Origin of the sequence: Rheinheimera sp. EpRS3 (assembly GCF_001513785.1) — a bacterium.
In the GTDB taxonomy this organism is placed as follows: Bacteria; Pseudomonadota; Gammaproteobacteria; order Enterobacterales; family Alteromonadaceae; genus Alishewanella.
The window spans coordinates 1-57671 of record NZ_LNQS01000008.1; the positions used below are offsets into that span (position 1 = coordinate 1).

The window sequence follows — 57671 nt, forward strand, 5'->3', positions numbered from 1 at the left end:
GATGATTCTTAATTCAAAAACACATCGTCACACCAGACTTGTTTACTCATTTCACTGCGTTAAACACCACCGTGAAGCGAGGGCGCCATTTTAGTGATTTAAGCCGATCTGTCAAGCGTCTTTTTGAAAGATTTTTGCGAACCGGTTTAACTCACCTGAAGCACCCAAACTGCAGCACCCGTGGCATGGCGCGCATTATAGGGCGTTTTGAAATACCTGCAAGCGGTTATTTGAGAAAACTTGTACTTTTAAGATCGTTCGCCGATTTATTGCACAATAACGCTATAAAAGCAGACAAAATACGCTATTTTTCACCTGGTCTGATTACTACCGCAGCCTTAAGTCGGTTTTTACCGTAACTAAAAGCTTTGATAAACACGCTATGCTCTACCGGAATATATTGCCGCTCAGCGGTCGACAGCCAGGGGATATCTTCAGTATCGGGATCATTAATATAGACAAAGTGTTCATCCACTGCACATACCACCACCCAATGTGGCGCTTTGCTTTTATCAAACTGCCAGGTGCTGATAAGCACCAGCAACAAAGCCCCATCCTGCAGTAACTGTTTTATCTTACCGATACCGGGTTCTGAGCGGTGTAGCACTATGCCACTTTGTTCTACTTTTTGCCGGAATGAATCATGCACGCGCTGCAAAATCGCTTTCTTTACCTCACTACGCACAGTGTCAGTAAATAACGGGCCCTCTTTATTTAAGAAAATCTCAACCGCAAACCCCCGACTATATGCAGCTAACGCTAAGCCTCGCGGGCCACAACCACCATGACCTGAGGTCATAAAAATAGTCGTGGCCTCGCGCCAGATATCAATTTCCAACGCCGCAGGGTCAAACTTGCCCGGTTGAAAATAATTAAACACCATTAATAAGCAAGCCGGCCCACAGGTAAAAGGTGTGGTTTGCACTATATAAGGTACTTGCCGATTTAGCGATCCGCCATTGAATTGAATAATCTGTTTTTGCATACAGATAGCATCAGAGTGATCTTCGTAAAAGTCATGCTTAACAGCGAACTCATGGTAATTAAGTTTCTGGTATAGGCGAATAGCAGCCGTGTTATCGTAACGCACCTCTAAACGCAGTAACACACAACGACTGGCTGCCGCCGTTTGCTCAGCTTGCAACATCAGAAACTCTGCTATGCCCTGCTTACGACAGGCAGGGTCAACCGCCAGAGAATACAAACGTGCCAGGCTGGTGCCTCTGCGGTAAATAAGTAAAAAGTACCCTACTACCTGCTCAGCCCGCTCCACCAACAGCAGGTCGCTGCGCTTTTCCGCAATAAAGCGTTTAAAGCTGCGCAAGCTGATGCGGTCAGCAGTAAAACACTTATTCTCTAATGCTACCAAGGTAGCCACATCAGACAAGCAGGCATTTCTGATGGATAACAAAGCTGTATCTGCGGGTAACGCCATAACTACACTCATTATTGCCTTTATCTGGTTTTTAACTAAGTTTAGGATAACACCAGCTAAACAAATGAAAAGCCAACAAGAAATTTAACTGTTGTAGTGCAGATTTCTTCGCTGTCTTTTGTTGTCACACCACGACATGCTTTAGCAAAATTACAGGAGTGGCAATGGCCAAACTTATTATCGTAGTCGACAAAGCTCAGGATTGGGCACCTTTTCATCAGTATGATGGTGTAATGACGTTACCGGCCTATTTGAAATGGTCGGTCAAAAATAAACAACGTACCCGGGTGATTAACTTATGCCGCCAAGCGCAATACCTGGGGAGCGGCTATTACTGTTCATTGCTGGCAGAAGCGCGCGGCCATCACGTGGTGCCTTCTGTGCGGGCGTTTAACAAATTTAACCGCCATGAAATAGCCGATATTGCCGAAGAAATTCCGGGCACTATTCTGACGCAGCTAAACAAAGCCTTAGTTGATGAAACAAGCACGCAGCTTATTTTTAATATTTACTTTGGTGAAACTGAGCATAAAGCACTGAAAAAAGTGGCTGGCTACCTGTTTGATGCCTTTTCGGTACCTATACTGCGTGTCGAGTTGCAAAAGAAAGCCACTTGGCAGGTGAAAACACTGAAAATCGGCAGTGTGCATAAACTGAACGAGCAAGAGCAAAGCTTATTTGGTAATACATTGGAGCGATATAGTCATAAAATCTGGCGGGTAGAGCCGACTAACCGTAAATATAAGTATGACCTGGCCGTATTAGTCGATCCGAAAGAGAAGTTTCCGCCCTGCACGCCTAAATCACTGGAGCTGTTTAGCAAAGCCGCCAAAAAAGCCGCGATGGATACCGAACAAATCAGCTCACGAGATATTCACCGGCTGGCAGAATTTGATGGTTTGTTTATTCGTGAAACGACCGGTGTGAACCATCATACTTTTCATATGGCATTAAAAGCTGAACGCGAGGGCCTGGCGGTAATTGACGACCCTAACTCGATATTGCGCTGTGGCAACAAAGTGTATCTGCAAACCTTATTTGAGCAGCATAAAGTACCGATGCCTGATGGCATTATGCTGTTTAAGCAGGATGAGGATAACTTAGAGCGCGCCGCCGACACCTTAGGCTTACCCTTAGTGCTGAAGATCCCCGATGGCAGCTTTTCCCGTGGGGTGGTAAAAGTAAAAACCCTGACCGAGTTGCGCTCACAACTTAGTGCGCTGTTTGAGCAAAGCGCGATTATTCTGGCGCAGCGTTATACCTTTACAGAATACGACTGGCGTATTGGTGTGCTGAACGGCATGGCTATTTTTGCCTGTAAGTATTTTATGGCACGTAACCACTGGCAAATTTATAAACATGGTAAAGCAAAGACAGAAAGCGGTGGCTTTAGCACCTGTGCTATTGCTGAAGTGCCCGCGCATGTGCTGGATGCCGCTATCCGCGCCTGCGCACCTATCGGCGATAGTTTATATGGCGTGGATGTAAAACAAGACGGTGACAAAGTTTATGTTATAGAAGTAAACGACAACCCTAATATCGATGACGGTGTAGAGGATTTATTTCTCGGCAATAAGCTGTACGACATGCTGGTGGATGACTTTATCCGCCGCATCGAACTAAAACGGTAAAAACAAAAAAACCGGCCTGGGCCGGTTGATTTGGTGCAGATGGAGAGACTCGAACTCTCACGCCTTGTGGGCACAAACACCTGAAGCTTGCGTGTCTACCAATTCCACCACATCTGCGTTATGTTTTGCGCTCAGCGCTTAACATGGCGTGCAGTATAGCGACTTTATAAAAGCAGTCAACTGTGAAAATGCACATTTTGTATCGTTTTATATCGTTCGGGCAAATACTAAGCAAGATGCTTAGTATTTAGCCTTTTTCAGCAAACCAATCTCTTCTAAACGCTGCATTAAGTAGTCGTTAGAGTTAATTGGCTCTGGGTAACGATTGGGTCTTTCAGCGCTGATACAGCTATCCAAAGTTTTTATGACGTAATCCGGGTTCGGGTGCATAAAAAACGGAATAGAATAACGCGGCTGACCGGCAGCAATACCTGCCGGGTTAACCACCCTGTGCGTGGTAGACGGCAGTACATGATTGGTGAGCCGTTGCAACATATCACCGATATTCACTACTATAGTGCCTTCAATGGTAGTAACCGGCAGCCAGCTGCCATCACGACGCAAAATTTCCAACCCGGCTTCATTCGAACCCACCAACAAAGTGATAAGGTTAATATCTTCATGCTGGCCGGCGCGGATAGACTGAGTGCTGGTATCTTTAATCGGCGGATAATGGATAGGCCGCAAAATAGAGTTACCGTAATTTACTTTATCGGCAAAGTAACTTTGCTGTTGGCCTAAAAACAAAGCCAGCGCTTCCAATACAGTATTACCAAGCTTTTCCAACTCGCTATACAGCGCGTAAGTGGCTTGCTTAAAACCCTCAACCTCAGTTGGCCACACATTAGGGTATAAGCTGGGATGCGGTGCAGGACCATCCAGCTCACGACCAACATGCCAGAACTCTTTTAAATCCGGGTGATTAGAGTCTTTAGCTTTTTCGACGCCAACCGCAGTATAACCGCGCGCACCACCCTGCCCCGGCTTATGGTATTTCGCTTTCACCTCATTGGGTAAAGTAAAAAACTGCTTAATTGCTGTGTAAGTATTTGCTACCACTTCGTCCGGAATACCATGGCCGCTAATGCCGCAGAATCCAAACTCAGTGTAGGCCTTGCCAATTTCGGCAACAAAGTTATCTTTGTCGGTGGCAAACCGTCTTATATCTAACGTTGGAACTTGCTGTGTCATATAAAAGACCTGTTTTTTAGCCTAAGGAAAAAAAGAGCCCTGCAATAGTAGCGCTCATTAAGTTAGCCAATGTTGCTGCAAGCAAGGCTTTTAAACCCAGCTCAGCAATATCGGCACGGCGACTTGGAGCCATACCACCCAAACCACCTAATAAAATAGCAATTGAAGAAAAGTTAGCAAAACCACACAGAGCAATAGTTACTATCACCTGAGTATGAGCGCTTAACTGATCTTTCACTTGCACAAAGTCGAGGTATGCGACAAATTCATTAATTACCAGTTTCTGGCCAATAAAACTGCCGGCCATCCGGGCTTCATCCCAGGATACGCCAAGAATAAAGGCTAACGGTTGAAACACATAACCAAATATCACCTGTAGTGTTAAACCTTCAACGCCAAACCAACTGGCGATACCGCCAATAGCGCCATTAACTAATGCAATCAAACCAACAAACGCCAGCAGCATAGCACCAACATTTAATGCCAATTGCATACCGCTGGAGGCGCCGGCAGCAGCAGCATCAATTAAGTTGGTATGCTGAGTATCTGCCTGTATCTCGTTCAACTCATTCTTGGGTTGTTCGGTTTCCGGCAAAATGAGTTTTGCCATTAAAAAGCCACCCGGTGCGGCCATAAAACTAGCAGCAATCAGGTATTTAAGTTCAATGCCCAAACCGGCATAACCGGCCAGTACAGAGCCAGCCACCGAAGCTAAGCCACCTACCATTACAGCAAAAAGTTCAGAGCGAGTCATAGTAGGGATAAAAGGCCGCACTATTAGCGGCGCTTCGGTTTGACCAACAAAAATATTAGCCGCCGCCGACATAGACTCCGGTCGGCTGGTACCAAGCAGCTTTTGCAAACCACCACCAATAATACGGATAATCCAGGTCATAACACCAATGTGGTACAGCACTGCAATTAATGATGAGAAAAAGATAATAATCGTCAGCACATGCACTGCGAAAATAAAACCTTGTGATTTACGACCTATATCGCCAAACAGAAACTCAATGCCAGAGGTAGCATAGCTGATAACATTGGCGACAAAAGCTGAAATGCTGTACAGCACATCCTGGCCAAAAGGCACGTACAGCACAAAGGCGCCTATTGCCAACTGAATAGCAAAAGCGCCTCCCACCGTGCGCCAGTTAATACGGTTACGATTGGCAGAAGCCGCATACGCTACCAGTAACAGGGCAACAATGCCCACTAATCCCATCATACTTTATTCCCTGATTATTATTATTCAGCCAGCAACTGGCGAATTTTTGCTTTTATTATATCGATAGCAATCTGGTTTTTACCGCCGCGGGTCACTACCAGATCGGCATGCTGTTTGGAAGGCGCGATAAACTCAAAAAAAGCTGGCCGCACGGAGTTTTCGTATTGCTCAGTTACCGAACTTAAACTGCGGCCTCTGTCCTCTAAATCACGTTTTATACGCCTTAACAGGCAGACATCCAGCGGCGTATCCATAAATACGGTAATATCAAACTGTTCTCTTAACTGCTCATCAGTCAGCAGCAAAATCCCTTCAACCAGAATCACTTTTGCAGGCTGCACCGTTATAGTTTCTTCAGTGCGAGTGTGTATTTTATAGCTATATTGCGGCATTTGTATGGCTTTACCGGCACGCAACGCACGCAAATGCGCAGCAAGCAGTTCATGCTCAAACGCGGCAGGGTGATCGTAGTTAGTTAGAGTGCGTTGTTCAAACGACAAATGGCTCTGATCGCGATAGTAGGCATCTTCCGACAAAATAGCGATACGCTCACCGCCCAGTTCAGCTACCAGTTCCTGGTATACCGTTGAAGCAAAAAGGCTTTTACCTGATGCAGAAGCACCGGCAATTGCGATAATAGTATTTTTTCCCACTGACACGTTCACTTTTGCAGAAATTAGCTGCTGATTATCGCTAATTACGCCTGAATTAGAAATAAAAAAATGCCCGCTTTACGCGGGCACTTTATTTATCTATCTATATTTTACTTATCAGAACTTGTATTCAATACCTAAAGTCATGCGCCACAGTGACGGCGTAGTAACACGGCCTTGCGGGGCACGATTAGTAAATTCATTAAATACATACTGCCCTTGGTCATTAATTGTTGCATCAACAACTGACGCTGATTGTGGGAATGTAGCTTCATATAATACACCCCAATCATCATTTAACAGGTTAGTTAAATTGTCGATAACAAAGAATGCTTTAGCTTTATGACCTTCCATAAAGCCCGGCAGTTCCTGACTTACGCGTAAATCAACCTTAGTCCACCAGTCACTGGCGAAACCGTTACGTTCAGCAATACGACCTGAGTACTTGCTTAAACCACTTTCATTGACGAAAGCGAAAAACGCGTCTGTATCAAACGGAGTAACCACACCAGTATCTTCGTCAGTTACACTGCCAGCAACAAAATTAGGATCGTCAACACCAGTTGGTACATATAGTAACTGACGGCCAGTTGCGTAATCACCAGCCAGGCCATCTTCAAAAGTATAGCTGTAAGGACGGCCTTTGTTATGTGAACCTAACAAACTGATTGTAGTGGTATAACCATCGAAAAAATCAACGTTATAACTAGCGCGGAACGTAAAACGATGAGGGATCTCATAGTTTGACGTTGCTGATTCCGGGTCATTGAAATCACTGCGAGCAAAGTTAGTGAAGTTCGAATAGGCTACAGAGCTGGTCATCGGGTTAGCATCTTCTGAATCTGTGTAGGCATATGCCAGTGACAAATCCAGGCCATAATCAAAGTTTTTGCTAACTGAGGTGCTAAAAGTAAACTTCTTCGCATCTTCACTAGCATTCGTCAGCAAAAAGTCTTCCCTTCTACTTCCTTCTTTAGAGGCATAGATTGGACGACCATCAAACATGGTATCAACCTGCTCCATAGCAATATCACGCACGATAGACTGATTTTGCGCAACTGAATACAGAATATCAGCCATTACCACGGTGCCTTCATCGAAAGTATAAGTACCACCGATGGCGTACTTCCATTCCTTAGGCAACTTAAAGTTTGGATCAACAGCATTCACTGCACTGTCACCATTTGCGTTGGTAACAGCATCATATATATTTTGCGGAACGTTAAACAATGGACGGCCTTCACCGCTCAGTGCACGATCAAATAAACTTCCGCCGGTGCGGTCAGTTATTTGTACCGCTGTAACACCATCGTTCTGATAGCCATTGGCTAACCATACGTTCGGGTTACCACCAGAGTATAAACCGACACCGCCACGTAATTCGATATTATCAGTAAGGTTCCAGTTAATACCAACGCGAGGCTGCAATAGACTTTCACCGTCAAAAGTTGTGTTGTTAGCAAAACCATAGCGATCTACAAAGTTTTCGTTTACACGCGGCTCATCGCTACTGCTGTACCAGTCATAACGTAAACCGTAAGTAATGGTCATATCCATATCGTAAATATAGTACTCGTCTTGAGCATATAAAGTATGGGTGGCATAACCAAAATTGGCGGCGGCATCTGCTGGATTGTGAGTGCCTGCGCCATTACCGTAATAAATAGTGTTTGCAATTCCGTCTTCAAAAGCGTCGATGGAACTAAAACGATATTCACCAATACTGTGCTGCACAAACATGTTAAACACGTTGTACTCTTCAAATTCGTAGCCAGCGTATATAACATGATCACCAAGTGTATAAGTACCCGCCAGTTTCAGGAAAGTAGTGTCATAACTTAGCTTATTTGACTGACGAGAGTCATCAACACCCATAAAAACTGTTGCACGGGCGCCATTGTTAACGGTAATTTGCACTTCGCCTAAGCCGCCTGGTCCGATATTTTGCTGAGTGTTGTCCAGTTCAGAATAGCCGGCACGAACTTCTGTAGAGAAATTATCATTCCAGTCTGAGAATAGTTGAAACACATATGACTCAAAAACGGAAGTACGGTCATAATAGTGGTCAGAGAATTCATAATTGAACGAGGCGCTGTCAGACTCCCGTACTGCACCACCATCGTTGTAGTTGTACGTAAAAGCGGCACGGTGTGCATCATTGATGTACCAGTCTAACTTCACCAACAGCTTTTCATCTTCAACCGGAGACGAACCAATCGGCCCCCCTACCTCATAACCATATACATCACGTGCAATTTGCGCGATACGGTCAATATCAGCCTGATTCAGACCAGCTACCGGAGTACCTGCATTACTGTCTTGGGCACCACGTGAGAATGTATCTGCACCCTCATATTTTTCATAAGCCGCAAACCAGAACAGCTTATCTTTTACTATAGCTCCGCCAGCATTCAGACCGTAACGTTTTTCGCTAAAACTATCAAGTGTCAGCTGAGTACCTTCAAGTTTATCGCCTTGTAGCGAATCATTGGTGTAGTCATAAAAGAAAGAACCTTCTAATTCATTCGAACCAGACTTAGTTACAGCGTTAATGTTACAAGCAGTAAAACGGCCATATTTCACATCAAACGGCGCAAACTCAACAGCTACCTGCTGAATTGCATCGTAAGAAAATGGCATACGCTCTGTTGGGTAACCATTGTCGTTCAAACCAAAGTTGTCATTCATCCGCACGCCATCAACTGTCAGGCTGTTAAAACGCGGACTCGCACCGTTACACTGAATACCACGGGCGTAGCCAGCGTCTATATAAATACGGGGATCAGCGGCAACTACATCAGACAAATCACGATTAATAGCTGGGAGTGTTTGTAAATCTGTCAGGCTGAAATTAGCCACCGGACTCTTGCTACCATATGCAGAATTGGTAAGGGCGGCACCAGTTACTGCTATACGCTCTACGTCTGACTCCTGAACTACAACGTTCAGGTTTTGTGTCTCACCCAAATTAAGGAAAACATTGTCGATAGTTTCTGTGCGTCCCTCTGGACCTCTCACAATAACAAGGTAAGGGCCGCCTACCTGCAAACCACGTGCAGAAAAAGTACCAGTATCATTGGTAGTTAAGGTACGGCTGGTACCATTTCTTTTATCAGTCAATGTTACTGTTGCGTTTGGAACTGTCGAGCCTGCCTCTGTTGTAACGACACCGCGCAATGCTGACGAGGTTTCCTGCGCAAAAGCGATATTGCTAACGCCAAGAGCGAGCGTTACCGCAAGAGCTATACTTTTAATTTTCATATTTTCTCACCTGGTAGTTGTAGGTATTTATCTAAATCCATTTGAATACAGATGCTGCTTTCAATTTGGGAGACAATGGTAACTAAACCATATTACACTTTTCTTACGCCAATCCGATTTATGGGAACTTTTCGCTCCTCTCATTGTCATAGGCGGTTGCCATATAAGTGTAACATAGCTGGTCTGAGTTGCGCACTATGCTGGCAGAAATTGGCTAAAAAACCGACTTACTCAGTGTTTTCATCCATTTACTGGTTTTTATTACTCTGGCACTTTATGCTATTCGCCTGTCTGAATTACCAATCTGTTGCCGATGAAAAAAACTTTATCTTCTGTCTGCTTTAGCACCTTAATCAGCCTTGGAGCGTCTTTAAATATGCACGCCACCGAAGTTACCTTTGCTACTTTTAATGTCAGCATGGAAGCCCAGAATTATTTACCCAGAGGCCAAACCGGCAGCCCTGCTGTGCTGGCAGAATTACTGCAAACCGATAACCAGCCGCAAATTCGTAATATTGCTAATATTATCCAGTTGGTGCGCCCTGATGTGCTATTGCTGAATGAATTTGACTACATCGCCGATAGTAATAAAGGTATAAAAGCTTTTGTCAAAAACTACCTGAACAAACCTCAAGGCACTGCTGAGGCCATTAACTACCCCTACTTCTACTACAACACAGTAAATACCGGCCAACCCAGCCCTTATGATCTGGACAACGATGGCAAAGCAACCGGTATCGGTGCCGATGCCTGGGGTTTTGGTTTTTACCCTGGCCAGTACGGCATGGTGCTGCTGTCTAAATACCCGATAGATACCGCCAAGGTCCGCACTTTTCAGCAGTTTAAATGGAAAGATATGCCTGGCTTTATGCCAACCCAAAAAGCCGATGGCAGCCCCTGGTATAGTAAAGAGGCCTGGGCCGAGTTTCCGCTTTCATCTAAAAGCCACTGGGATATCCCGCTTAATATTAATGGCAAAACAGTGCATATATTAGCCAGCCACCCGACGCCACCGGTATTTGACGGCGACGAAAACCGCAACGGTATTCGTAACCATGATGAAATACGTTTATGGGCTGATTATTTAACGCCAGAAAAAGCAGCTTATATTTACGATGACAACGGCCACAAAGGCGGATTAGCAGAAAACGCCAGCTTTGTGCTGCTGGGCGATCAAAATGCATCAGCTGATAATGAAGGCAATGCCTTAAATAGTGGTATTAATACATTATATAACCACCCGCGGGTTAACAGCAGCATGCCACCAGCAAGCAACGGCGGCGCTGAGCATACATCTGATAACGCCAAAGCGGCCTATCATACAGCGGAGTGGCGGATGCGGGCTGATTACGTGCTACCGTCAAAAGCAGGTTTTGTGATTAAAGACAGCGGAATATTCTGGCCGGTAAAGGCCGATCCACTTTACCCACTAGTTGGTTCACGCGGAGCCAGCTCGGATCACCGCCTGGTGTGGGTTAAACTTGAACTCAGTGCTGAATAGGCAGCACTGAGTTTGTCAGTTGGCTATCAGAATTTTAATACCAGGTTTTGCACATGTACTGTTACTTCTTCACGGTCATGGTACAAGTGCTTAACCTGCAACCGGAATTTAATATCTGCATCTGCAAGTCGCTGCTCAAGCTGGGCTAATATATCCGTTACGGTTTCATAGCGCTTTTTCATCGGCAGTTTTAAATTAAACATGGCTTCCTGACACCAGCCATTAATTAACCAATCTCCCATCCGTTCAGCCACACGCTGCGGCTGCTCAATCATGTCGCAGACAACCCAGTACACATTTTTTTTCTGCGGTTCAAACTTAAAACCATCAACCATTAAATGCTTAACCTGACCGGTCTCCATCAGCGATTCTGCCATAGGGCCATTATCGATAGCGGTTACCATCATACTGCGTTTCACCAACTGATAGGTCCAGCCGCCGGGGCTGGCACCAAGATCTACTGCATTTAAACCGCCAGACAAGCGTTTATCCCACTCCTGTTTAGGAATAAATTGGATGAAAGCTTCTTCCAGTTTTAAAGTACTGCGGCTTGGCGCCTCGTTGGGGAACTTCAGCCGCATAATGCCATTTTCCAGCGGGCTGTTGTTTTCAGGGTACGACAAGCCAACATAGCCTTGCTGGCCAGTTAATAAAAACAGGTGCAATACAGGTGCGCGCTTTTGCTCTTTCGCCAGCATAACCCCGGATTGGCGCAATGCCTGACGCAGCGGCACAGTCAGTTTGCGTGCCAACGTCGACAGGGTTTTACCATCGTTAGTTTCCGGATACTCTACTCTTAACTCGCCGCAACCACTTAGCTCAGCGGCCAATACTGCCTCAATTACCGGCGCGATACGATCGGCCGGCGGCAGCTCCAGCAGTTCCGCCTGTAACAGGCTCCATTGACGGATAAAAATAAACTGCTCAAACGGAAAGTCGCGGTAAAACTGCGCCAGGCTGTCGGCGTCATAAGCTTCAAATATCACAAAGGCGCTGTTGGCACTGAGCTTACAAAAACCGAACACATCGTACTGGCCGGCCTTGTCTTGAATTTCAGCCGCGCATTCTTTTTCAAAACCGGCGCGACAGTACAGTAATAGTTGTTTCATGTTAACTCCGCCGCCAGGCACTGATGGCAAGCAACAGCCAGGCAGCTATAAAGAGCTGGCCACCGATGGGCGCCAACTGTGAATAATAAAGCGGCCAGGCAAAAACGCCAGCCAGTAAAGTCCAGACAAAACACCACAGCCCCAAATGCCAGATAACAGCCACTAACCTCGTAAGTTTAGCCTCGCTGTGCTGCCGGCCCAGCGCCAGTAGCGCCAGGCTATGAAACGCCAGCATGGCCAGAGCACTGATTACCCGCGCTACTGCTTCAGTACTTAATTGCCCCTGCCACATATGCATTAGTACTGCACTTAAGCCCACTACAGCAGCGCCATACAGGGCTGCTATGCTGTTACTGCTTTGCCAAAAGTATTTCATCAATGTTCCTGCTGCAAAATTGCGCGGCGTCACTAATCAGTTGTCGCTGTATCAGGCCGCTTTTTACTCTGGGTTTAAAATCATGATCGCCATCTGCCAGCCAGTGTATTGTTACTTTGGGCCATTGCATGGCGGCCAGTTCGGCTTTGGTGCCAAAAGCATCCCGCTCGCCCTGGGCAATAAATAACGGACAAGCCAGCTGTGCAAAATGCTCAGTACGCCAGCTTTGCTTTTTCGGCGGGTGAAACGGATAACCAAAAGCAAAGATACCTTGCACCTTGTCATGCCCGCTCAGCAAACTGGCCACACGCCCTCCCATCGATTTACCGCCTATAAATAATGGTAAATCCGTCGGACAATTATCAGCATGCTGGCTAAATTGCTGCATTAATAACGGCATTTTATCCGGTAAGCTGCGTTTGCCAGTGTCAATAAAGCGCTGCATATAAGCAAAGTTAAAGCGCCAAACTTCTATATTAAATGCCGCCAGTTGCTGTGACAGCTGCTGCATAAAGTCGCTGCTGGCACCAGCGCCTGCGCCATGAGCTAACAGCAAGCGGGCTTTGGCCGTTACGGCTTTATTAATTAACACGTCAGTCAAGGGCAACCGCATTGGTAAACTGTTGTTCTGCAAAAGCGGCTTGCTCAGCTTCTACCATCGATACCATCCACTGGCGAAACGCAGTAATTTTACCCAGCTCAGTCTGGCTTTCCCGGCAAACTAAATAATAAGCATCTTTAGAAATAAGCACATGATTAAACGGCACTATTAAGCGGCCTGAGTTTATATCTGGCCGCGCCAGCACGTTGTGCGCCAGTGCCACCCCCTGGCCATGAATGGCTGCCTGCAACACCATCGAAGAGTGGCTGAAAATAGGCCCCTGATTAACATTAAAATGCTTAAAACCCTGCGTAGTAAACCAGGCTTTCCAGGCACGGCGCGAGCCGTCATGCAGTAAATTGTGATATTGCAAATCAGTGGGCTCTGACAATGGCTTAGTGCTGTTTAATAACAGTGGTGAGCACACCGGCAGTAAATATTCAGTATGCAGTTTATCTGCATGCAAATTGCGCCAGGTGCCACGACCATAATAAATCGCCACGTCAACATCGTCTGTCAGCGAACCTTCGTCTAAATCTACGGCTTTAATGCGTACATCTATATCCGGGTGCTGTTCACTAAACTGGTTTAACCTTGGCACCAACCACTGAATAGCAAAACTCGGCTGCAGGCTTACAGTTAAAGAGCCTTTGGCACCGCGCGCCAGCAGTTTTTCGGTAGATTCATGCAGCTGCAAAAATATTTCTTTAATATCCAGAAAATAGCTTTGGCCTTCTTCTGTCAGCAGCAAAGAGCGGTTTTTTCGCATAAACAGCTTAAGGCCAAGATGATCTTCCAGCGCTTTAATCTGATGGCTGATAGCGGCCTGGGTAACGTACATTTCTTCTGCCGCCTTGGTAAAACTTAAGTGCCTGGCAGCAGTTTCAAAGGCTTTTAATGCATTAAGCGGGGGCAGACGACGCGCCATGATATCTCTTAGATTATTAAATCTGATGATTAAAATTTCTAATCCGAATTATAACGCCGTCGTCGCCACGACGCCAGCAACAAGCTAAGCTAAGTTTACTTTTCTACCGGCTTGTAGCCCTCAATTTCAACCTCTTCGCCTTTAAACAGAAAAGCTTCCATTTGCGCTTCTAAAAACTGCCGATGTTCCGGGTTCATCATATTCAGTTTTTTTTCATTAATCAGCATAATCTGTTTGGCTTGCCACAGCGCAAAAGCTTCTTTGCTGATGCTGTTAAAAATCTTTTTACCCAGCTCGCCGGGATACAGCTGAAAATCCAGCCCGGGTGCTTCTTTGTTTAAATACTCACAAAATACTGTACGGCTCATAGTGGTTTGTCCTTTTTGTCCGGATTTGCAGCTAATAACTGCTGAAACAGTTGTTTTGCCGGTGCCGACAAGCCAACCTGCGGAATGGCATTTATTGTAAACCAAGTCGGTGCAGATTGCTCCTGCACCGCAGCAGGGGCATGTTTTAGTTTTACCCGCTTTGGCTGGATCCATAAATGAAAATGGCTGAAAGTATGGCGAAAGCCTGCCAGCTCTTCGCTGCTTTCAACGTCGAGCGCATTTAATGCAATGTATTGCTCACGCTCTGCTGCAGAGGCAAACTCAATAAAACCAAACAAGCCGCCCCAAAGGCCGGATGCCGGGCGCTGCGACAACAGCACTTTATCGCCGTGCTGTAACAACAACCAGAAGCTCTGTTTTTCCGGCAGGGCTTTTTTGGCTTTTTTACCAGGGTACAATGCCTGCTCACCAGCCAGTGCAGCTTTGCACTTTAATTTAAGCGGGCATTCAACACAGCGCGGCTTACTGCGGCTGCATAAAGTAGCGCCAAGATCCATCATTGCCTGATTAAACGCCGCTACCGTGTCTTTCGGGGTTAGCTGTTCTGCCAGCTGCCATAACTGCTGCTCTACCTTTTTATCACCGGGCCAGCCGGATATAGCGGCAAAGCGGGCCAGCACACGCTTACAGTTACCATCCAAAATAGGATAGTGCTGCCCCAACGCTAAAGATAACACCGCCCCTGCTGTTGAGCGGCCCACGCCCGGCAGCGCCAGCACCTGGTCAAATTCTGTCGGAAAGTCACCACCATGCTGCGTTGCAACTATCTGCGCTGTTTTATGCAGATTACGCGCTCTGGCGTAATAGCCCAGTCCGGTCCATAAATGCAGCACCTCATCAAGTGGCGCCTGCGCCAGAGCATTAATATCGGCAAAGCGCGCGGTAAAACGCTGAAAATAAGGAATTACTGTGGCAACCTGGGTTTGCTGCAACATAACTTCGCTAAGCCAGGTTTTATACGGGCTTTTATTAAGCTGCCACGGCAGTGTTTTGCGCCCGTGCAGCTGATACCAGCTAACCAGCTGATTTGAAAACCAAACTGCATCCTGTTGCGCTAACATAACAGCCCCTGCTTTGAAGATTGCGCGCAGTATAAGCAGCTCTGTTTACCTTGCCAACCATAATCGCGGTTGAGCAAAGCCGCTAATATAAGGATAATACGCGCCGTTAACGATTATGCGGAGCAACAGATGACAGACAGTACCGGCCAGCAGCAAGACGAACAGGCTGAAAACACCACCTATATGCGCAGAATCCGCTCCTTTGTTTTGCGTGAAGGCCGGCTGACCAAAGGCCAGCAACATGCGCTGGACACCTACTGGACCGACTACGGTTTAACCTATCAGAGCCAGCCGCTGCAATTGACAGAGGTATTTGGCCGCGATAATGCCAAAGTGCTGGAAATAGGCTTTGGTATGGGTAAATCGCTGGTGCAGATGGCAAAAGAGGCACCGGAAAAAGATTTTATCGGCATTGAAGTGCACCGCCCCGGCGTTGGCGCCTGTCTATCTGAGGCCGTGGCGCAACAGGTTAACAACCTGAAAGTATTTGAACACGATGCGGTAGAAGTGCTGGAACACAGCATTGCTGATAACAGCCTGGATACGGTGCAGCTGTTTTTCCCTGATCCCTGGCATAAAAAGCGCCACCATAAGCGCCGTATAGTGCAAAATGATTTTGTGCAACTGCTACGGCGTAAGTTAAAACCAGGCGGCGTGTTTCATATGGCTACCGACTGGGAAAACTATGCGCAGCACATGCTCGAAGTTATGCTGGCAGCAGAAGGTTTTACTAATTTATCTGCCGACAATACTTATGTTGAGCGGCCAGAGCACCGGCCGCTGACCAAATTCGAACAACGTGGCCAGCGGTTAGGCCATGGTGTTTGGGATCTGATGTTTAAAAAGGAAAGCTAAATGCTAGCAACAGCCAGTCAACTGGTCTTACGTAACATCAATGATCTTAATGGCAAGGTATTAGTGGTAGAGCCAATGGCTGACAGCCTGGCAACTGAGTTGCGCCACCTGTCGCCAGAGCTGGAACTAAGCTGCTACAGCACTGATGCTGCAGCGGCAACCTGCTGGAATCATGACTATGTAACGCTGTATACCGATGTCAGCCCGCAATTTACCGGCACTTTTGACACTGTGGTGCTATTTTACCCTAAAAGTAAAGAACAGCTTGCCTTTACGCTGGGCCAGCTGAAAAACGTTATCAGCACTAATACCGAAATTTTTGTGTACGGTGACAATAAAGGTGGCATTAAAAGCCTGGCCAGTCATGCCCAAAAGCTGGGGCTCGGTGCCAATAAGCTGGACAATGCCAAACACTGTTTGTGGTTTTCATTATTTGGTGATTTCAGCCGCTTAGCCAATGTATCAGCCAGTAGCTTTACCATTAACGCAGCGGGTGAAACCCTTACACTGCATTCGCTACCCGGCGTATTTAACCACGGTAAGCTGGATATCGGCACTGCATTGTTACTGGATAACCTGCCAGATGTAAGCCAGGGCAAAGTGCTGGATTTTGCCTGTGGTTGTGGGGTAATTGGTGCGATGTTAAAGCGCAAACATCCGGCAATTGAGTTGTTTAGCTCCGACATCAGCAGTTTAGCAGTAAAGGCTACCGAGCTGACACTGGCAGCAAATAAGCTCAGCGGCACAGTAATAGCCGCCGACGGTTTGCCGGAAATCCCCAAGCAGTTTGATTGCATTGTCAGTAACCCGCCATTTCACACGGGTATTAAAACCGACTACAGTATTGTGGACACCTTTATTCGCCAGAGCTCAGCCAGGCTTAGCGCCAATGGCAGCCTGACAATAGTGGCTAACAGCCATCTGGCGTATATGGAATTGCTGCAACAGGCATTTAAAAAGGTTACGCTAAAAGCCAAAGCCAACGGCTTTGCGGTATACCGGGCCACTAATCAAAGTTAAAGGAATTACCATGCCCAAACTGGCTGCTGCGTTAATACTGTTCTGGTTAACACCGGTGATAGCAGCAGACAGTTTGCCATGCATCCAGAACCCGGACCGGGTAAAAGCCTGCCCTAACCTATTGTACCGTGTTGCGCAGTTGCCGCAGATGAGCACACCAGCCGTTATCTGTATCTGCGCTACTGATTTCGCGCATCTGTTACAAACGCCCGCAGATGAAGCTGAAAAAGTGCAACAGAATATGAGCCGGCGCCAGATGGAAGTAATACACGGCGAAAAACTGCAAGCAGTGCTGGATATATTGCAGCGCAGCGTTAACTAAGCAGACAGAAGCTAATCCGGTAGCAGCACTAAACGCTCACTAAAAGCACCCAGGCTTTCTTCATGCTGTGGCATTAACACCGGCACCAGAAATAATTCGCCCTGCTGTACCCAGTAAATCGCATTTTGCTGAAATTTTTGCGCCAACTGCAGTGCAATGCTTTTGTCACATAACACTATCCAGCTTTTTTCCTGAAAACTTAAGTCAGGTGCACTGCCGATAACAGAGCGAGAGGGTAACCGCTGCAAATTTAAATAAGCTTGTAACTCTTTGTCGCGGCGTAAATTAAGATAAGGATGTTCAGTATTCCCGGCGGGGTTTTGAGCGCTGATAATAGCGAAATCAACATCACACTTCAGTGCCTGATGACACAGAAAAATACTCGTTTTATAACTTTCCCACAGGCTCATAACCAGACCTAAAAGTAACAAGTGCTTCTACTATAAACTGCTTTACTAAATTTACCAGCGCGGTTTGCTAAATTCCGTTAATGTGCATAACATCAATGCAGACATTGCTCTGCAAGCGAACGATAAATTGGTCGAGATAACTGAATGATTGCAATAGATAAAACCACTTCAATTAAAAATGCATTGATTTGGGTAATTATGCTGATTTGCAGTCTTACGCTGTGTCTGGCCATGATTGTCTCTGCCACACAGGATGTTAAATTACAGCGTAAAAAGCTGGTATCGCAGCTCGAAGGTTATATCAGCATTATTGCATTTAACGCCAGCAGCAGCATTTTACAGGACAACGCTGACATAGAGGAAAACCGCTTAAGCTCATTTGCCGCGGTTAATATTTTGCACAATGTGCATATTTATAAAAAGCAGCCTGACAGCGATGCGCTGAGTTTTTTTGCCAGCTACAACCGGCGCGATATCGGCCCTTACCCGGTGCAATTTGACCGCATACAACAATTCGTTAAACCGGTTATCAGCAGTAATTATATAGAGTTAACCAAACCGATTAGTTACGACGGAAACCTGCTGGGCTATGTTTATGTTCGGGCCAGCCAGGAAGAACTCAGCTCTTACATTCAAACGCGGATCCTGCTTGATATTCTAATAGCCCTGGTTGCGCTAATCAGTGCCTTTTTTATCAGTTCGCGTTTGCAGCGCCGTTTTACCGCCCCGATAGAAACCTTACTTAGCGTGGTGCAAAAGGTAGCCAAAGAGAAAAACTATCAAATCCGTGCGCCTGTAGCCCCTATCAAAGAATACAATATGCTCAGCCGCGCCTTTAACACCATGCTGGACAGAATTGAACAGCAAATTAGTAAGTTACAACAGGCCGAGCAGGAAAACCGCCAGCTAACCCTTAGCTTGGAGCAAAAAATAGGCCAGCGCACTGAGGCATTAAAAACGTCAAATCAGGAACTGCTAAATACACTGGCAACACTGCACCAGTATCAAAACCAGATTGTTGAAACCGAAAAAATGGCCAGTCTCGGCCAGATGGTGGCAGGCGTTGCCCATGAAGTAAACACGCCTATTGGCCTGGGTGTAACAGCATCAACCCTGATGCAGGACAAGCTGACCGATATCCAAAAAGCTTTTGAAGAAAAAAAGCTCACGTCATCGCAACTGGCAAAATTTTTATCAGAAAGCAAAGAGAACCTGGGCATTATTTACCGCAATATGGAGCGTGCTGCCAGCCTGATTTCCAGCTTTAAACGGGTTGCAGTCGATCAGTCCAACGAGAACCGCCGCCAGTTCAATATGCTGCAACTTATTAATGAAGTATTGCTGTCACTGCGGCCAAACCTGAAAAAAACACAGCATCAGGTGATAGTAGATTGCCCGGCAGAACTGGAACTGGACAGCAAACCCGGCCCGATTAATCAAATTTTGATCAATCTGATCATGAACAGCCTGATCCATGCTTTCGAGCACATAGAGCAAGGCGAAATGCATATTAGCGTTAAAATTAAAGATAACCGCTGCTTTTTGGAATATAGCGACAATGGTGCCGGTGTACCGGAATCGATTAAAAAACGCATTTTCGATCCCTTTGTCACCACTAAACGTGGTGAAGGTGGCAGTGGCCTTGGCCTGCATTTGGTTTATAACCTGGTTACTCAGGCCCTTAACGGCAAAATTCAGCTGGAAAGCACCCTGGGTACCGGTATTCAAATCCAAATAGACTTCCCTGTTATCGTAAAAAACACCCGCTCAGTGGCGAAATAAACTGCAATAACCGATGCTACTTTGGTCGAATGGAACATTAGCTGCGACTAATTGTTAACAAAAGAACTTGTTAACAATTGGACAGATGGTTATAATTGCGTATTATTTGACAAATCGACGTCATCTATAAAACGCTTAAGCATTATAAATTTCACAAAATTCACATAAGGTTTAACTCCAATGCAAACACCTGTGATTCTCATAGTTGAAGACGAAGAAGTAACCCGTTTAAATCTGGTTAGCCTGTTTCAGGGAGAGGGCTATGATGTTATCGAGGCGGTAAACGGCGAGGAGATGAACCAGAAGCTTACTGAAAATCAGGTAAATCTGGTCGTCATGGATATTAACCTGCCAGGTAAAAATGGCCTGATCCTGGCCCGCGAGCTGCGTCAGCGCGAAAATATTGGTTTAATTTTCCTGACTGGCCGTGACAGCGAAGTTGACCGTATTCTGGGCCTGGAAATTGGTGCAGACGATTACCTGACCAAACCGTTTAACCCGCGTGAGCTGACTATCCGTGCCCGTAACCTGTTAAGCCGCACTGTGGCTCAGCCTGTGGTTGAAGAGCATAAAAGCATCGTTAAATTTAATGGCTGGACGCTGGACGAAAACAGCCGCAACCTGACTTCACCAAAAGGCGTTGCCCGCCGTTTACCTAAAGGTGAATACCGTGCCTTACGTTTAATGCTGGATACTCCGGGTAAAATCTTCACCCGCGAGCAGTTAATCCGCCATATGACTGGCCGTGATTTACGTCCGAACGACCGTACTGTAGATGTAACAATCCGCCGTATTCGTAAGCATTTTGAATCTGATATTGAAAGCCCAGAGTTAATCAGCACCATCCATGGTGAAGGCTACCGCTTCGTTGGCAAGCTGGAAAAGTAAGCCGTTAAGCGTTTTCAATATACTCAGACAGAGCAGCCAGGTGCTGCTCTGTTTTTAAGTGAAAGTCTACTAGTTGCCGCTCTAGCCCCTGCCAGTTAATTTGTTCCTGCTCCATCCGTTTAGCTTGCTGTTGCACCCATAACAAACCAACAGATGCGGCGGCGCCTTTTAACTTATGTGCAGCTTCCTGAAAATCCTTCTCTTGCCGTTGCACTGCGGTTTCCATCAGTTTATTCATGTAGCCGGGTAACAGCTGGGCAAACAGCTGGGCACTGCGCTTCATGGCGTCTTTACCCAACGATTGAATATAATCATTCAGGGTGGCGACATCCAGAATCTGCTGTTCATTACTCACACTGGCCGGTTTTACCTGTTGCAACCGCACGGCGCTGGGCGAAAATAACCGCGCCAGCATTAAATCCAGCTTAGTGGTGTTGATAGGCTTGGCCAGGGCGCCGTCCACGTGCACACCGTCCAGTTGCTGTTCGGCTTTACGCACATTGGCACTTAACACCACTATCGGCAATGCTGATAAATGTTCTTCATCGCGGATATAGCGGGCTATTTGCTCGCCGCCCATATCCGGTAACTGCATATCCAGCAACACCAGATCAATATCATCTTCGGTTTCAAGTAAGGCGATGGCATCTTCACCGGTTTCAGCATGAATAACACTATGGCCACGTTGCTCCAGCAGCCCTATGGCAATTTCGGCATTAAGTGGTACATCTTCTATTAGCAGTATGGTCAGCTCAGGGCAGCTTATTGCCTGCTGCTGTTCCTGCTGCAGTAATTCTGTTGGCAATAACACCGCAAAGCTACTGCCCTTACCCACTTCACTGCTAACACTGATATTGCCCTGCATGGCTTCAACCAGCGCCCGCGACACAGATAAGCCTATACCAGAGCCGATAATACTTAAGCGCCGGCCATCATTAGATTTGTAGTACATATCAAAGATGCGATCCTGCTCCTGGGCAGCGATGCCAATACCGGTATCTTCGATAGTAAAATACAGCTGGTTATCCACTGCATCAAGCTTGCAGTGAAGGCTGACAGAGCCAGAAGCGGTAAATTTCACCGCATTATTAAGCAAATTCCACAGCACCTGGCGCAGCCGGGTTGGATCGAGCCGTAAATATACATCCAGCTCGCCTTCACAGCTTAACTTAAATTGCAGACCTTTTTGCTGGCACAGCAACTCGGCAAAATTGGCGATGTCGTTAATAAACTGACGTAACGATACGCTATGGTAAACAATGTCGAGATCCTGCCGGTCAATTTTGTCCAGATCGATAATATCGTTAAAAATATTACCCAGTGTTTCAGCGCTGCTGAAAATGGTATTGGCCCAACCATGTTGCTGCTTGCTGAGTTTGCTCTCCAGTAAACGCCGGCTTAAACCCACAATACCGTTTAGTGGCGTTCTGAGCTCATGGCTTAACGTAGCAATAAACTTACCCTTATCCAGATAAGCTTTTTCCAGCGCCTGCTCGGCCAGTTTGCGCGAAGTAATGTCCCGGCCAAAACCCAGCAAACCGATATAACGGCCATAGCGGTCATAAAATGGCACTTTACGCATTTCAAACCACAGCACCTGGCCGTCGTCTTTGACAAATTCTACATCTAATGTCAGCTCAGAAGGCTGCAGTATATTGGTTTCATGCTCGGTAAGAATAGCGGCCTGAGCGCTGTCATCAGTGTAAATTTCTGCCGGGTAATGCCCTATCAGCTCACGGGCAGACTTACCCATGATGGCTTCAAACATTTTATTACAGCTGGCAAAACGGCCGGTTTCGTCGCGGTAGTAAAATAAATCGGGCGAGCTATCAACGATAGAGCGGATCAGCAAGCTTTGCTCTTCCAGTTCAATCTGCGCCTTTTTGCGCTCGGCAATTTCTTTTCGCAGTTCATCTATTGCCCGGCGCTTGGCCTGAAAGGCTTTTTTACGCTCTTCAATCTCAAAATTCAGTTGGCGGATATTGTCTTGCATACCTTCATTGAGTAAACGCTCCTGATGAGCAGAATCAATCAGATACGACAAAGCCGCATCCAAATGCAGTACCAGATAAAAAACAAAGCTGATAAACACCGGCCCCAGCGCTAAGGTAAATAACAGTGCGCCATTTAGCAGGGTAAAATCTATTTGATTATGCAATACCAGCTCGAGGCCAATGCTGAATAACGCAGCAAAGACAAGCAGTAACAGCTGGCAAAACAAGGCCAGCTGAAACTTACCCCATTTACGGATCCAGGCAGCAAAGATCCTGACGTGTGGATGAACCGGACCTTGCATCAGGCTGTTACCTCATATGATGTGTTACTGCACAGGTTGAACATCAACCCTGAAATTGCGATACGAACAGTACTGCACCTCTTTATCCTGTAACTGGTAAACACCCTGGCGGGCGTACGACGAATGATCTTTATACAGCCTTATTTGCTGGCCCTGGCCAACCTTTACCGCTTTACCATCTGCCTGGCGGCTTTGAGTTAAACAAAGCAGATGTGCTAACTGCTTATAGTTGTCACGTTCAAACAACTCGCCAGAGGTCAGCATTGGCGCCTGCATACTATTCGGTGCAAACTTCCAGGCGGCAAACCGGGTGCGCAAAACGCCGTCTTTTATCTCCAAAGCATCGCCGCGGGTCAGGTAATGTGTGTTAACTTGCTTAATTACTGTTGCACTACCCTCGCCTGCATTTTGCATACCTTGCGTATCAACGACATAAACTCCAGCCGCCCCTAACACAGACATTTTCACTTCTGGCTCGCTGTCTGTATTGCTAAAACCAACCAGCATTGCCGTAGCTTCATCAATGCCAAAGCCAAAACGGGTTTGGGTATCGTTCAGTAAACGAATTAAACGCCCCTGGCGGCCACGTTCAGAAAAATGTGTATCCAGTACCCCCCATGAAAACAAGCCAAGGCCGCCAGTTGAGGTAAAAGTAAGATGATTTTCTGCCAGGCCATTACTACAGCTTTGATCTTTGTCGCAGCCAGGCTGTGGTGCGGGCAAATCAAAAGCGCCAAAGCGCATAGCATTATAGCTGTCGCCATTGCTAATCATCGGCGTTATACGGCCCTGATATGAGCCTCCTGACATCACAGCAGTACCGGCACTGGTGCCGGCAACAATAATCTGGCCCGCATTTAGCATTGATTGTATTTGCTTTAGTTCAGCCGATACACTGCCATCTTCCAGCTTGAAGGCTTGCAATGTCAGGCTTTGATCACCGCCATTAATAAAAATCGCGTCTGCCCGGCGGATCTGCTCAACGGCAGCTGCTGTGCCTTGCTGGCAAAACTCCTGCAGCTGTTGCATCAAATCGGGGTATATCCGCTCCCGCTGATAAGTACCATGATACGCTGCCAGATATTGCGGTAATTGTGCACATGACGGTTTATTATCCACCCGGTTTTGTTGCGCAGCCTGATAAGCGGCGTTAATGGGTAACCAACTGACGTCAGCTCCTGCCTCTGCAAATAAATTAGTGTAAAAATCGACCGCAGCAAACGGATCGCGGCTGGATGCGGTAACCACTAATAAACGGGGCTTTCGCGCAGGCCCTGCTACCTGCTGAGCTAACTCAACGATTTTCCGATACAGCTCTATTGAAAATGCATCGCTGGTTTGTGCCAGACTGGCATATTCTTTTTGTCTTTGCGGTGTGCGCCGCCGAGTAGTGTTATCTTGCGCTGTAGCCATTACCTGCAGTTGGTCAAGTACAAAGTTGCGCTCGCGATCACTCAGTTGGCTATAGTTTTCTCTTCCTGATACCCAGATGCCGTCAATTTCTATTTCTGCCGAGCGCCACAAACTTAGCAGTTCACGCTCAGATACTTGTTCGTTGTTTATTCTGCTGCGGACAAACTCCAGCAATGCCAGCGTCTGTTGTTGTTCTATTGCGCGCTCCGGGTTCCAAAAACTGTCACCGGCAATATTGTTTAGGTGTGCTGTCGATACGCTAAATACATCCGCCGACTTCGCTGCAGCAGAAAAGACATCTGGCGCCGAGCAACCACGGGTATTTACAGAGCTACAACTTTGCAAGCCACCGCCAACTAACACCAAAGAGTAATCGGGAAATTCTTTACTGGCCCCCGTATTTGCAGCAGAAACAGAGCAAGCCAACAGGCTGGCAGTAATATAAAAGCTCAGTGATCTCATTATTCTCTTTCTTATTTTAAGCGCAGAAGTATGTAACTACCACGACCACAGATAGACAGCAAAAAATTCGTACCGCATAGATTATCCTGTATTGACTTCTTTGCCAATTAGCAGTAATTCTATTGCTGTTGTTTAACTGATCACACATCATTTTGGTAGCGATATGTTAAAGAAAGCCTTCGCGCTTAGCTTATATCACTACTCGTCTTACTACCTGTCGGAGTGGTTTAACGAGTAGACACACGTCAGACACTAAACCGTGTCTGGCAGGTCTCTATTCCTGCACCACAACAACTAACATAAATAATTATAAGCACACCAATTCGGACCATACCGAAGGCTGTGCCATGTTAAGACAGGTGTATCTATGCGCAAACTATCTCCTTTAGCGCTGGCTGTTGCCGCCAGCGTTTTTGTAAGCCCTTCTGTGTTTTCTGCACAAGACGTGGCAGTAGCAGAACAAAAAATTGAAAAGATTCAGGTAACCGGCTCCCGCATCAAGGGTGTCGATCTGGAAGGCACTCAACCGTTAGTGATTATTTCCGCTGATGATATTAAAAGCTCCGGCGCCAGCACCATTTATGACTTACTCAAAGATGTTGGTCAGTTGCGTGGTGGCTCCGGTACTTTCTCTACCTCTGAGAGCGGCGCAACGTCTACTTCAACTCCGGCCGGCCAGGCCGCAGCATCACTGCGAGGCCTGGGTCCCGCAGCTACCTTAACGCTAATCAATGGCCGCCGGGTTGCAGCCAGCTCTTTTGCTTCAGGCACACAAAACTTTGTTGATATTAACAGCATTCCACTGGCCGCTATTGAACGCATTGAAGTGCTGGCCACCGGTGCGTCCGCTATTTATGGCGCCGACGCCGTTGCCGGGGTTATCAACTATATTTTGAAAAAAGATTATCAGGGTGCCGAAGTCACCGCGTCCTATGGCAACAGCACAGCTTCATCCGATGAGGGCAAATATAACCTCAATCTGGTGTTTGGCACTGAATTAGCTGGCGGCAACCTTACGCTGTTTGCCGATCATTTCGATCGTAATGACTTCTCTGCACAAGATCGCGCCGCCACCCGCAGCCCACTGCTGCAAAGCTCATACTCATACCTGCCAAAAATCGCACCCAATATTTACTATTTTTCTCAGGTAGATGGCTTAGAAATTGCCACGCCGGGTTGCCAAACGCCACTGGTAACCACCGAATTTGATGAACAAATTTGTGCTTACTATCCCAATGAAGATGACCAACTGGATACACCGTTTGAAAGTTCTTCAGCCGGCTTTATCTTTGATGTAGCAGTAGGCGGTCTAAACTGGACGACAGATTTTTTCTATAGCCGGAGTAAATCCAGCTCGCAGTCCAGCCCGGCGCCGATTGATCAGGTAGACGGCAGCGAAGGCCCCTTTGCTGATGAGACCGTACTGGATATCTTCCCTGATGCAGAACGCGACAATATCCTCGACCAGATTTATATCGACCCGTTCGATACAGTTGCCGGGCGCAGGCTATTTGGTTTTCAGTTTGATGCCCGCTTTGCCACACCGCGCACTGTTGCAATTGAAAGTGAATCCTTACGTTTGGTCAGTGCCTTAGCCGGTGAACTCGGCAATTGGAGCTGGGAAACCGCAGTGACGTTATCGCGTTCAGAATCAGAGCAAACAGCCATTGCCGGCGTGTACAACCGCTACAAATACCACGCAGCCCTGGCCGGCGAATTATGTGCCGGTGGCGATATTGCGTCTTACGATGCTGACAACGACAGCCTGTCGTGTTCCGGCGCTATCTATAACCCGTTCCTTAGCGGCGATGCTGCCAACGATGCCTTGCTGGCGTTAGCGCAAGAGATGCCTACCCGCGATGGTAAAAGTACGGTGTACGGTTGGGATGCACGTATCAGCGGCGATTTAGGCGAATTTAACGGCCATACCATCGGCTCGGCCTTCGGTGTTGAACTGCGGCGGGAAGAAATTACCGATACACCTTCAGCCAACGCTCAGGCCAATGCGGCTAACGGCTATCTGGTTGATGTTTTCGGTTTTGGCTCAAGCTTGTCAGCTGCTGATCGCAGCCAGTGGGCAGCATTTGCCGAGTTTTATATTCCACTGACATCGACACTGGACTTACAACTGGCTGGCCGGTATGACAATTATGACGACTTTGGCTCTACCTTTAATCCTAAAGTAGCGTTTAGCTGGCGCCCGGTGGAGGAATTAGTTGTTCGGGCTTCATGGGCGACATCGTTTCGTGCCCCCTCACTCACTCAGGCCGGAGTAAAGCTGCGCACAACTACCGCCCGCTATGACTGCGGTGCCAATCAGGCGGTGGCGGATCTTTACTGCGAAGGCGATGGTACCGAACGTAGTGTTGACGTGCTGGAACTGGGCAACCCACGGCTGCAGGCAGAAGAGTCTGAATCAGTCAGCTTTGGTTTTGGCTGGAGCCCCACTCAGGACACAACTCTCACGGTAGACTACTGGCAGTTTAAACATAACCGTCTGGTCGACACCGATATGACAGCAGTACTGAATGCAGCCATCACTGATTCTTCGTTGCGCCACTGCGGCCTGGTACCGGACGGTGCGCAGGGCATTTCTTATGATGCTGAGCTCTGTGATATAACCGACGCTGCCGGCAACACCATTGAAGACGATGGCGCTAACCTGACAGAAATTCTCGGTGCCTGGATAGATTATGACGAGCCACGTTTTAATGAGCTGCCACTGCTGCGTGATCACGTGTTACTGCTGCAAAACACCGGTGAGCAAAATGTCAGCGGTATCGATGTCGCCTTTGATCAGCGCTTTGATCTGGCCGGCGGTACCTTAAAGCTGACTTTTGATGCCACCCATTATCTGTCGTTTGAACGCAACAGACCAGGCTCAGATGTAATTGAAGAGCTGGCCGGCAGTTGGCGTTATCCACAGAACATCGCCAGCCTGGGTCTATCCTGGTCAGGTGATGCCTTCTTTACCGGCGTAACTGTGTACTACACCTCGGCTTATGAAGACGACATCAGCGGCCTGCGCGGCCGTGAACTGGACGAACTGGATGCACTGGGTGTGCTTAATGCCGACGGCGAGCGTGATGTTGCCGCCTGGACTACAGTACGGGCTAACATTGGCTACGACTTTGCCAACGCCAGCATCAGCCTGAATGTCGATAACCTGTTTGATCGCGACCCACCAAAAGCTTACGGCTCAAGTCGTGGCTTTGATTCCATCAATCACGATGCATTAGGCCGCAATTACCGGTTATTATTCAGCTATCGCTTCTAACCCGGCGGGGGGAGCTTGCTCCCCTCTTTCTGTGTCTTTTTACAGGTAACTTTTATGTCTACCGTAACCAAAAAACCGGTATCGATGCCTGACGCCTTTGTCATTCTGTTTTTTGTGATGATTCTGGCTGCGATTACATCACATCTGGTACCGGCCGGCTCTTTTACACTGCTTGAACCCGCCCCGGTGGCAGAGGGCGCCGCCAAGCTGAAGGGCAAAATAGACCCGAACAGTTTTACTTTCGCCCCACAAGCACAACAAGGTGTACCGCTGTTTGCTGAAGGTGGCGGTATTGGCTTTTTTAACTATGCCTTTGAGGGCCTGGTGTCCGGCAATAAATGGGGCTCGGCCATCGGTGTAGTGGCCTTTATTCTGCTTACCGGTGGTGCCTTTGGCATCATTATGAAAACCGGCGCCATTCATAACGGCATACTGGCGCTGATTGGCAAAACCCAAAGCATGCAGTTTTTGTTTATTCCGCTGATGTTTGGCTTGTTCTCGTTAGGTGGTGCGGTATTTGGTATGGGCGAAGAAGCTATCGCCTTTTGTATCGTGCTGCTGCCACTGATGCTGGCGCTGGGTTATGACGCCATCACCACAGTGCTGGTTACGTACGTAGCGACTCAAATTGGTTTTGCCACCTCCTGGATGAACCCGTTTAATGTTGCAATTGCACAAGGTATTGCTGAGATTCCGTTACTGTCCGGCAGCGAATTACGTATTGCCATGTGGGCGGTATTCACGCTGTTTGGCATTATTTTTACCATGCGCTACGCCGCTAAGGTGAAAGCCAGACCTGAGCTTTCGCTAAGCTATGCTACAGATCAGAAGCTGCGGGCACAGCAAAGCGCCGATGCCAAAAACGACTACAGCAGGCTTGATAGTTTAATTCTGCTGGCGTTTTTTACCGGCTTAATCTGGATCATCTGGGGGGTAACGGTACGGCAGTACTATATTCCGGAAATTGCCAGCCAGTTTTTTACCATCGGTATTGTCATTGCCATTATTGCTGTAGCGGGCAAACGTTTAAGCATGAACGAAGCTGCCGATGGTTTTAAACAGGGCGCGGCAGAGCTATTACCGGCTGCATTAATTGTCGGTATGGCTAAAGGCATAGTGCTGCTACTGGGCGGTGATGAAGCCGACTCCCCCTCTGTACTTAACACTCTGCTTTATTACAGTGGCCAGCTACTTGGTGATTTACCGGCCTATTTATCGGCCTGGCTAATGCTTATTATCCAGTCGGTGATTAACTTCTTCATTGCTTCCGGCTCCGGCCAGGCAGCACTGACGATGCCACTTATTGCGCCGCTGGCCGATTTAGTCGGACTTTCGCGTCAGATTGCGGTACTAGCCTTTCAACTGGGTGATGGCTTAACTAATTGCATTATTCCTACTTCTGCGGCGTTAATCGGCTGTTTGGGTGTGGTACGGCTTGACTGGACACTATGGTTTCGCTTTGTCTGGAAATTACAACTGTGGCTGTTCGCTTTAGCCAGCGCCTTTATGTTTCTGGCCGTGGCCATAGGTTATCAATAGCCGCAGTGCGGCAGCTTTGAGGTTATTATTTTGAAACAAGTTTTGAACGCAATTATTCTTATAAAGAACGCCGAAGTGCTCTCGCCACAGCCACTTGGCAAACTGGATGTCGTGATAGCCGGTAGCAGCATTGCCGCCGTTGGCAAAGACTTTAACCTGGGCGGCAGCAACCTGCCGGTAACGGTGATTGACGGCAGCGAGTTTTATTTAACGCCGGGCTTTGTTGACTCTTTAGTACATTTTATCGGCGGTGGCGGCGAAGGCGGTTTTGCTACCCGCACCCCGGAAATGCAATTAACCGATGCCACCCTGGGCGGTGTTACCACGGCTATTGGGGTGTTAGGCACCGACGCTACCACCCGAACCCTCACCAACTTACTGGCCAAAGCCCATGCGCTGGATATTGAAGGCATTAGCACTTACTGCCATACCGGCTCCTATGAAATTCCCTGTCGTACCGTCACCGGCAATATTACTGATGACTTAATTCTGATCGACAAATTTATCGGCGTCGGTGAAATTGCTATCAGCGATCACCGCTCATCGCAGCCCACCACTGATGAAATCCGTAAGGTGGCAGCAGCAGCGCGGGTTGGCGGTATCTTGTCCGGTAAAAGCGGTATTGTCAGTGTACATATCGGCGCCGGCGAGCGTATTTTGCAGCCTATCTACCAGGCTGTGTCGGGTACTGAGTTAAAGCTGAAGCAGTTTTACCCAACCCATATGAACCGCAACCGCCGTGTATTTAAAGCCGGGTTGGAGTTTGCCACTAAAGGCGGCGTAATTGACTTTACCACCAGCACTACCGAGTTCGACTTAAAGCATGGAGAAGTGGCCGCAGCGGCAGCACTGGCTGAGGCTCTGGCGTTTGGTATTAATCCTATGCAGCTAACACTAAGCTCCGATGGCAATGCCAGCCTGCCGATATACAATGATGATGGCGTATTACTTGGCTTACAGGTTGGTACAGTACAAAGCCTGTATCAGTCGGTCAGAGAGGCAATAACACAGCATAAGGTCAACATCGCCGATGCTATCTGCAGCATTACTGCAGCACCGGCAGCAATATTGGGTTTAACACGCAAAGGCCGCATCACCACAAACGTGGATGCAGATATAGTGCTTTTGCGCCGTGATAATCTGCAGATTGATACTGTAATCGCCAAAGGCCAGATTTTAGTTCAGCAAGGAAAAGCACTGGTAAAGGGCACCTTTGAGCGCTAAAAGCAAATAAGACAAATTCGCATAAATATGGCGCATTAAACCATCACTATTAAAGCTAAAAAGCTGCTGCGGCAGCTTTTTTTTATTGTTACACGGGTATTAATGGCAAAAATATCGCCAATTCATGTAATTAATTTTCAATTTCAAAAGTAGCTTTTCTGCGGTATTTACACCGCTAACCGCTGCAAAGTCAGCTTGCTTTTTTAACAAAACACAGGTATACCTGTACATCCTTGAACGTTTAGATGGCTAAACACTTCAAGAGTAAATACTCTACAACGCATTGACCTCTGAAAGAGTAACCGTTATTTTCTTTCAGCAGCAGCAAAACCAACAATAAGAATAATAATTCAAAAATAATAAATATTTATTTAAATATCAGGACAAGTGTGGAGGTTAGTCATGGCGTTGTATCAGCACAGTCAGGCAAGAGAAAACTGTGGCTTCGGTCTGATCGCGCATCTGGAAGGCGCTGCTAGCCACCGGATCGTCAGAACCGCAATAAACGGCCTTGACCGTATGCAGCACCGCGGCGGTATATCTGCCGACGGTAAAACAGGTGATGGTTGTGGTTTATTAATGCAAAAGCCGGACAGCTTCTTCCGCGCTATTGCCGAAGAAAATGGCTGGAATCTGGCAAAGAAATACGGCGTCGGCATGATTTTCTTCAGCCAGGACCCGGTAAAAGCCGCTTTAGCGAAAAAAATTATTGAACAGGAAATTGCCCGCGAAACGCTAACCTTAGTGGCCTGGCGCGTCGTGCCGATAGACAGCAGTGTGCTGGGCCCGTTAGCGCTTAGCTCTATGCCGGGCATAGAGCAGGTTATTGTTAATGCACCGCACGGCTGGGGCGATCATGATTTAGAGCGCCGGCTGTATATGCTGCGCCGCCGTATTGAAAAACAACTGAGCGACGATGCTGACTTTTATATCCCCAGCTTCTCGTCATTAGTTACCGTATTTAAAGGCTTAATGATGCCGGCAGACTTGCCGCGTTATTATCTCGACTTAGCCGATATCCGCATGGAAACCGCCATTTGCGTGTTCCACCAGCGTTTTTCCACTAATACCATGCCGCGCTGGCAACTGGCGCAGCCGTTTCGCTTTTTAGCTCATAACGGTGAAATTAATACCATTACCGGTAACCGCCAATGGGCGCGCGCACGGCAGTATAAGTTCTCCTCGCCGCTGCTAAGCGACTTGCAGGACGCAGCGCCTTTCGTTAGCCAAAGCGGCTCAGATTCCAGCTCGCTGGACAATATGCTCGAGCTGTTATTAGCCGGTGGCATGGATTTATTCCGTGCCATGCGTTTGTTAGTGCCGCCGGCCTGGCAAGGCAACCGCGTAATGGATGACAACTTAAAGGCATTTTACGAATTTAACTCCATGCATATGGAGCCGTGGGACGGCCCTGCCGGCATTGTAATGACCAACGGTCAGCATGTGGCCTGTAACCTCGACCGTAACGGCCTGCGCCCTGCCCGCTTTGTTATTACCCGTGATAAGCTGATTACGCTGGCCTCTGAAGTCGGTATCTGGGATTACACCCCGGATGAAGTGGTCGAAAAAGGCCGCGTTGGCCCGGGTGAAATGCTGGCGGTAGATACCACCACCGGCAAAATCTGGCGCTCTAATGAAATAGACAGCGATTTAATGGCCCGCCACACTTACCGCGACTGGCTAAACGCCAACGTGCAGCGGCTGGTGCCATACGAGAAATACGAGACCGATTTAATCGGTAAACGGGTATTCTCCGATGATGACATGCTGGTATTTCATAAGCTGTTTAACTACAGCTATGAAGAAATCGATCAGGTAATGACAGTGCTGGCCAAAGACGGCCAGGAAGCAGTAGGCTCAATGGGCGATGATACGCCAATGGCGGTATTATCGCGCAAGCCGCGCACCTTATACGATTACTTCCGCCAGCAGTTTGCTCAGGTGACTAACCCGCCTATCGATCCGCTGCGTGAATCACACGTAATGTCGCTGGCCACCAGTATCGGCCGCGAGCACAATGTATTTAAAGAAACCGCCGGTTATGCCCGTCGTATTCAGTTTGAATCGCCGGTAATGATGTACTCTGACTTAAAGCAGCTAAAACAAGCTGATGACAAGTACTACAAGCACCAGATTTTCTCGCTGAACTTCGACCCGGCACAACATAACCTGCAACAAGCTGTAGAGCAATTATGCGCTGACGTGATCAGCGCCGTGCGCGACAATAACGTGGTGCTGGTAATGTTAACTGACCGGCGCATAGAGCAAGGCAAACTGCCGATCCCTGCCGCTATGGCGGTTGGCGCGGTACAACATGCGCTGGTTAATGCTCAGCTGCGCTGCGACTCCAACATTATTGTTGAAACCGCCTCGGCCCGCGATTCGCACCATTTCGCGGTATTAATTGGTTTAGGTGCCACCGGCATTTACCCCTTTATGGCCTATGAAACGGTAGAGCAGCTGGTAGAAAAAGGTGCAATTAACTTAACTGCACGCCAGGCGGTGCTGAACTATCGTAAAGGCATTAATAAAGGCCTGTACAAAATCATGTCGAAAATGGGCATTTCAACAGTGGCCAGCTATCGCTGCTCGAACCTGTTTGAAGCCGTCGGCATTGATAAAACCGTGATGCAACTGTGTTTTGCCGATATCCCGTCGCGTTTGGGCGGTGCCGGCTTTAGCGACTTTGAGCAGGATGTACAGCAACTGGCTAAAATGGCCTGGTTAAAGCGTAAACCGATGAACCACGGTGGTTTATTAAAATACGTGCACGATGGTGAGTACCACGCCTATAACCCGGATGTAGTGCAAACGCTGCAAAAGGCGGTGCGCTCCGGCAAGTATGAAGACTACCAGCAATACAGCAGCATAGTGAACCAGCGGCCGGTGGCGCATTTGCGTGACTTATTTAAACTGGCGGCCAGCACGCCGGTGGCGCTGGAGCAGGTAGAGAGCGAGCAAAATCTCTATCCGCGCTTTGACAGCGCCGCTATGTCTATCGGTGCCTTAAGCCCGGAAGCGCATGAGGCCTTAGCCATAGCAATGAACCGCTTGGGCGGACGGTCTAACTCGGGTGAAGGCGGTGAAGATCCGCGCCGTTTTGGCACCGAGAAAAACTCTAAAATTAAGCAAGTTGCCTCCGGCCGCTTTGGCGTAACACCGCATTACCTGGTGAATGCCGAAGTTATTCAAATCAAGGTAGCTCAGGGCGCTAAGCCAGGCGAAGGTGGCCAGTTACCCGGTGAAAAAGTCACCGCCGAAATTGCCCGGCTGCGCTATTCAGTGCCTGGCGTAACGTTAATTTCGCCACCGCCGCACCATGATATTTACTCAATTGAAGATTTAGCCCAGCTGATTTTCGATTTAAAACAGGTGAATCCGCAGGCGCTGATCTCGGTAAAACTGGTGTCTGAGCCCGGCATCGGTACCATCGCCGCCGGCGTGGCCAAGGCCTATGCCGACCTTATTACCGTATCCGGTTACGACGGCGGCACCGGTGCCAGCCCGTTAACCTCGGTAAAATATGCCGGTAGTCCGTGGGAGTTAGGTTTAGCCGAAGTGCACCAGGCCTTAGTCGAAAACGGCCTGCGCGACCGCGTGCGGCTACAGGTAGACGGCGGCTTAAAAACCGGCCTCGACGTAATTAAAGCGGCTATTTTAGGTGCCGAAAGCTTTGGCTTTGGTACCGGCCCTATGGTGGCGCTGGGCTGTAAGTTTTTACGTATTTGCCATTTAAACAACTGCGCCACCGGCGTGGCAACCCAGGATGCGACACTGCGGCGTGATCACTTTACCGGCTTGCCGGAAATGGTAATGAACTACTTTAAGTTCTTAGCCTTTGAAGTGCGCGAGCTGATGGCACAGCTGGGGGTAACTGAGCTTACCCAACTGATTGGCCGCACTGATTTGCTGGCTATAAAAGACAGTGAAACGCAAAAACAAGCCAAGCTGGATTTAACGCCGATATTGCAGGCCAGCGGCGTAAAATCTGACAAGGCGCTGTTTTGTGTCAAAAACAATACACCGTTTGATGAAGGCGCATTAAACCAGGAACTGGTAAAACGCTGCGAGCAAATGGTACTGCATAAAAGCGGTGGCCGGTTAAACCTGAGTATCCGCAATACCGACCGTTCGGTAGGCGCTGCGCTGTCGGGCTTTATTGCCAGACAGCACGGCAACCAGGGCATGGCAACCGATCCTATCCGCATCCGCTTTACCGGCACCGCCGGCCAAAGCTTTGGTGTGTGGAATGCCGGTGGCCTGCATATGTCACTGCAGGGCGATGCCAACGATTACGTTGGTAAAGGCATGACCGGCGGCCAACTGGCTATTTTCCCGGCCAAGGGCGCCAGCTTTGCCAAAAATGGCTTTACCATTGCCGGTAATACCTGCCTGTATGGCGCTACCGGCGGCCGTTTATATGCGGCAGGTCAGGTAGGCGAGCGTTTTGCCGTACGAAATTCGGGCGCGTTAGCCGTAGTAGAAGGCACCGGCGATAACTGCTGCGAATATATGACCGGCGGTGTGGTAGTGGTATTGGGTTGCACCGGGGTGAATTTTGGTGCCGGTATGACAGGCGGCTTTGCTTATTTACTCGATGAGCAAAACGATTTAGAGCTGCGGTTAAACCCCGAGCTGGTAGAGGCGCTGGAAGTCAGCACGCCGATACTGCAGGAACATCTGCGCAGCCTGTTGCACCAGCACGTAGAAGAAACCGGCAGCGACAAAGCACAGAAAATCTTAAACGACTTCAACCGTTATTTAAGTCAATTTAAGCTGGTTAAACCAAAAACCAGCGATGTAAACACCTTGCTGGGACACCGCGCACGCTCGTCAGCCGAGCTGCGGGTTCAGGCGATGTAGGGAGACGTTATGGCACAGAATGTATACCAGTTTATTGACGTAAAACGGATTGATCCGCCAAAACGCTCACATAGCGAACGTACTATAGAGTTCGTCGAAATTTATCAGCCGATGACCAATACCCAGGTGGAAGGCCAGGCTGATCGCTGCCTCGATTGCGGCAACCCCTACTGCGAATGGAAGTGCCCGGTGCACAACTATATTCCGCAGTGGTTAAAGCTGGCCAACGAAGGCAAAATTATTGAAGCAGCTGAGCTGGCACACAAAACCAACAGCCTGCCGGAAGTATGCGGCCGGGTGTGCCCGCAAGACCGCCTCTGCGAAGGCGCCTGTACACTAAACGAAGGCTTCGGAGCAGTTACCATCGGTAGTATTGAAAAATATATTACCGACAAAGCCTTTGAAATGGGCTGGCGGCCGGATTTATCGGCCGTAGTGAAAACCGAACGCCGCGTGGCGGTAATAGGTGCCGGCCCGGCCGGTTTGGCCTGTGCCGACGTACTGGTACGTAACGGCGTAACGCCGGTGGTGTTTGACCGCTATCCGGAAATCGGCGGCCTGTTAACCTTTGGCATACCACCGTTTAAGCTGGAAAAAAGCGTACTCAGCCTGCGCCGCGAAATCTTTACCGATATGGGTATCGAGTTTCGCTTAAACACTAACGTCGGTGTCGATGTCAGCTTTGACAGCCTGCTAAGCGAATACGACGCCGTATTTTTAGCCCTGGGCACTTATACGCCGATGAAAGGCGGCCTGGTAAATGAAGATGCGCCAGGCGTGTATGAAGCGCTGCCGTTTTTAATCGGTAATATCAATAACCTGATGGGCTGGCAGACTGAGCATCCGTATGTCAGCTTAAAAGATAAAACCGTAGTGGTATTAGGCGGTGGCGACACGGCGATGGACTGCGTACGCACTTCCATCCGCCAGGGTGCAACCAAAGTAAGCTGCGCCTACCGGCGCGACGAAGCCAATATGCCGGGTTCACGTAAAGAAGTACAAAACGCGCGCGAAGAAGGCGTGGAGTTTTTGTTTAACTTACAACCGCTGGGCATAGAGGTAAACAGCGCCGGTCAGGTGTGTGGCGTTAAAGTAGTGACTACCGAGATGGGCGCGCCCGATGCTAAAGGCCGCAGAAGCCCGCAGCCGGTAGCAGGCTCCGAGCAGGTATTGGCCGCCGATGCGGTAGTAATAGCCTTTGGCTTCCAGCCCAGCCCGCCACAATGGTTGGTGGATATGGGTGTAGAGCTGGACAACAAAGGCCGCGTTATCGCCAGTGAAAAAAGTACCTTTGCTATGCAAACCAACGAGCATAAGATCTTCGCCGGCGGCGATATGGTATTAGGCTCAGATTTGGTAGTAACCGCTATCGCTCAGGGCCGTAAAGCCGCCGAGGGTATACTGGACTATTTGGAAGTATAAAGCGTGTGGATACAGCAGCAGGTGTAACAACCTGCTGTTGCTTGTGCCATCTGCAGCAGCGGACTGTTAAAGCGAGATTAGGTTTGCCCTAAGCCAACCGTCTATGCCCCGGACGGGCATAGACGAGCCCCCATGGATGGGTTCACGGCGTGTTGGCGTGGGCAAACCGGCTCGAGCTATACGCAAAACCCGACGCACCACGATACCAAGGGAACCCAACAACATGCCCCCATTTACCCTACCCGATTTATGCGATGCCCATGCTGCTTACATCCGCGTAGCAGAACCCATCTTTACCAACTACGGTGGCAAAACCGCCTTTGGCGGGCAAATTGTTACGGTAAAATGCTTTGAAGATAACTCCAAGGTAAAGCAACTCGTGGCCACACCGGGTCAGGGCAAGGTGCTGGTGGTTGACGGTGGTGGCTCTAAACGCCATGCGCTGCTCGGTGATATGCTGGCCGAACAAGCGGCAGCAAACGGCTGGGAAGGTATTATTATCAACGGCTGTATTCGCGATATAGACGAAATACGCCAAACCCCGCTCGGCGTGCAGGCACTGGGTATTCACCCGATGAAAACCGATAAGCGGGATTTAGGCGATATCAACCTGACGGTAACCTTCGCTGGGGTAGATTTTATCCCCGGCCAGTTTGTTTATGCGGATAATAATGGTGTTCTGGTGGCAACTAAGCAGTTGGTGTAGCAGAGTTATTCTGTTATGTCATCGTCAGTGAGCAATTGACGGCAATTACGCACAGTCAAAATATACACATTCTGCCCTAAACGATAGATCACACGGTAATGACCAAACAGTATTTCCCTATACAGGCTATTGGCTAACTCGGGAACCTGGCGCCCCATCTCAGGCAGAGTGGCAAGCAATTCAGCTTTGTCGAAAACGTCATTCACCCAGTTTTCCGCCGCAACTGGACTATCCAGCGCAATAAAGGCGGCTGCGTCGCCTAACTTTTCAATCGCCAGCGGCGACCAAATAACTTTCACCCTTTTATACGCGCCAACACCTGCGCCCTTGCATCGTTATTACTAACACCAGCACCTGAACTCAGTTGCGCTTCGGCCATACGTAACTCTTCCAGCAGTTCAATTTTCTCTTGCATGGCTTCGTATTCGGCTACATCAAGCACCACTGCTACACCTTTGCCGCGCTGGGTAATCACCAGCGGGCGGCGGGTTTCGTTGATTTGCTTTATATAGCTTGCAACACCGGCACGAAATTCAGACAACGGCTGAATGTCTTTATCAAAGTGAATACGACTCATAACACACCATTAAAAGTACGAAATAACGTACAGATAGTAGTGCAACTGCTGCCACAAAACAAGAAACCACTGCTACCAGCCTGATTAAACCAACAACTTAATTTTTGAGTGATTCTCGAATGGCTCGCAGGCAGTACCCTGATGAAAAACCATCTGCCAGTTTTCACCATCAAAGCGCCAGACAGAGCTGCGCACCGAGTAGCTGGGGCTATCGTTTTCTGCACGCTGTATCGTGGCGCGGTAAGTCAGCTGCGCCAGACCATCAGCTAACACGCGGCATTCAAAATCTTGCTGAGTAATCACCGGTGGCGTTTCAGCTGGTAAACGCTCCAGCACATCCGCTTTACCAAAACAGCGGCCGGTAGCGGCAATCTCATAAAAATCATCCGCCAGATAGCGGTTTAGCAGCTCAGCTGATAACCGGGTGGCGGGCTGTACCAGTAATTTTTCCAGTTCCATTATTTGCTGTTTAACGGTATCGCTAAGCACTTTTTATACTGCCCCCCAGTTTAGCCAATCGAACCTGTTACGTTCATCGGAGTATATTCCATCCCTGCTCAGTATTGCTATGCGGACAACAACGGCAGAGTATTGGCAACAGCAAAGCCGTTGCTGGTTTGAGTTATCCAGCCGCTGTTGCTATGCTCCAGTCAGGTTATTCATTACGGCCAGTTTTATGATTACCGCTGAACAAATCAAACAGCTTTCTACCGCCGAAAAACTACAGGTGATTGAAACCTTATGGCAAGAGCTCACCGCTGAAGGTGCAGACCAGCTGGCCTCCCCCGCCTGGCACCAGCAGGCATTGCAGCAGACCGATCATGCCGTCAAAGAATGTGATGAAGTCACTCACGACTGGGAGCTGGCAAAGCAAAGTTTGCGCAATAAATTCCGATAAAAATGCAGGTTTTACTACGGCAATAAATGACCTAAACATTGCGTGTACTATCCCCTACCTCATTAAATGTCTCTTTTTATGTAATTGGAAACAATTTTCTCTCGCTCGTAACTCAAAAACTCAGGCCTATCATGAATTCTGTTATCAATAATCTCCTTCATTACTAAATCTTGATTTAGATTCTTATCTATGTATTTCTCTATCTTATCTATCGCAGATCTTGGGATCCCATATTCAGCGAGAATAGTAAGGTTTTCTCTAACGAAGTCACTTTCAATAGAGCTTGCGTAGTATGTGTAGTTGCCCGACCTCACTCCAATTTCACTACAAACAAACCTTTGGATCTCATTCACCACCAGTAGCCATTTAGGTATTTTATACTGAAACCAATGACGTAGAATTTGAAAACTATCTCGTATTGACTCATCAAGAATCTCTTGGTCACTCCAACTATCATAACGTTCAAGCTTCTTTTTGTAAGAAAAGTTACTTTTTACTAGCTCTATAACACTTCGATTAATTCCATAATCGAAAGTAACCTTCACTATTTTATCCTTTGTCATTGGTCTTAAGTTTTCACCAGGCTTTATAAGATAATCCCAAGCCAAACCTAAACAATATTCAAGCTGCCTATATTTAGGTGTGGAATCCCAACAGATTAAGTCATAACACTCTACTATATCCTCCCTAATCTTTGCTATAAGAGAATCTTGCCCTCTTATATACACGGAGTTTTTACAAAATAGCTCTCTTTCATTATTCGGAATGCCAGACAAGTATCTATATTGATCACTTTCTTTATAAATAACATCATCAGTATTGATATTTATGAGAACTTCATCGGAAATAGGGTTTTGCTCGAAAAAAGGGATATCTATAATAATTCGATTATATTTAGGGGTTGGGTTAAAATTAAAAATTCTTCCAATATAGTGCTCCATCAACCGACCTGCTCTTCCTTTTATATTTGAGTAATCAAAGAAATCTATTGGTGTATTCCTCCCTTTTTTAGAGTCAAAAAATATTACATTTTTTGCAGTAGTATTTACACCCTCTATAATTGTTGCCGTACAGAATAAGGCCTTTATCACACCTCTGTTAAAATAATCTATGATAGAAGATGTGAGGTGCTTTTGTAATGCACCATCATGAAACCCAACCCCATGCTTCAAACAATCAATAAGCGTCCAATCCTCAGACACATAGTTACTTATCCATTCAATAATAGGCAGATCAATATTCTTCTCAACATCACCTTTAGAAATAATAAACTTCACAAACTCAGCAGACAGGTATCTAGCCCTTGCCGGAGATGAGCAATACACTATAGAGTTTTGCCCTCCAAGACTATGTAACAGCTCAAACAAAACCTTTTCTTTATATTTCTTTTTTTCTCCCTGCGCCCCGAACTTTCCTTTATTATCATGATATAAATCGATTTCTTCACAGCTTACTAAGCTGTAATTTGTCTTGTAAAAAACCGCGTTGTACTTTTCAGCAAAGCCTTCAGATATCCCCTCTATATTCGGACCTAAGAGGTAAAACTTTGGATTGAAACTCTCCAAAATATATCTAAACGCATTATTTAACGAGTCAGACCTTTCATCATCTCTTTTTGAGCTTAATTTGTAAAACTCATCAATTACTAGAAAATCAATATCAGGTAAATTTCTATATTCGTTAACACGTTCTGATGTTAAAAGAAACAAGTTACGCTTTTCATTAGATGGTTCTTGAGATGTTCTAACTATAATTTTATAACCGTCTTCATATTTAGAAAGCTTTTTCCTAGTTTCATCTAACAATGCTAGCGTTGGCTGTATTACGACAATATTTTTATACTTGTATGATGCAACTACTTCTTCAATAAGCAAACTCTTTCCAAAACTTGTTGGTGCACTAACAATGACATTTTTTTCTGAGTTTAGTAAATCAAGAATATATTTCTGCTCTTCATGAAAATATTTATCGTGGATATTTAAAGATAAATTTGATGTTTGTCTGATTTTAGAGCTAGTCGATGAGAGCTTTAGATCTTCTTTCTTCAGATATGGATAAAAGCCGATGGATTCTACCAAATCCGCAAGCATTTCATCTAGTAAACTTGAGAATTTTTTTCTTGAATTTAGAATATGAATAAGAATATCTTTTCCTACTTCATCATCATTTATTAAAGCCACCGCGCAATGGCGATAAATATCAAATGTTTCTGAAAAGTTAAATTCATTTTCTTCTTTAATTTTCTTTTTTATAATTTCAATCATCTCACTCTCCAACAGATTGCAACAAAGAGAGCTTATTATGTAGTTTTTTAACTAGTGTTTTTTTGCACTGAACAGGAAAAAGAATAACTATAATTTTTAAATTTGATTTGAGCGGGTGATTGTTTTATCTTCGAAATACTTATGTAGCTCTCTGATTTTATTCTCATACTCACCGAAAAAAATTGAGTCATTTTCATCATCATGCTTTGTAAAAAGATCACAACTATATGTGCATAGCAATGGAATACATATATCGGTCAATTTATCTTTAAGCTTTGTTGTTGAAGACAGCAATTTTTTCCAGTATTCTGATTCAGGTATATTATTAAAGTGTTTTATCTTTTTTGCGATGAGTCCGAATTCAGATTCTAGGTAATCAACTTTAAAGTGCTCTTCTATATCTTTTATAAGTTCACTCAAACCACGCTTTGGGTCCAGGTATAGCTTAGATTCCCCGAGCCAAAGTGTTCTTGTTTTTGGTTCAACATGGACACAGTCAAAGCCGTGAACAGTATGACCAAGCGAATCCTTGAAGTATATTTTTGAGAGTAGAGGTATTGTGTTGAAGTGATCTCTTAGAATCAAATGAAGAATCAGCTCTCCAAACTCTCCCCTCCTGAGGTACTTGTCGTCAAGCTCATCGTCGATGTGTCCATCGTTTTTATAAATGTCTCTTACTTTTTGAAATTCATCGATTTTATAAATCGAGTTTGCCGCCTCGATAATTTTCTCAAGTGTTTGTGTGTTTTCTGTGCTTGTTCCCTCATGAAAACCGAATGAAAACTCATGAATTACATTTGTAATTTTTTTTACAAGCTGAGCCCACCTATATCTGCTAACCCCTTCATCATCTAGGTCAAAACCAACTAAAAAGCTTTTCAGCTTTTCTTCTGAAATTTTTGATTCAATGACATTCTTTGAGCCGAATGGTCCATTTCCCATAGAAACTCCACAAATTGCTTACTTTTTAAATCACGGTTTTTTTTGCTTTTGCCGCATCTTCAATAGCTTTGTTAAATCGACCAGTCTCCACACAACTTCCACTTTTACCTTAAACTTAAACACCGTCAAGCATTTTAATCAGCCAAGTCTTTGAATGGCTCTATGCACTTGGCCACGACCAACGGCAACTAAAACCATATTGCTATTTTGGCACCGAATAAAATCAACGAACTTCTGATTTAATGCTGATATTGCCGTATTTTGGTTATTTTTTGCGCTAAATATTTCTTCTGGCGTTAGTTAACCTGCTTCAATAAGAAAAGAATTTTCTGTTCCCTGTAATCTCACCTTATTAATCAACCGCAAAACCCTGTTATAAAGCTACTTTTCTGGTTGCTCAAAACACCTTAAAAAGTTACTATTTTTTAACTTTTCATTTATATGAATGATAAATGAAACAAGCAAGCCACCAACGTGCTGATCGCACATAAGCTCAGTTAAGAGAACATTATGAGTCACTGGGATTTACTTATGTTGGTGGCAAAAGTGATTATTGCACTATGGATTTAGCATGAAAAAACATACCGACAGACCAAAGCCGGGCACGCCAGAATTTGATCTATGGCTGCGTGAAAAAATTCGTGAAGACTTCAAAAAAATGGAGAGTGCGCCTGAGCTTGATCAGCTGGGCGTATCGTCTGGCAGAACGGAAAACCTAACCCAAACCGATGCTGAAGCCTTTCCTGATGAACCGGAAGAGTATATGCCGCATGAGCGGGTAAAAATTGTGGTCAATAACACCGGCAAAAAGAAGCCTTAAAAACGACAGATGGCGACATTTACCGACAGGCCAAAACCTGAAATGTATTTATATCTACTGGCGCTAAACAGCGCCGTTTGCTTTAGCCCCGCTATCCGCTAAGCTGCTTTACAACCTTTAACCTGGTGCCGGATTTAGCATGCGTATGCTGTTTACTCTGACAGGCTATGTGCTGGCGGGCTATTGCCTGCTGTGCTTATTGCTGTATCTGCTACAGCGACAGTTAATTTATTTCCCGGTGCCGGCACAGTTGCCGCCAACCGATCCGCTGTTGCTACAGCAAGCCGATGCCACTGTGCTGGTAAGCCGTAAAGCGCGCGAAAGTAGCCGGGCGCTGCTGTATTTTGGCGGCAATGCCGAGGATGTCAGTGTATCTTTGCCGGAATTTGCCGCGGCGTTTCCCAAGCATGCTATTTATCTTATGCACTATCGTGGTTATGGCGGCAGTTCCGGCAAGCCCTCAGAGCAGGCGCTGGTAGCGGATGCGCTGGCGTTGTATGACCAGCTGCAGACTAAACACAGTGATATTACTGTACTGGGGCGTAGCTTAGGTTCCGGCGTTGCCGTGCAACTGGCGGCACAGCGTAAGGTAGCGCAACTGGTGTTAATTACCCCGTTTGACAGCCTTAACGCGCTGGCGCGGCGGCAGTTTCCGCTATTTCCGGTTAAGTGGTTGCTAAAAGATACTTACAACTCTGTTGCCTATGCGCATGGCATTAACAGCCCCACGCTGATTTTACTGGCGGAACAAGATGAAATTATCGGCCGTGCCCACAGCGAGGCGCTGTACCGCGCCTTTGCGCCCGGCGTTGCCAGAGTGAAAAGCTATAGCGGTAGCCACAATACTAACCTGCCCGCCAGCCAGCTTGCTGCCTGGCTTGCTACAGCAACACCCTGACTGCGGTTTAACGTACCCGCGCCGATGTTACCGCGCGGGTTTAACAGCCAGCGCTACTTAGTTTGTCCATTTGATCTGAAACTCAATTTCTTCGCTACCATCTTCACGCTCGTGCTCAATACTAAACACTGCCCGCACCGGCACATAGATACGCTCACCGGCTATTTGAATTTCAAACTTTTCGCCGTTTTCAATGGCATCGGCCAAACGCCGCAGTTTTTCGACAAACTCGTGATTTTGGTAGGTTTTTTCTACATCTCTTTGCGATTTCATATTCGACCCTTATTTTGTGTTAGCCAACAACACTGCCTGCTTTCTGCCGTTTTTACAACTGTGATTTAGACAAAGTAGGTGTGTTATCCGATAGCCTTGAAAGCCTGATCAATAAAGATGCTGAAGCATTTCCGGATGAGCCGGAAGCATATATGTCGCATGAGCAGCGAAAGGAACTGTTGTCGTGAGGCTGGTTAAGCATGGAATAGATAGCAACTGACTGGACTGCCGCTCATACTTAAGTTAGATAGGTGAAAGTAAAATGGCGGAGCGGACGGGACTCGAACCCGCGACCCCCGGCGTGACAGGCCGGTAAATTGGCGGAGCGGACGGGACTCGAACCCGCGACCCCCGGCGTGACAGGCCGGTATTCTAACCGACTGAACTACCGCTCCGACGTAAGCTTTACATAAATTGGCGGAGCGGACGGGACTCGAACCCGCGACCCCCGGCGTGACAGGCCGGTATTCTAACCGACTGAACTACCGCTCCGCACCAATTGCGCTGCAGAATTTCGTTTGGGTATCCTGCAGTGCGGCGGGAATGATACGGATTAGCCGAAAGGCCGTCAACACCTTTTTTGCCGCTTTTGCCTAATCCTTAATCATCCGGTAAGGTCAGATCCAGAATGTCATCCATATCGTTGTTTTTTTGTGCATTCGTGCTGTTTTTATCTGCTGCAGGCTTATTTTTTTCCGCTGTTGCCGCAACAGGCTGCAGCTTGGCATCTTTTTTACGCCAGAACTGCAAATCGGCTAATTTCTTGTCTGTCATAACAAACCAGATAGCAAAGCCACCGCCAAACAGGATAAATAAGTTGGCGCCAATCACTAACCCCCAGGGAAACTCAGGTACAGGTTCGGCTTGCTCGGCGGCAATTTCATCTTTAATTTTTTGCGGTAAGTCGTCCAGTACCGGCGCCTCTTGTACCGGCCGGTTTACCACAAAACTGACTTCAGGCAGATTAAGCATAAACTCGCGGCCATCTTTCATCTCACCAAAAGCAGCCACTTCCAGAATATAGCTGCCATGGCCACGGTTATGCAGTTTAAGCTCGCGTGGTGCGGTGCCGGGTTCATTCAGAGCAAAAGGCTCTATCTCGCCGCTGGGGTAACGTACCCTGCCCTGCAGCAATACCGAGGCGGCATTAACGCTGTCATCTGTTACCCGAAACAATACCTGATGCGGTAGCGCCTGCTGCTGTGGTTTATCGTCAGCCAGCGCGGCCGCAGCAGTAATATCAGCCACTATTGGCGCGGGCTTTAATACTACCGGCGCCTGCTCTACTTCACGGGTGTATAAAGGTGTGCGCACGATATATTTCGGTGTCCACTCACCGGCGACAAACTTTAACTGAAACTCGCCGGTAAACACGCCGTCGCGGGAGCGCTCGTCATAGCCTTTACCGTCATCACGAAATTGTGCTACCTGCACCACTCCGCGGCCAAAGTTGTCGTATTCAGCATTATTGGTGCTGACAAAGATCACTTCCAGCGCCAGTACTTCGTTAAAGTCTTTCGCTGTAATAGGCTGATCGCCATTGGTTAAACGTGCGGTGATCTTAACGGTTTCACCTACCATCAGGTTGGCTGGTAATGGCTCAACGTTTAGCTGAATATCGCTTAGCAACATAATACGGCTTTCCGGCAGCAGGCGGCCAATAGCCTGCCAGGGCCCCGGCATCGGGTTTTTAATCTGAATTAAATCGTAACTGCTGGCGTCGTGCCAACGGATCTGCTGGGCTTCAGCAGTATTAAAATGAATTTTGCTGCCATCTGGCTTTACCAGCACTACAGACGCCGAGCCACGGCGGCGAAACAGCAGCAGGGTAATTTCTTCTACTTTATCATCAATACGAAAGCGGTTATCAAACAGCGAAATCTGGTTTTTAGTCGGCAAATCACTTAATAAAGTAAAACCACTTTCGTGCAGGGTTTTCTCATCAACAGCCTCTGTAGTTTCTGTTGCTTCTGTTGCCGGAGCAGCAGCATCAGACGGCGCGTCTTGCATGGCGCAAAGTGGTAAGCTGCAAAGCCATAAACCTAAAACGGTTATCAGTTTCGCCACAGGCAGCTGCCTCCTTTTTTTTGTACCAGATCCAGCCGGTTTTCATGCGCAGCCAGTTCTTCTGCCGTTGCCTGCAGCACCTTTAACCCGCCACTGCGCTGTATTGCCACCGGGCCACCATCGCCGTCAGTGCCGTCTTGCTCATTTGCCAGGTTTAAACTTACCTGGCCGCCGGTCATCAGCAGATAAACATCGGCTAAAATCTCGGCATCCAGTAAAGCGCCGTGTAAGGTACGGTGGCTGTTATTAATATCATAACGGCGACATAGCGCATCGAGGTTGTTCTTCTGGCCCGGGTGCATTTCCCGCGCCATCAGCAAGGTATCCAGAACGGCGCAATAGTCACCAACCGGCGGCAGCTGCGGATGCAGCATAGAAAATTCGTGATTAATAAAGCCAACGTCAAACGCGGCGTTATGGATCACCAGCTCAGCACCATGAATATAGTCATAAAAGCTTTTGGCGATATCACGAAATTTGGGCTCGTGTTTTAAGCGCTCGTTAGTAATACCGTGTACGGCAACCGCTTCAGCGTCAATAATCCGCTCGGGGTTAATGTAAACGTGAAAATTATTACCGGTAAAACGCCGGTTTATTAGCTCTACGCAACCTATTTCAATAATACGGTGGCCATCTCTGGGGTTAAGGCCAGTGGTTTCGGTGTCGAGAATAATTTGTCTTTTAGCCATGTTGGTTTCGTTTTTTACAGCATTTGGGTTAGATTATACGCCGTTTTGGTTTGAGGAAAGGCTTTATGCGCAAAACAGTTGCGATCTATACCGATGGCTCCTGCCTGGGTAACCCCGGCCCGGGTGGCTACGGCGCTGTGCTGATTTACAAACAGCATCGCAAAGAGTTAAGCGGCGGCTACAAACTTACCACCAATAACCGCATGGAGCTGCTGGCAGCTATTATTGCCTTAGAGAGTTTAAAAGACAGTTGCGACGTAGATTTAACCACCGACAGCCAGTATGTGCGTTTAGGTATTACACAATGGCTGGCTGGCTGGAAACGTAATAACTGGAAAACCAGCCAGAAGCAGCCAGTAAAAAATCAGGATTTATGGCAGCGGCTTGATACTGCCGCCTCAGCGCACAAAGTTAACTGGCACTGGGTAAAAGGCCATGCCGGCCACCCGGAGAACGAACGTTGTGATGTATTAGCCCGCAGTGCGGCAGAAGCGAAGCCCACTACTGTAGATACAGCGTTTGAGTTGAGCCAAAAGGCATAGCACCAGAGAGATTCTGCTTAGGCTGCCAAGATAATCAACTGCCGTCGCAGCTAACCCGTCAACTGCTTGCGCTGCAACGATATATGACAGTCAACTGCGGCTGGAACCTCGATTTGGTTATCACAGAGTGTCTGAGCGAACGCGCCAGCGTGAGCGAGTTGCTGTGATAAGCCAAAGCGAGTGTTGCAGCAAAAGCAGTTGACCTACGACTTAGTTGCCAGCTTTTACACTCACTTCAGCAGTTGACTAGTTCAGCGAAGTGATTACTCGCCGGATTTTGCCGCAGGTTCTGCAGCAGCATTAGCTGCCAACATTTTTTCCAGCTCGGCAATAAAAGCTTTATCGTCCGGCGCTGTGCGGCTGCCGAAATGCTTTACTGTTTGCTCATCGCTGCTTACCAGATACTTATTAAAATTCCAGCTGGGTGACTCGCCGGTTTTGGCAATAAGCGCTTTAAATACCGGGTTGGCATCATCGCCTTTTACCTTAGAGCTGGCAAACATCGGAAATTTAACGCCGTAAGTTAAGTAACACACTTCAGCGGTTTTCTCTGCGTCATCATATTCCTGCATAAAACTGTCGGACGGAAATCCCAGTATTACTAAACCTTTGTCCTGATACTTCTGGTGTAAAGCCTCAAGGCCTTCAAACTGCTTGGTAAAACCACATTTACTGGCCGTATTCACCACCAACAGCGTTTTACCTTTAAAGCTGTCACATAAATCTACGCTCTCACGCGTATTTAACTGCTGCATAGAATGGCCAAGAATTTCACCACACTGATTAGCCATAGCGGGCATAGCCAGTAAACCGGCTACCAGAGTGGCCGCGCTTAATAAGGTTTTCATGTTTTTCTCCTGTAGGGCTGCAGATGTTGCAGTCGGCTAATACGTAGCATAAGCCTAAGCCGATCTGTGCGCCAGCGCTAACCATTAAAACCGGTAGGCCAGTTTAAATCTGGCGGTGCGTGGCTCCAGCGGATGCGTATGCCTGTCTTCTATACCTTCTGCCGGCTCACCGGGTAAACGCGAGGCATAGAAGTAATCAATATCGCTGTTGTTACTATCAAAGATATTCAGTAACTCCAGCGCCAGTTGCCAGCGCTGCCATTCATAGCGGTAACCGGCATTCACTGTAGTGGTGGCGGCTGAGCGCTGCTGGTTAAAGCTATCTAAGGTACGTTTACCAAAATGGCGTAAACGTAAACTAAGCTGCCACGGGCTATCGGCTTTATAAATCAGCCCCATGCTGAGCACCAAAGGCAAAGCACCATCAATGTAGTTACCCTCGTCTGCAGCCACCTGAGTAAAACGCGAGCGTGTTAATGCCAGTTCGGTATCGAGGCTCCAGTTGCTGTTAAACCAATAATAAGCTGCAACTTCAACACCATAGCGTTTGGATGCACGGCTTGGCTCATTAGTGCCAGCATCGCCGACATACAACAATTCAGAGTCCATATTCAGATACCAAAGCGCAGCCGAGATATTAAACGCTGTGTAGTCAAAAAACCGCAGGCCAAGCTCGGCACCATTGCTGCGCACCAGCAGATCAACCGGCGCCACGCTATCACCGCTTTGCGGATCAATAACGGTAGTGGCCCCACGGGCATCATTAGAATGAAAACCCTGGCCAGCATTAAAATACGCCTGCCAGTTAACCGCAAACTGATAGCTCAGGCCGGCCTTTAATGAGGCAATACCTTCGGTTGCCTCGCCACTGTTAGCGGCCAGATCACTGTTAACATCCACGCTGAAATAATCGTAACGCAGGCCAAGATGGGCGTTCCAATCGCTGTTAAGCTGCATGGTACTTTGGCTAAACAGCGCCGCAGAGCCCTGTTGCACGGCATCCTGGCGCACCGTGCTTAAACGCTGGCGCTGGCGGGTGTTATACAGGCCCACTTCGCCAATGTCGTCATAGCGTAACTGCACGCCCACCACATGCTCAATGGCAAACTCACCCAGCTGATTGTGCCAGTGCCGGCTAAGCTCGCCACCATAGATCCAGCGCTCGTCGACCTGTTCTAATTGATCACCGTTTAGCGGGTCGTTTAAGAAGTAGGTAAAATTGGACCATAAATCCAGCTCGGTTTGAATGGCATAAGCATTCCATTGCCAGGCGTCGCTGTACCAGCTGGCAGAAACACTGTTGCGGCTGCTTTTGCCACCAACGCTGGTGTCAAGCGAGCCGAAGGCATCAATCAGCCCCTGGCTGACCGCTCGTTGTGGGATCTGATCAGCTGCATTCCAGCTGTTGTCGTATGCCATAAAGGTTAAGGCAAACTGGCCACTGCCCAGCGGTTTGCTGTAACGCGCCAGCAGGTTGAGTTTATCCACATCTTCGGCTACATCGGTCCAGGGGCCATCGTATTGCTGCAACTCACCGGCTAGCAGCACATCGGCCTTGCCCTGCTTTACATTGCCCTTTACCAGCAGGCGTTGGTAGTTATCCATACCTAAGGTTAATTCTGCCTCGTTGCGGGTACGGTTTTTCATGCCAAAACGTGCCACCCCGGCGGCAGAAAAATCACCACTGTTGGCATGATAAGCGCCTTTTTGATAGTCAATTTTTGATACCAACTCAGGTATTAAAAAACTTAAATCGGTGTATCCCTGGCCATGGCCGTGGCTGCGCATATTTACCGGCATGCCATCGACATAGCTGGCAAAATCAGTGCCGTGATCAAGGTTAAAACCACGCAGAAAATACTGATTAGCCTTGCCGCTGCCGCTGTGCTGGGTAACTACCATGCCGGGAATAAACTCCAGGATCTCGCCACCGCGCAGTAAGGGCCGGTCGGCAATTTCGGCATTGCCCACTATGCCCTCTGAGGCCGAACTGGCCAGCCCCAGCAAATCGGTTTGCCGGCCTTTTACACTGATTTGCTCCAGTATATGCGCCGATAAAGGGTCAGCGACAACTTTTGCCGGAGCAAGTAATATCGCTGTAAAAGCAGCAAGATAACGATAAACAGCCATGTGTATTCCTTAATGCGATAAAGGTGCCGGGTAAAGCGGGCTTGTCGGCGATAAAACGGCGTTAGCCTTATTAGGTGGCAACTGCCAGGATAACAACAACTTATGGCTATGCTGGCTGTCAAACAGCGCGGTGTAACTTAGCTGCCAGCGCTCAGGGCTGTCGCAATGTACCTGTAGCGGCAACAGCAAAAACATATCCTGCTGCATACGCTGCGCCAACCAATCAGCAGCTGCAGTATTAATATCGCAAGCCCCTGCTGCACTGCTAAAGCCCAGACGCTGGCGAATATAATCTTGTAACTGAGGTTCACTATCTAACACCTGCTGCCAACTTACCTGATGGCTGTCTTTGGCCTGAATAAGGCCGGCTTGTGCTAAATCGTGTAATGCGACTTTCCAGAGTAAAGCAGGTTGCCCCTGTTGCTCAGTAACATCCATATAAGCTGTACTGAATTTATGTGCTTGTGCGTTAGCCACAAAACACAGCGTAAAGATCACCAATATCTGTGACAAAGCATTCATTCACTTACTCCTGATTGCTGCGCGACGGTGTGCCGGCTTAGCTGCAATAAATACTCATCATCCGGCTCTTTTGCTGTTTGATAATTAAGCTCAGCCCAGTGCAGCGCCGCTGCCGCATCCGGTGAAATATGCAAAAAATAGTGGACTAAATCTGCGGCGTGTTCAGTATCACCACGCAACAAACGCAGTTGCATGCGCTGATGCAGTTGCTCTGCAAACACCGGTGCTTTTGCCAGTTGCTGCTCGGCACGGGCTAAACGCAGCAGCAGGCTGTCAGCCAGGGCATTATCCGACGCCAGAACGTTAAGTTGTTGATACACCTGCTCACCCTGGCCCAACGCCAGGCTTAAATCGGCCCATTTTAGCCATAAACTGGTAGGGGCCTGAGCCAGCACCGGTGTTAACCATTGTTTTGCTGTCGCTATCAGGCCAAGCTGCTCGGCCTGTTCGGCTAAAATGCCGCGCAACCAGATATCGAGCTCTGCTGGCAAGCTTTGCTGGCGCTGCCACAATTGCTGCAGGGCAGCATAACTCTGCTTCCAGTCGCCGCGCCGGCCAGCCACTTCATAACTGCAAACTGTGAATAAAAACAAATCCTGTTGCCATAAACGGCCGCAAGCTTGCTGCGCGCTGTCCGGTTGATGCAATGCCAGATGCACTCTGGCTGTCATTAAACTGGCCTGAATATGTTGTGGTTGCTGCACCAGTACCCTGCTTAAGTTTTGCAACGCTGCGGTAAACTGGTGTTGTTGTTGCTGAATGTCGGCCTGCAGCAACACATACTGCAGGGTTTGCCGGCTATCTTCACTGACACGGCTTAATAACTGTTCGGCCTGATGAAACCAGTCATCAAAACCCGGGCGACGCGCACCGGATAAATAAAGCTGTGCCAGCTGAAAGCGCTGCTTGTCATCCGGCTTACGCTGCAAAGCTTGCTGCAGTTGCAGCATTTCAGGGGTAAGTGGCAGCACGGTGTCTAACGCCAGTTGATCTGAGGCGTCGGGTTTAAATTCGGTTGTAGCGGCGACAGACCAGCACAGCGCACAAATAATACTCACTATCTTAAACATAAAGCACCCCAAATAAAGAGCGGAGCCACTAAATGGCCCCGCTGTAGGTTGCTACTGACCACTGAGTAAATCAGCGTAGTCGGCTTCGCTTGTCGCATCCTGGGTAAAGTCACGGCCGTTTAATGGCAAAGCCGGCGCTTGTTCGTCCTGATTAAACGCTGTCCGGCTGTAGGTTAAAAACGACACCACCGCCACCGCGACATCAATTGTCACTTCGCCAGTGGTTGTTAACTCACCGTCTGACACCGTGACCATAAAACTGTCGCTGCCAGTAAACTCCGCTGCGGGTGTATAGGTAAAGCTGCCATCTGTAGCCAGTGTCAGGTTACCGTTTTGCGGCGGGGCCGTAACCGTGAACAGCAGGCTGTCGCCGTTATCATCGCTGGCGTTAAGCCGGTCCATTACCGCGACATCGGTTTCAGTCATAAAGCTGTTGGCACCAAACTTCGGGGCAACATTGGGTTTGTCATTGTCATTACAGCCACTGAGCAGTGCTGTACCGGCAACAGCAAACAGGATCGCTAACGTTTTCATATGCCGCTCCTTAGTTAGCTGAGCCCGGTAATGGGGTAAGCAGGTATGGGAAAGAGGTATCGAGCATGGCAGCGCTTAACGGCGCGCCATCTGTGAATGGCACATTACCTACCGGTGCATCTTCCGGCGCACAGTAGCCCAGATTGGTGGGTGTGCCGTTTACCGGAATATCATGACATAAGGCCCCCATTACCACACGCAGAGCGATATCGACTACATCATCACCCGGGCGGCGGCCATTGGGGAAACCGGCTAAGTCATCGCCTGCTACACCAAAAGCAGATTGCATAGCGGCAGGTGTTGCCGCAATAGCGGTATTTAACCGCAGCATTTCAGACGGGGTAACCGTAGATAGTTGGTTAACACCGGCTACGCCGGTCAAAAACGCGTTAACCAGATCTAGGCGTGGAAAATTAGACGGCGCTAAATCGGCAATATTGGTACCTAACGTAGTGTTAACTGCATCACGGAACAAAATGTTTAACAACGCCGGTAAGCTTGGGTGAGTAACATAATCGGCAAACTGGCCGTCATCAGCGGGTTTGCTGCTGTTAAACTTATCCTTATCTGCCAAACCAATCACTAACTCATTAACCAGCGGGTTACTTAAACGCGATACCTGTACTAGCGCACCACCATTAACCTCTGGCCGGGCAAAGTTAGCATTGGGGTTTAAAATACGTGCTTGTGGCAAACTTGCCGTGGTCCAGGCACCGATAACGCCATTGCCGCTACCCGTGACACAGGCTTTTGGTACTTCTATTGCCAGCGAAGTAACATTTTTATCGGCCAGATCATCATTAGCGCTGCTTTGCGTAATACCACCCGGGAAACCACCGCCATCACCTGCCCCCGGCGCGCTGTCGCCCTCTACCGGAACATAGTTTACCAAATCAAAGGTCTTGCCCAGGTTTACCACAAAAGCATCTTTACGCTGGCCAACAAAAACCCGGGCCATAGCGTCGCAGCCTGGCAACGCAACCTGATACACATACTGATCGGCATAGGCCTGGTAAGCCGCTGCACTGCTAAAGGTTTTGGTGCCGATAAAATCATAAGGTTTGGTAAAGGTCATTGCACCGTCTGCTGGCATGATCATATTACTGCTACCTGCGGCTGCCAGCTCTAAGGTGTAATTTTCAAAGAAATTTAACGCCGCAGCATTGCCGGCCTCAACACCACCGACATTTTTCAGTGGTACCGCCACCATTTTCTGATTGCCCTCTGGGCCTATTGGCAACTTTACGCCGGCGCCCTCATTGGCCAGAGTGTTACTGAAACGAAAGTTGAAGCTCAGATCAGGCTGCGCATCACCGTCGTTATCAATGTGAATGCTGTACACTGCTGCTGGGTCCATCGCGAAATAGTTGGGCCCACCATAGGCATCTTGCAGCGGAATATAATTTGCTATCAGCGTAACGTAGGCTTCGCGGCCGGGCTCATAGCTGTTAAACAGATAAAAGTCTGACGCATCTACTGCTGGCATTCGGGTAATATTTGGTGCTTCACGATGGCTGGAGGCCTGTACACTGCTTAGCAGGCTAAGTGTGGCAAGCGCTGCGGTTACGGCAAAAAAAGTGGCTGTGCGTTTCATGTTTTTAGTCCCATTGATTTAAGTTGCGACCAAGAAACGACTGACTCAGATGATTGGATGCAGTGAAATGCAAAAAAATAAAAAAACCGCCGCAGCGGTTTTAAACGGGGTTGGGTTTGTTCAGCGCCTTACAGCGTAACAATCTCTGCAGTAAATAACACCGGCCCGCTTGGCGCACCAGTAATGGAGCCGCCAACCGGTTCCAGGCTTACCGCTAAAGCGGCTATCTGAATACCTTCAGCTTCAACCGGCCAGCCCAAAGTACGCTCGCCCTGTTGCGGCAATAACCCTAACGAAATTGGGGCCTGACCATTAGCAGGTAACATCCATAGCTCATAATCATGCTGCACATCATCTGTTACCGCCGCGGTAGATTTAACCCTTAAGGTGTTTTCCGTTTTGCTTACCAGCCACCAGGCTTTGGCGTCACTGGTTTGAATGATGGCTATCTGCTGCGAAACCGGGCTTAACAACAAGGGCTGCAACATAATGACTGCTAATAATAATGAAGCCGCAGTAGCCAGTGCCAGCCAGTATTTACCGGTTCTGGCAGTTGCTACCGGTGCTGTTGCAGCCGTCCAGCCTAAACGTTGCTGAATACGCTGCCATACCGCTTCATCGGGCGCCGTCGCCGGTAAGCTTTCAGCCAGCGGGTTTAGATGTTGCTCCCAGCGCCACACCGTCTGGCGCGCACTTGGCTGCTGCATCATCAGGCGCTGAAATCGTTTACGGGCTGCGCCTTTCATGGCACCGAGAATAAAATCGACCGCCAGGGCGTCCAGTAACTCCTGTTGCTGATACTTCATGCTTCAAGACACCTTTTCAATTGGGTTAAACCGCGGCGGATCCAGCTTTTCACAGTACCCAGTGCTGAGCCGGTATGTTCAGTAATTTCCTGATGGCTCAGTCCGTTAAAATAGGCCAACTGGATTGACTGACGGTGCTCGTCACTCAAGCCCTGCATGCAATCATCCAGCTTCACCTTTTCACGAACCAAGCCTATTACCTCCCCCGGCAGCACCTCATCGGAACATTGGTCGTTATCCGGCTCTGAGATATCAAGATGCTCTGCTTTAACGCGGCGGGATTTTAGCAAGTCCAGTGCGCGGTAGCGGGTAATGCTGATCATCCAGCTCATAACACTGCCTTTTTCGGCATGGTAATCAGCTGCATTGTGCCAAATGCGCACATACGCATCCTGCAACACATCTTCGGCCCAGTCTTTACGCCGTAACAAATGCAAGCTGACAGAAAATAACTTGCCTGATGTGGCCTGATATAACTGTTCAAATGCCGGTTTATTTCCCTGAGCCGCAGCGTACAGCCATTGCAGCAATTGTTGTTGTGATTGTTCCATTTGCAATCCTGTTAAGTTAACTCTCAGTTATCGTTACGACACACTGCACAGTTTAGATGCAGTAGCAAACATACTTAATGCAAAATTCACGTGTGTTTTTTTTGCTATCCGCTATCATCCGCTTCCATTTTTTGGCGGCTCTCGTATGCTAAGCCAGAACTGCTTATTCAAGGATCGCTATGCGCATTTGTTTTTTAATGTACCCGTGGGACAAAGTTTATCCAGACGGCGACAGCACCATTCGGATGATCCACGAAGCGGTAAGCCGCGGCCATACGGTAGCCATTACCCATGCCACTAACTTAACGGTGCGAGATAGCATCGCCCAGGCGTTTTGCAAAGTGTTTGTTAAAGGCCAGAAAGTATCCAGCAATATTGCCAGCTTTTACCGCAATGCGCAGTTTAATCAGCAGAAACTGCCGTTGGCGGCCTTTGATGCCATTTTTATCCGCTTAAACCCGCCGCTGGACCCGATAGTGCTTAATTTTCTTGATTCAGTGCGTGAAGACACCTTTATTATGAATGATTTAGACGGTGTGCGGATTGCCAACAATAAGATGTACACCGCGTCCTTGCACGACCCGGACAACGAGTTTATTCCGGTGACTCATGTGTCAAAAAACAAGGACTATCTGGCACGGGTATTGGCCGAATCGCCTAACGACAAAATGATCTTAAAACCACTGAACGGCTATGGCGGCAAAGGCGTTATTTTGCTGGAAAAATCTGCCGCGCAAAGCGCCCGCTCTTTACTGGATTTTTATATTGGCGATACCGAGCGCGGCAACTACGTTATTTTGCAGGAATATGTTGAAGGCGCTGAGCTGGGTGATATCCGTATTTTAATGCTAAACGGTAAACCTATCGGTGCTATGCGCCGTATTCCGCAGGAAGATGATGTACGTTCTAACGTACATGCCGGCGGCAGCGTGGTTAAACACCAACTGACCGAACAGGAAAAACGCTTGTGTGCACATATAGGCCCACGGCTTGCCCGCGACGGTTTATTTTTTGCCGGCATCGATGTCATTAACGGAAAATTGATTGAAGTAAACGTAATGAGCCCTGGCGGCATAGCACGGATTAACCGGTTAAACAGCGTGCGCCTGCAAGAGAAAGTTATTGATTTTATTGAGCATATGGTAAGCAAGAAGACCCAGTTATCGCCACGTAAGCAGGTATTCAGACCACTGCTGAGTGAAGCTGAAACCGTTATTTGAAAATTTTTTATCGTCTTAGAAAAAATAATTCACTGTTTTAAACCGGTAAATCTCGGTAAATAGGCAAAAAAAATCTGAGGTGCGCTTATGTCACAGGTAGAGAGTAACGATTTTGAATTGGATGACTTAACGGATGACGTTGAGATCGTCAAAGATTTATCTCCAAAGGACAACAAAGCAAAGCAGAAACTGGAAGCGCGGCGGCGCATAGATGATCTGCTGGAGCAAAAACGCTTACGTCAGTTGCTGGACGACTGGGATCTGGATGATACGGAAGCATAAAACAGCAAGACATTAAAAACGGGCGCCTTAAGCGCCCGTTCTGCTATCTGTTTTGCTTAGCCTGTATATTGGCTAACGCCACTTACTAACCGCGGTACTTTTGCATCACTAAGGTCGCGTTAGTACCACCAAAACCAAAGCTGTTCGACATTACGGTATTAAGCTCAGCCGGGGTGGCTTTAGTCACAATATTCAGCCCCTGTGCAGCTTCGTCCAGCTCGCCGATATTAATTGAAGGCGCGATAAAGCTGTGCTTCATCATCAGCAGCGAATATATTGCTTCATGCACGCCTGCAGCACCCAG

The 57671-nt window shown here is 47.8% G+C and carries 50 protein-coding genes and 3 tRNA genes (1 of these 53 running past the window's edge); 19 read left to right on the top strand and 34 right to left on the bottom strand.

The annotated features are described in order from the left end of the window. Positions 1-304: 304 nt before the first annotated feature. The gene (locus tag AR688_RS08660) at positions 305-1435 is read right to left on the bottom strand and encodes a peptidase C39 family protein (protein WP_068234045.1); all 1131 of its coding nucleotides are present in this window, start codon (positions 1433-1435) and stop codon (positions 305-307) included. A gap of 164 nt (positions 1436-1599) precedes the next feature. Here AR688_RS08660 and AR688_RS08665 point away from each other — a divergent pair, with 164 nt between their 5' ends. Continuing rightward, the gene (locus AR688_RS08665) at positions 1600-3066 is read left to right on the top strand and encodes a RimK family protein (RefSeq protein ID WP_068232121.1); all 1467 of its coding nucleotides are present in this window, start codon (positions 1600-1602) and stop codon (positions 3064-3066) included. Between the two features lie 31 nt (positions 3067-3097). On the opposite strand, the gene AR688_RS08670 is transcribed toward AR688_RS08665, so the two are convergent. From AR688_RS08670 to AR688_RS08690, 5 genes are all read right to left on the bottom strand, one after another. Beyond that, positions 3098-3183, bottom strand: a tRNA-Leu gene (locus AR688_RS08670). A gap of 123 nt (positions 3184-3306) precedes the next feature. After that, entirely contained in the window at positions 3307-4257 is a 951-nt protein-coding gene (locus AR688_RS08675) for an isopenicillin N synthase family dioxygenase (protein WP_068232125.1), read from the bottom strand. Between the two features lie 16 nt (positions 4258-4273). Continuing rightward, on the bottom strand, positions 4274-5482 hold the full coding sequence (locus AR688_RS08680) for a NupC/NupG family nucleoside CNT transporter (protein ID WP_068232128.1): 1209 nt from the start codon (positions 5480-5482) through the stop codon (positions 4274-4276). 20 nt (positions 5483-5502) lie between these two features. Next, entirely contained in the window at positions 5503-6135 is a 633-nt protein-coding gene (udk, locus tag AR688_RS08685) for a uridine kinase (RefSeq protein ID WP_068232131.1), read from the bottom strand. A 117-nt stretch (positions 6136-6252) separates the two neighbouring features. Further along, a complete protein-coding gene (locus AR688_RS08690; protein ID WP_068232132.1) occupies positions 6253-9396 on the bottom strand; it encodes a TonB-dependent receptor in 3144 nt (1047 codons plus the stop codon). 313 nt (positions 9397-9709) lie between these two features. Here AR688_RS08690 and AR688_RS08695 point away from each other — a divergent pair, with 313 nt between their 5' ends. Further along, positions 9710-10897, top strand: coding sequence for an endonuclease/exonuclease/phosphatase family protein (locus tag AR688_RS08695; RefSeq protein ID WP_068232136.1), 1188 nt, complete (start codon positions 9710-9712; stop codon positions 10895-10897). Positions 10898-10923: 26 nt separating this feature from the next. On the opposite strand, the gene rlmM is transcribed toward AR688_RS08695, so the two are convergent. From rlmM to mutY, 6 genes are all read right to left on the bottom strand, one after another. Then, positions 10924-12006: a 23S rRNA (cytidine(2498)-2'-O)-methyltransferase RlmM gene (rlmM, locus tag AR688_RS08700; protein ID WP_068232138.1), complete on the bottom strand. Its 1083-nt coding sequence runs from the start codon at positions 12004-12006 to the stop codon at positions 10924-10926. A gap of 1 nt (position 12007) precedes the next feature. Further along, complete coding sequence (locus AR688_RS08705) at positions 12008-12382, bottom strand: DUF423 domain-containing protein (protein WP_068232141.1); 375 nt, start codon at positions 12380-12382, stop codon at positions 12008-12010. Continuing rightward, positions 12357-12974 carry an alpha/beta family hydrolase gene (locus AR688_RS08710; RefSeq protein ID WP_231732049.1) on the bottom strand — a complete coding sequence of 206 codons (618 nt, stop codon included), beginning with the start codon at positions 12972-12974 and terminating at the stop codon, positions 12357-12359. The genes AR688_RS08705 and AR688_RS08710 overlap by 26 nt, the downstream gene beginning before the upstream one ends. Position 12975: 1 nt before the next feature. Further along, complete coding sequence (locus AR688_RS08715) at positions 12976-13911, bottom strand: transcriptional regulator GcvA (protein WP_068232145.1); 936 nt, start codon at positions 13909-13911, stop codon at positions 12976-12978. 95 nt (positions 13912-14006) lie between these two features. Continuing rightward, positions 14007-14279: an oxidative damage protection protein gene (locus AR688_RS08720; protein WP_068232148.1), complete on the bottom strand. Its 273-nt coding sequence runs from the start codon at positions 14277-14279 to the stop codon at positions 14007-14009. After that, a complete protein-coding gene (mutY, locus tag AR688_RS08725; protein WP_068232150.1) occupies positions 14276-15361 on the bottom strand; it encodes an A/G-specific adenine glycosylase in 1086 nt (361 codons plus the stop codon). The genes AR688_RS08720 and mutY overlap by 4 nt, the downstream gene beginning before the upstream one ends. 129 nt (positions 15362-15490) lie before the next feature. On the opposite strand from mutY, the gene trmB reads away from it, so the two are divergent. Genes trmB through AR688_RS08740 form a run of 3 tightly spaced genes read left to right on the top strand, consistent with a single transcriptional unit; the run spans position 15491 to position 17558 of the window. After that, positions 15491-16216 (top strand): tRNA (guanosine(46)-N7)-methyltransferase TrmB, encoded by a 726-nt coding sequence (trmB, locus tag AR688_RS08730; protein WP_068232153.1) that lies wholly within the window; start codon positions 15491-15493, stop codon positions 16214-16216. Continuing rightward, positions 16217-17236, top strand: a complete 1020-nt coding sequence (locus tag AR688_RS08735; RefSeq protein ID WP_068232156.1) for a methyltransferase — start codon at positions 16217-16219, stop codon at positions 17234-17236. It begins immediately after the preceding gene. 10 nt (positions 17237-17246) lie between these two features. Next, on the top strand, positions 17247-17558 hold the full coding sequence (locus tag AR688_RS08740; RefSeq protein ID WP_068232159.1) for a hypothetical protein: 312 nt from the start codon (positions 17247-17249) through the stop codon (positions 17556-17558). An 11-nt stretch (positions 17559-17569) separates the two neighbouring features. On the opposite strand, the gene AR688_RS08745 is transcribed toward AR688_RS08740, so the two are convergent. After that, complete coding sequence (locus AR688_RS08745; RefSeq protein ID WP_068232163.1) at positions 17570-17968, bottom strand: DUF3293 domain-containing protein; 399 nt, start codon at positions 17966-17968, stop codon at positions 17570-17572. Between the two features lie 144 nt (positions 17969-18112). Between AR688_RS08745 and AR688_RS08750 the strand changes: the two genes are divergently transcribed. Both AR688_RS08750 and arcA read left to right on the top strand, forming a co-directional pair. Next, complete coding sequence (locus AR688_RS08750; RefSeq protein ID WP_082694726.1) at positions 18113-19750, top strand: ATP-binding protein; 1638 nt, start codon at positions 18113-18115, stop codon at positions 19748-19750. A 180-nt stretch (positions 19751-19930) separates the two neighbouring features. Beyond that, positions 19931-20638 carry a two-component system response regulator ArcA gene (gene arcA / locus AR688_RS08755; protein ID WP_068232166.1) on the top strand — a complete coding sequence of 236 codons (708 nt, stop codon included), beginning with the start codon at positions 19931-19933 and terminating at the stop codon, positions 20636-20638. A 4-nt stretch (positions 20639-20642) separates the two neighbouring features. Here arcA and AR688_RS08760 read toward each other — a convergent pair whose 3' ends face one another. Together AR688_RS08760 and AR688_RS08765 are read right to left on the bottom strand one after the other, a co-directional pair. Then, a complete protein-coding gene (locus AR688_RS08760; RefSeq protein WP_068232168.1) occupies positions 20643-22934 on the bottom strand; it encodes an ATP-binding protein in 2292 nt (763 codons plus the stop codon). A 24-nt stretch (positions 22935-22958) separates the two neighbouring features. Next, positions 22959-24809: a cyanophycinase gene (locus tag AR688_RS08765; RefSeq protein ID WP_231732022.1), complete on the bottom strand. Its 1851-nt coding sequence runs from the start codon at positions 24807-24809 to the stop codon at positions 22959-22961. A gap of 367 nt (positions 24810-25176) precedes the next feature. On the opposite strand from AR688_RS08765, the gene AR688_RS08770 reads away from it, so the two are divergent. The 6 genes from AR688_RS08770 (at position 25177) to rraA (ending at position 37840) form a co-directional block, all read left to right on the top strand. Next, on the top strand, positions 25177-28086 hold the full coding sequence (locus AR688_RS08770; protein ID WP_068232172.1) for a TonB-dependent receptor domain-containing protein: 2910 nt from the start codon (positions 25177-25179) through the stop codon (positions 28084-28086). A gap of 54 nt (positions 28087-28140) precedes the next feature. Further along, positions 28141-29625 carry a putative basic amino acid antiporter YfcC gene (gene yfcC, locus AR688_RS08775; protein WP_068232176.1) on the top strand — a complete coding sequence of 495 codons (1485 nt, stop codon included), beginning with the start codon at positions 28141-28143 and terminating at the stop codon, positions 29623-29625. A 30-nt stretch (positions 29626-29655) separates the two neighbouring features. After that, positions 29656-30849: a beta-aspartyl-peptidase gene (gene iadA, locus AR688_RS08780; protein WP_231732023.1), complete on the top strand. Its 1194-nt coding sequence runs from the start codon at positions 29656-29658 to the stop codon at positions 30847-30849. A gap of 402 nt (positions 30850-31251) precedes the next feature. Then, positions 31252-35712 (top strand): glutamate synthase large subunit, encoded by a 4461-nt coding sequence (gltB, locus tag AR688_RS08785; protein WP_068232179.1) that lies wholly within the window; start codon positions 31252-31254, stop codon positions 35710-35712. 9 nt (positions 35713-35721) lie between these two features. After that, positions 35722-37134 carry an FAD-dependent oxidoreductase gene (locus AR688_RS08790; RefSeq protein ID WP_068232181.1) on the top strand — a complete coding sequence of 471 codons (1413 nt, stop codon included), beginning with the start codon at positions 35722-35724 and terminating at the stop codon, positions 37132-37134. Positions 37135-37357: 223 nt separating this feature from the next. Continuing rightward, the gene (gene rraA, locus AR688_RS08795; RefSeq protein ID WP_068232183.1) at positions 37358-37840 is read left to right on the top strand and encodes a ribonuclease E activity regulator RraA; all 483 of its coding nucleotides are present in this window, start codon (positions 37358-37360) and stop codon (positions 37838-37840) included. A 5-nt stretch (positions 37841-37845) separates the two neighbouring features. Here rraA and AR688_RS08800 read toward each other — a convergent pair whose 3' ends face one another. The 3 genes from AR688_RS08800 to AR688_RS08810 form a co-directional block, all read right to left on the bottom strand. Then, a complete protein-coding gene (locus AR688_RS08800; RefSeq protein WP_068232187.1) occupies positions 37846-38139 on the bottom strand; it encodes a type II toxin-antitoxin system RelE/ParE family toxin in 294 nt (97 codons plus the stop codon). After that, positions 38136-38417, bottom strand: a complete 282-nt coding sequence (locus AR688_RS08805) for a type II toxin-antitoxin system Phd/YefM family antitoxin (RefSeq protein WP_068232190.1) — start codon at positions 38415-38417, stop codon at positions 38136-38138. Before AR688_RS08805 ends, AR688_RS08800 begins: the two co-directional genes overlap by 4 nt. Positions 38418-38501: 84 nt before the next feature. Continuing rightward, positions 38502-38876, bottom strand: coding sequence for a nuclear transport factor 2 family protein (locus AR688_RS08810; protein WP_068232195.1), 375 nt, complete (start codon positions 38874-38876; stop codon positions 38502-38504). A gap of 217 nt (positions 38877-39093) precedes the next feature. Between AR688_RS08810 and AR688_RS08815 the strand changes: the two genes are divergently transcribed. Continuing rightward, entirely contained in the window at positions 39094-39315 is a 222-nt protein-coding gene (locus AR688_RS08815; RefSeq protein ID WP_197412184.1) for an addiction module protein, read from the top strand. Between the two features lie 62 nt (positions 39316-39377). Here AR688_RS08815 and AR688_RS08820 read toward each other — a convergent pair whose 3' ends face one another. Both AR688_RS08820 and AR688_RS08825 read right to left on the bottom strand, forming a co-directional pair. After that, the gene (locus tag AR688_RS08820) at positions 39378-41579 is read right to left on the bottom strand and encodes a DEAD/DEAH box helicase (protein ID WP_156420263.1); all 2202 of its coding nucleotides are present in this window, start codon (positions 41577-41579) and stop codon (positions 39378-39380) included. Between the two features lie 96 nt (positions 41580-41675). After that, complete coding sequence (locus tag AR688_RS08825) at positions 41676-42521, bottom strand: HamA C-terminal domain-containing protein (protein ID WP_197412185.1); 846 nt, start codon at positions 42519-42521, stop codon at positions 41676-41678. 571 nt (positions 42522-43092) lie between these two features. Between AR688_RS08825 and AR688_RS08830 the strand changes: the two genes are divergently transcribed. Together AR688_RS08830 and AR688_RS08835 are read left to right on the top strand one after the other, a co-directional pair. After that, positions 43093-43341 (top strand): hypothetical protein, encoded by a 249-nt coding sequence (locus AR688_RS08830; RefSeq protein ID WP_068232203.1) that lies wholly within the window; start codon positions 43093-43095, stop codon positions 43339-43341. Between the two features lie 139 nt (positions 43342-43480). Further along, entirely contained in the window at positions 43481-44239 is a 759-nt protein-coding gene (locus AR688_RS08835; RefSeq protein WP_068232207.1) for an alpha/beta hydrolase, read from the top strand. 57 nt (positions 44240-44296) lie between these two features. On the opposite strand, the gene AR688_RS08840 is transcribed toward AR688_RS08835, so the two are convergent. The 5 genes from AR688_RS08840 to dnaQ form a co-directional block, all read right to left on the bottom strand. Further along, the gene (locus AR688_RS08840; protein WP_068232210.1) at positions 44297-44512 is read right to left on the bottom strand and encodes an amphi-Trp domain-containing protein; all 216 of its coding nucleotides are present in this window, start codon (positions 44510-44512) and stop codon (positions 44297-44299) included. 318 nt (positions 44513-44830) lie between these two features. Beyond that, positions 44831-44907, bottom strand: a tRNA-Asp gene (locus tag AR688_RS08845). 20 nt (positions 44908-44927) lie between these two features. Then, positions 44928-45004, bottom strand: a tRNA-Asp gene (locus tag AR688_RS08850). Between the two features lie 108 nt (positions 45005-45112). Further along, complete coding sequence (locus AR688_RS08855; RefSeq protein WP_068232213.1) at positions 45113-46579, bottom strand: TIGR03503 family protein; 1467 nt, start codon at positions 46577-46579, stop codon at positions 45113-45115. Then, positions 46567-47268, bottom strand: coding sequence for a DNA polymerase III subunit epsilon (gene dnaQ / locus AR688_RS08860; protein ID WP_068232216.1), 702 nt, complete (start codon positions 47266-47268; stop codon positions 46567-46569). The genes AR688_RS08855 and dnaQ overlap by 13 nt, the downstream gene beginning before the upstream one ends. A gap of 65 nt (positions 47269-47333) precedes the next feature. Between dnaQ and rnhA the strand changes: the two genes are divergently transcribed. Then, a complete protein-coding gene (gene rnhA, locus AR688_RS08865) occupies positions 47334-47810 on the top strand; it encodes a ribonuclease HI (RefSeq protein WP_068232219.1) in 477 nt (158 codons plus the stop codon). A 263-nt stretch (positions 47811-48073) separates the two neighbouring features. On the opposite strand, the gene AR688_RS08870 is transcribed toward rnhA, so the two are convergent. The 8 genes from AR688_RS08870 to AR688_RS08905 form a co-directional block, all read right to left on the bottom strand. Further along, the gene (locus AR688_RS08870) at positions 48074-48658 is read right to left on the bottom strand and encodes a glutathione peroxidase (RefSeq protein ID WP_068232220.1); all 585 of its coding nucleotides are present in this window, start codon (positions 48656-48658) and stop codon (positions 48074-48076) included. An 84-nt stretch (positions 48659-48742) separates the two neighbouring features. Next, on the bottom strand, positions 48743-50788 hold the full coding sequence (locus AR688_RS08875; protein ID WP_068232223.1) for a TonB-dependent receptor: 2046 nt from the start codon (positions 50786-50788) through the stop codon (positions 48743-48745). 9 nt (positions 50789-50797) lie between these two features. Further along, complete coding sequence (locus AR688_RS08880; RefSeq protein WP_068232226.1) at positions 50798-51310, bottom strand: hypothetical protein; 513 nt, start codon at positions 51308-51310, stop codon at positions 50798-50800. Continuing rightward, entirely contained in the window at positions 51307-52380 is a 1074-nt protein-coding gene (locus AR688_RS08885; RefSeq protein ID WP_068232229.1) for a tetratricopeptide repeat protein, read from the bottom strand. Before AR688_RS08885 ends, AR688_RS08880 begins: the two co-directional genes overlap by 4 nt. Positions 52381-52431: 51 nt before the next feature. Beyond that, positions 52432-52914, bottom strand: a complete 483-nt coding sequence (locus AR688_RS08890; RefSeq protein WP_068232232.1) for an Ig-like domain-containing protein — start codon at positions 52912-52914, stop codon at positions 52432-52434. Between the two features lie 10 nt (positions 52915-52924). Further along, on the bottom strand, positions 52925-54508 hold the full coding sequence (locus tag AR688_RS08895) for a DUF4331 domain-containing protein (protein WP_068232235.1): 1584 nt from the start codon (positions 54506-54508) through the stop codon (positions 52925-52927). A 128-nt stretch (positions 54509-54636) separates the two neighbouring features. Continuing rightward, positions 54637-55314 carry an anti-sigma factor gene (locus AR688_RS08900; RefSeq protein ID WP_068232238.1) on the bottom strand — a complete coding sequence of 226 codons (678 nt, stop codon included), beginning with the start codon at positions 55312-55314 and terminating at the stop codon, positions 54637-54639. Continuing rightward, positions 55311-55865, bottom strand: coding sequence for an RNA polymerase sigma factor (locus tag AR688_RS08905; protein ID WP_068232241.1), 555 nt, complete (start codon positions 55863-55865; stop codon positions 55311-55313). Before AR688_RS08905 ends, AR688_RS08900 begins: the two co-directional genes overlap by 4 nt. 179 nt (positions 55866-56044) lie before the next feature. On the opposite strand from AR688_RS08905, the gene AR688_RS08910 reads away from it, so the two are divergent. Further along, positions 56045-57085: a glutathione synthetase gene (locus AR688_RS08910; RefSeq protein WP_068232244.1), complete on the top strand. Its 1041-nt coding sequence runs from the start codon at positions 56045-56047 to the stop codon at positions 57083-57085. Positions 57086-57172: 87 nt separating this feature from the next. Next, the gene (locus AR688_RS08915) at positions 57173-57367 is read left to right on the top strand and encodes a PA3496 family putative envelope integrity protein (RefSeq protein WP_068232247.1); all 195 of its coding nucleotides are present in this window, start codon (positions 57173-57175) and stop codon (positions 57365-57367) included. Between the two features lie 85 nt (positions 57368-57452). On the opposite strand, the gene fabB is transcribed toward AR688_RS08915, so the two are convergent. Next, positions 57453-57671: the end of a beta-ketoacyl-ACP synthase I gene (gene fabB / locus AR688_RS08920; RefSeq protein ID WP_068234056.1), read on the bottom strand. It continues 996 nt past the right edge of the window; the window shows 219 of its 1215 coding nt (coding positions 997-1215); its start codon lies beyond the right edge, outside the window — the gene reads right to left on this strand; its stop codon occupies positions 57453-57455.

Excerpts from the sequence above, each read along its gene's own strand:
- rlmM (WP_068232138.1), bottom strand. The coding sequence starts at position 12,006 with ATGAAACAACTATTACTGTACTGTCGCGCCGGTTTTGAAAAAGAATGC.
- AR688_RS08880 (WP_068232226.1), bottom strand. The coding sequence starts at position 51,310 with ATGAATGCTTTGTCACAGATATTGGTGATCTTTACGCTGTGTTTTGTG.
- AR688_RS08745 (WP_068232163.1), bottom strand. The coding sequence starts at position 17,968 with ATGAGCCTGTGGGAAAGTTATAAAACGAGTATTTTTCTGTGTCATCAG.
- AR688_RS08690 (WP_068232132.1), bottom strand. The coding sequence starts at position 9,396 with ATGAAAATTAAAAGTATAGCTCTTGCGGTAACGCTCGCTCTTGGCGTT.
- AR688_RS08750 (WP_082694726.1), top strand. The coding sequence starts at position 18,113 with ATGATTGCAATAGATAAAACCACTTCAATTAAAAATGCATTGATTTGG.
- AR688_RS08905 (WP_068232241.1), bottom strand. The coding sequence starts at position 55,865 with ATGGAACAATCACAACAACAATTGCTGCAATGGCTGTACGCTGCGGCT.
- AR688_RS08910 (WP_068232244.1), top strand. The coding sequence starts at position 56,045 with ATGCGCATTTGTTTTTTAATGTACCCGTGGGACAAAGTTTATCCAGAC.
- gltB (WP_068232179.1), top strand. The coding sequence starts at position 31,252 with ATGGCGTTGTATCAGCACAGTCAGGCAAGAGAAAACTGTGGCTTCGGT.
- AR688_RS08870 (WP_068232220.1), bottom strand. The coding sequence starts at position 48,658 with ATGAAAACCTTATTAAGCGCGGCCACTCTGGTAGCCGGTTTACTGGCT.
- AR688_RS08770 (WP_068232172.1), top strand. The coding sequence starts at position 25,177 with ATGCGCAAACTATCTCCTTTAGCGCTGGCTGTTGCCGCCAGCGTTTTT.
- rnhA (WP_068232219.1), top strand. The coding sequence starts at position 47,334 with ATGCGCAAAACAGTTGCGATCTATACCGATGGCTCCTGCCTGGGTAAC.
- AR688_RS08715 (WP_068232145.1), bottom strand. The coding sequence starts at position 13,911 with ATGGCGCGTCGTCTGCCCCCGCTTAATGCATTAAAAGCCTTTGAAACT.
- AR688_RS08835 (WP_068232207.1), top strand. The coding sequence starts at position 43,481 with ATGCGTATGCTGTTTACTCTGACAGGCTATGTGCTGGCGGGCTATTGC.
- AR688_RS08675 (WP_068232125.1), bottom strand. The coding sequence starts at position 4,257 with ATGACACAGCAAGTTCCAACGTTAGATATAAGACGGTTTGCCACCGAC.
- AR688_RS08875 (WP_068232223.1), bottom strand. The coding sequence starts at position 50,788 with ATGGCTGTTTATCGTTATCTTGCTGCTTTTACAGCGATATTACTTGCT.
- trmB (WP_068232153.1), top strand. The coding sequence starts at position 15,491 with ATGACAGACAGTACCGGCCAGCAGCAAGACGAACAGGCTGAAAACACC.
- AR688_RS08760 (WP_068232168.1), bottom strand. The coding sequence starts at position 22,934 with ATGCAAGGTCCGGTTCATCCACACGTCAGGATCTTTGCTGCCTGGATC.
- AR688_RS08815 (WP_197412184.1), top strand. The coding sequence starts at position 39,094 with ATGATTACCGCTGAACAAATCAAACAGCTTTCTACCGCCGAAAAACTA.
- yfcC (WP_068232176.1), top strand. The coding sequence starts at position 28,141 with ATGTCTACCGTAACCAAAAAACCGGTATCGATGCCTGACGCCTTTGTC.
- AR688_RS08660 (WP_068234045.1), bottom strand. The coding sequence starts at position 1,435 with ATGGCGTTACCCGCAGATACAGCTTTGTTATCCATCAGAAATGCCTGC.
- AR688_RS08885 (WP_068232229.1), bottom strand. The coding sequence starts at position 52,380 with ATGTTTAAGATAGTGAGTATTATTTGTGCGCTGTGCTGGTCTGTCGCC.
- AR688_RS08735 (WP_068232156.1), top strand. The coding sequence starts at position 16,217 with ATGCTAGCAACAGCCAGTCAACTGGTCTTACGTAACATCAATGATCTT.
- arcA (WP_068232166.1), top strand. The coding sequence starts at position 19,931 with ATGCAAACACCTGTGATTCTCATAGTTGAAGACGAAGAAGTAACCCGT.
- AR688_RS08825 (WP_197412185.1), bottom strand. The coding sequence starts at position 42,521 with ATGGGAAATGGACCATTCGGCTCAAAGAATGTCATTGAATCAAAAATT.
- AR688_RS08915 (WP_068232247.1), top strand. The coding sequence starts at position 57,173 with ATGTCACAGGTAGAGAGTAACGATTTTGAATTGGATGACTTAACGGAT.
- AR688_RS08895 (WP_068232235.1), bottom strand. The coding sequence starts at position 54,508 with ATGAAACGCACAGCCACTTTTTTTGCCGTAACCGCAGCGCTTGCCACA.
- AR688_RS08680 (WP_068232128.1), bottom strand. The coding sequence starts at position 5,482 with ATGATGGGATTAGTGGGCATTGTTGCCCTGTTACTGGTAGCGTATGCG.
- AR688_RS08805 (WP_068232190.1), bottom strand. The coding sequence starts at position 38,417 with ATGAGTCGTATTCACTTTGATAAAGACATTCAGCCGTTGTCTGAATTT.
- AR688_RS08810 (WP_068232195.1), bottom strand. The coding sequence starts at position 38,876 with ATGGAACTGGAAAAATTACTGGTACAGCCCGCCACCCGGTTATCAGCT.
- dnaQ (WP_068232216.1), bottom strand. The coding sequence starts at position 47,268 with ATGGCTAAAAGACAAATTATTCTCGACACCGAAACCACTGGCCTTAAC.
- AR688_RS08890 (WP_068232232.1), bottom strand. The coding sequence starts at position 52,914 with ATGAAAACGTTAGCGATCCTGTTTGCTGTTGCCGGTACAGCACTGCTC.
- AR688_RS08765 (WP_231732022.1), bottom strand. The coding sequence starts at position 24,809 with ATGAGATCACTGAGCTTTTATATTACTGCCAGCCTGTTGGCTTGCTCT.
- rraA (WP_068232183.1), top strand. The coding sequence starts at position 37,358 with ATGCCCCCATTTACCCTACCCGATTTATGCGATGCCCATGCTGCTTAC.
- AR688_RS08830 (WP_068232203.1), top strand. The coding sequence starts at position 43,093 with ATGAAAAAACATACCGACAGACCAAAGCCGGGCACGCCAGAATTTGAT.
- mutY (WP_068232150.1), bottom strand. The coding sequence starts at position 15,361 with ATGTTAGCGCAACAGGATGCAGTTTGGTTTTCAAATCAGCTGGTTAGC.
- AR688_RS08695 (WP_068232136.1), top strand. The coding sequence starts at position 9,710 with ATGAAAAAAACTTTATCTTCTGTCTGCTTTAGCACCTTAATCAGCCTT.
- AR688_RS08720 (WP_068232148.1), bottom strand. The coding sequence starts at position 14,279 with ATGAGCCGTACAGTATTTTGTGAGTATTTAAACAAAGAAGCACCCGGG.
- AR688_RS08790 (WP_068232181.1), top strand. The coding sequence starts at position 35,722 with ATGGCACAGAATGTATACCAGTTTATTGACGTAAAACGGATTGATCCG.
- AR688_RS08665 (WP_068232121.1), top strand. The coding sequence starts at position 1,600 with ATGGCCAAACTTATTATCGTAGTCGACAAAGCTCAGGATTGGGCACCT.
- AR688_RS08820 (WP_156420263.1), bottom strand. The coding sequence starts at position 41,579 with ATGATTGAAATTATAAAAAAGAAAATTAAAGAAGAAAATGAATTTAAC.
- AR688_RS08705 (WP_068232141.1), bottom strand. The coding sequence starts at position 12,382 with ATGAAATACTTTTGGCAAAGCAGTAACAGCATAGCAGCCCTGTATGGC.
- AR688_RS08840 (WP_068232210.1), bottom strand. The coding sequence starts at position 44,512 with ATGAAATCGCAAAGAGATGTAGAAAAAACCTACCAAAATCACGAGTTT.
- AR688_RS08740 (WP_068232159.1), top strand. The coding sequence starts at position 17,247 with ATGCCCAAACTGGCTGCTGCGTTAATACTGTTCTGGTTAACACCGGTG.
- AR688_RS08900 (WP_068232238.1), bottom strand. The coding sequence starts at position 55,314 with ATGAAGTATCAGCAACAGGAGTTACTGGACGCCCTGGCGGTCGATTTT.